This is a genomic window from Streptomyces sp. NPDC048338 (genome assembly GCF_043201055.1).
Taxonomy (GTDB): domain Bacteria; phylum Actinomycetota; class Actinomycetes; order Streptomycetales; family Streptomycetaceae; genus Streptomyces.
This window is the reverse complement of sequence record NZ_JBICYQ010000014.1, coordinates 247522-305192: the sequence shown is the minus strand read 5'-3', so window position 1 is coordinate 305192 and position 57671 is coordinate 247522. Positions and strand designations below refer to the sequence as shown.

Below are 57671 nucleotides of genomic sequence, written 5' to 3'. Positions count from 1 at the left end.
GGCCCTCGGTGGCCTCGGAGGCGCGGACGACGACCGGCAGGGGTTCGGTCACCAGGGGGCCGAGGCGGCGGGCACGCCAGACGGCGGCGAGGACGGCTGCCACGGCCAGTTGGAGGGTCCCCCACAGCCAGCCGGAAGGGACGAGGGAGAGGAAGTCGCCGGTGGGTCCGTCCTCGGACTCGCCGTCGCCTTCGACGGCGGAGGCGTCGGACAGGGACGGGAGGTACCAGACGAGATGGGGCCGGGAGCCGAGGAGTTGCAGGGCGAGCGAGGCGTTCCCCTGCTGGTCCAGACGGTCGTTGAGGAAGAGGTCCGGGGAGCCGACGAGGACCGTTTCCCCCGCGGCGGGGTCCTTCACGGAGACCAGGGTCGGCAGCCCGTCGGCGGGATAGCAGGCGACGGCCTGCGCCCCGGCGGTGAGGTAGCGCTCGCCGCCGAGGTCGACACTGCCTGCGCGGACGGCGGCGGGGAGGGGGCAGCCGGCGGTCCGGTTGCGGACGGGGGCGCTGGTGGCGGAGGAGACACCGGGGGCCAGGATCGGGAGCGAGGCCTCGCCGGCGCCGACGAGGACGGTGCGGCCCGCCGAGGCCCTCACGGCCTCGCGGAGAGCGGACTGCTGAGAGACGGTCAGCAGATCGGGGGAGGTGACCAGGAGAGTGGTGTCCGTGGCGGTCGAGGCGGTGGCCTCGTCGAGGGAGGTGACGACCCGGAGCGTGACCCCCTGGGCCTTGAGGATCTCCGCGACGGCGCGGCTTCCTTCGGGGCCGGCGGACCTGGGGTCGAGCAGGCCGTGGTGGTCGGCGGATCGCACGGTCGCCAGGGTCAGGCCGCCGATCAGGATCAGGGCCAGCACGAGGAGCACACCACGGACGCGCGACCAGATCTGACGAGGGGTGAGGGAAGCCGAGGTGGGGCTGGTGAGCAGTCGGTTCATTCGGCTGCCCCCGCGGATGCGCTGTCGAGGGTGGGCTTCGTCCGCTCCAGGGACTCGTCCAGCTCCTCGATACGTCGGTACGCGGGCTCGTCGGCCGTGCGCCCGCCGTAGGTGATGTCGTCGAAGGCGCGCGCCGCGGAGCGGAGCTCGTCCGCGTGGGCGGGCAGGGTACGGCCGGCCTCGGCGGCCGCCTCGTCGGCCGTGCGGCCGGGGCGCGGGTCGAGCAGCGTCCGCTCCTCCAAGGAGCGGACGATGGCCCGCATCCGCTCCTGGACCGCCTCGTTCCAGCGGCCGGCGGACGCGTGCCGGGAGGCGGCTGCCCGGTGTTCGCCGGCGGTACGGGGGCCGTCGTCGAACAGGGAGTCCGCGGTGGTGACGGCCCGTCGGGGGGTGCCGAGCCGCCACCACAGGGCGCCCGCCACGGCGAGCACGACGAGGACGACGGCGACCAGGCCGAGTGCACCGCCGGGGGAGGCCCCCGACGCCGAGTCGAAGAGGCCGCCGATCCACTCCCAGAGGCGGTCGAGGCCGCGTTCGAGGAGGTTGGGGTCGTTCTCGTGGTAGATCGGCTTGGACAGCTCCCGCTCCGCCGCCTCCCGGGCGGGGTCGCGGGGGATGTCCAGCGGTATGTCGTCGGCGGCCTGCCTGAACCGCGCGACGACCGCGCCCCCCGTGGCCGTCACCCCGTCAGCTCCCGGAGGTGTAGCCGGGAACGCCCGCGGCGCGGGCGAGTTCGAGGTCCAGCGCCTCGCGGCGGATGCGCTGGTCCACGTAGAGGAGGACGGTCACGCCAGCGGAGATCGGGTAGATGATCGCGTTGGCGATCACGCCGCCGATGCCCGTGATCAGAAGGAACGACCAGCTGTTGCCGGCTTCCGGGTTGTCGATGAAGCTGCCGAAGCCGCCGCCGTCGGCGACGATCGCGATGATCGCGAAGGGGATCGCGATGATCATCGCGACGATGAAGAGCAGCAGCTGCGTCAGCAGCGTGATGCCGAAGATGCGCCACCAGGAGCCGTCGACCAGCTTGGCCGAGCGCTTGATCGACCGGATCACGCCCTGGCGTTCCAGCATCAGGGCGGGAGAGGAGAGGCTGAAGCGGACCATCAGCCAGACGACGACGACCAGTCCGGCGGTGCCGCCGAGGCCGGCCAGAGCGTCGCCGCCGGTGCCGCCGAGGAGGAGTCCGGGCAGCAGGCCGACGCCCACGATTGCCGCGCTCATCAGCGGCAGCAGCAGGGTCAGTCCCAGCAGCTGGAGCAGCCGCGGCCGCGCCTCCTGCCAGGCGGCGGCGAGCGTGACCGGGCGGCCGAGGATCGCCCGGCTGATCACGACGGTGAGCAGGGCGGCGCACACCAGGCTCGTCATCACCATGATGAGGAGCGCCGGGGCCAGGCCGATCATGCTGACCCGGAGGGACTCCAGGGACTGGTCGAGCGCCTCGGCCGGGGTCGCGTCCGGGTTGATCTTCGGCGGGGTCGGCATGAGGTAGCGCTGGGCCAGGATGTCGGCCGCCTGGGAGATCACCGCGACCGTGACGGACACGGCCAGGACGGTGCGCCAGTACGTCCGCAGGGTGGACACCGCGCCGTCGAGGATCTCTCCGAGGCTCAGCGGGCGGAGCGGGATCACGCCGGGCTTGGCGGCCGGCGGCTTGCCCCACTGGCGGTGGGCGGGGCCGCCTCCCCAGCCGGGGCTGGGCGGAGGCGTGTGGGCGCGTCCGGGGGCGGGGGCGCCCGGCGAGGACCACTGGCCGGCGGGCGGCTGGTCCTTGGACCACTGCGGGGCGGAGCCGTTCGCGTCACCGGGCTCGGTGGGCCGGGGCACTCCGGGTCCTTCGTGGCCGTCGGAGGGAGCAGACCCGGGCGAGGTCCAGCCCGGAGTGTCGTTCACGGTCGTCCACCTCGAGTGAATGGTCGCGGGGCCGGATCGGCGAACCGGCTCGGTCTCGGCGGCCGGCCCGCTGTCTGTCGAGGCGGCCGACCGTGAGCCATCGTGCCACGCGGAACCCGCCCGCGGACCGGGGTGAGGGCCTCCGTCTCGCCTTGATCGCCGAGGGCGCCGGGATCGCGCGGGGACCGCGGCGGGGCCGGGGCGGGACGGGGTGCGCGGCGTACGCCGGCACGAGGGGGACGGGCCGCGGCGGCGACGGGCGGCGGAGCGGGGAACCGGTCCGGGTGCGGGACGGGCGTCCCGCGGTGCGGAGCGGGCCGTCCGGGCGGGATTCCCCGGCCGAAGATCCACGGAATCACGAGGTCATTCCGCTATGGGCGCGGAGCGGGGGGCCAGGGTACGGTTCAGGGCGGCTACGGGGGTGACATGCATGCCTGGTATCAGCGACCACAGCGACCAGGGCAGCCACCGGTGGACGATCACAGACGTCGACGCTGGTCAGTGAGCTATCTCACCAGCCGCCTTGAGACTGATACGGAAATGGGATGATGTCGATATGAAGGGACGCGTTCTCGTCGTCGATGACGACACCGCACTGGCCGAGATGCTCGGGATCGTGCTGCGGGGTGAAGGGTTCGAGCCGTCGTTCGTAGCGGACGGTGACAAGGCGCTCGCCGCATTCCGTGAGGCCAAGCCGGACCTGGTGCTGCTGGACCTCATGCTGCCCGGCAGGGACGGCATCGAGGTGTGCCGGCTCATCAGGGCCGAGTCCGGTGTGCCCATCGTCATGCTCACGGCCAAGAGCGACACCGTCGACGTGGTGGTGGGCCTGGAGTCCGGGGCCGACGACTACATCGTCAAGCCGTTCAAGCCGAAGGAGCTCGTCGCCCGCATCCGGGCGCGGCTGCGGCGGTCGGAGGAGCCCGCGCCGGAGCAGCTCGCCATCGGCGACCTGGTCATCGACGTCGCCGGTCACTCGGTGAAGCGGGACGGGCAGTCCATCGCCCTGACCCCGCTCGAGTTCGACCTGCTCGTCGCGCTGGCCCGCAAGCCGTGGCAGGTGTTCACCCGTGAGGTCCTGCTGGAGCAGGTCTGGGGATACCGGCACGCGGCCGACACCCGGCTGGTGAACGTGCACGTCCAGCGGCTGCGCTCCAAGGTCGAGAAGGACCCGGAGCGGCCGGAGATCGTGGTGACCGTCCGGGGCGTCGGTTACAAGGCGGGGCCGAGCTGACATGAGCATAGGCAGTACTGCTCCGAAGCCCGGCGAGCCGGGAGTCCGGACGGGGCGGACTGCCGGACCGAGGCGGGGGGGCTCGCGATTCGGCCGTCCGTTCCATGGAGGACGCCTCCTCCAGGACGGAGCACCGGGTGGCCCGGTGCTCCGGCTGGTGATGCGCTGGTTCCGCCGCCCGCTGCTGCCCGCGGTGCGGCTGTGGCGCCGGAACATCCAGCTCCGCGTCGTCGCGGGCACCCTGCTGATGTCCCTCGGCGTCGTGCTGCTGCTCGGCCTGGTCGTCATCGGCCAGGTCCGCAACGGCCTCCTCGACGCCAAGGAGAAGGCCGCCCAGAGCCAGGCCGCCGGAGGTTTCTCGGCTGCCCAGGACAAGGCGGCGACGACCCCCTCCGTACCCGGTGAGCAGGACGGCGGCCGGGCCGGGGCGTCCGTGAACTGGCGCTCCACCCTGGTCGAGCAGCTCGCCAGTGGTGGTCAGAGCGCGTTCAACGTCGTGGCGCTGTCCCTGGAGCAGTCCGAGGGCACCGCGAGCCGGGGCGCCCGCGCCTCCGGCGAGGTCGACCCCGCCACCAGCATCCCGGTCGGCCTGCGGCATTCCGTCGCCCAGGGGTCGGGCACCTTCCAGACGTACGCCCGGATCCACTACACCGACGGCAAGCACTCCGAGCCGGGCCTGGTGGTCGGCAAGCGCCTCAACGACGCCGAGGGCAACCAGTACGAGCTGTACTACCTCTTCCCGCTGACCCAGGAGGAGGACTCCCTCGCCCTGGTCAAGGGCACGCTGGCGACCGCCGGGCTGTTCGTCGTGGTGCTCCTCGGCGCCATCGCCTGGCTCGTGGTGCGCCAGGTCGTCACCCCCGTCCGGATGGCGGCCGGGATCGCCGAGCGTCTCTCCGCCGGCCGGCTCCAGGAACGCATGAAGGTCACCGGCGAGGACGACATCGCCCGGCTCGGTGAAGCCTTCAACAAGATGGCGCAGAACCTCCAGCTCAAGATCCAGCAGCTGGAGGAGCTCTCGCGGATGCAGCGCCGCTTCGTCTCGGACGTCTCGCACGAGCTGCGCACGCCGCTGACGACCGTGCGGATGGCCGCCGACGTCATCCACGAGGCCCGGGTCGACTTCGACCCGATCACCGCGCGCTCCGCCGAGCTCCTCGGCGACCAGCTGGACCGCTTCGAGTCCCTCCTCGCCGACCTGCTGGAGATCAGCCGCTTCGACGCCGGAGCGGCGGCCCTGGAGGCGGAGCCGATCGACCTGCGCCAGGTCGTCCGGCGCGTCATCGGCGGCGCCGAGCCGCTCGCCGAGCGCAAGGGCGGCCGGATCGTCGTCGTGGGCGACGAGCAGCCGGTCGTGGCGGAGGCGGACGCCCGCCGGGTCGAGCGCGTGCTGCGCAACCTGGTCGTCAACGCCGTCGAGCACGGCGAGGGCCGCGACGTCGTCGTCAAGCTCGCCGCCGCGGGCGGGGCCGTCGCGGTCGCCGTCCGCGACTACGGTGTGGGACTCAAGCCGGGCGAGGCCACCCGCGTCTTCAACCGCTTCTGGCGCGCCGACCCGGCGCGCGCACGCACCACCGGCGGGACGGGCCTCGGCCTGTCGATCGCCGTCGAGGACGCGCGGCTGCACGGCGGCTGGCTCCAGGCCTGGGGCGAGCCCGGCGGAGGCTCCCAGTTCCGGCTGACGCTGCCGCGTACCGCGGACGAGCCGCTGCGCGGCTCCCCGATCCCGCTGGAGCCCGAGGACTCGCGGCGCAACCGCGAGCAGGCGGCGTCCGGCCCGTCGCAGGAGACCGGCACGCGCCTGACGGCGGTGCCCGCGCAGACCGCCGGCGACCGGCCGTCCCTGCCCGTGCCGCCGCGGCTGCCCGGAGCGCCGCGGGCCACGGCGGATCCGACCGCCCTGCCGGGCAGCGGAGCCCGGGTGGTGGCTCGGTCCGTGGGGGACGCCGACGGTGGCGAGGCCATGGCCACCTCGAACACCGAACGGGAAGGCGGAACACGTGGGCGCTGACTCCCGAGGGGAGCGGAAGCAGGCCGACGGGCACCAGGGACAGGGGGCAGGGGTGGAGGCGTACCGGACGGGCGCGGGGGCCGAGGCGAGCGGGGGCGGCACGTCGCGCACCCCCGCGCGGGGCGGCCGGACGGCGCGTACGAGCGTGCTGCTGGCGTGCGGCGGTCTGCTCGTCGCCGGCTGCGCCACCATGCCCGACAGCGGCGACGTGGAGAGCGTGAAGGCGTCCAGCCTGGGCGACTCGCAGGTCCGGGTCTACGCCGTGCAGCCGCGCGAGAACGCCGACCCGGACGAGATCGTCGACGGTTTCCTGGAGGCCATGACCAGCGACGACCTGGGTTTCGCCACGGCCCGCAAGTACCTGACGAAGCAGGCGGCGCGCGACTGGAAGCCGGAGGCGTCCATCACGGTGCTCGCCACGGCCCCGGACCGTGAGCAGGCCGTCGCCGTGGACGACCCCGAGAGCCGCGGCCGGTCCTTCCCCATCAAGGGACGCACGGTGGCGAAGGTGAACGAGTACCACGCCTACGAGCCGGCCCGGGCCGAGTTCCAGGACGAGATCCACGTGGTCCAGCAGCCCTCGGAGGACGGCAAGGGCAAGGAGTGGCGCATCGACCACCTGCCGTCCGGGCTGGTGCTGAGCGAGGCCGACTTCCAGCGCAACTACCGGTCGGTCAACAAGTACTACTTCGCCTCCGGGGAGGACTGGGTCGTCGCCGACCCGGTCTACATCCGGCAGCGCCAGGACCCGATCACCCGGATGGACCCGGTGACGCAGACGGTCAAGGCCCTGCTCGAAGGGCCGACGCTGTGGCTGCAGGAGGCCGCGGTCTCCCGCTTCCCCTCCGGCACGGAACTGAAGAAGGGCGTCACCTCCCTCGCCCCGGACGACCAGTCCACCCTCAAGGTGCCGCTCAACGCCAAGGCCGACCGGGTCGGTCCGGAGGTGTGCCGGCGCATGGCCGCACAGCTGCTCTTCACGCTGGGCGACCTGACGTCCGTCCGGGTCGAGCAGGTCGAGCTGCAGCGGTCCGACGGAACGTCGCTGTGCGTGCTGGGCAAGCGGCAGGCGCGGGACGAGTTCGCGCCCGTGCGCGCCTCCGAGCGGGCCGAGAACCCCTTCTTCGTCGACGAGCACGGCAAGCTCATGACCCTGCTCGTGGGCGGCAGGACGGCCGAGGAGCCGCAGCCCGCGCCCGGACCCTTCGGCAAGGGCCTGCTGCCGCTGCGGTCGGTCGCCGTGGACCGGGACGAGAGTCGCGCCGCGGGCGTCGCCAAGGAGGGCCGCGAGCTGCGGGTGACGTCGATCCTCTCCGACGAGGAGCTGGCCCCCGCGGTCGTCACGAGCACCGCCGCGCGGCCCGAGGACCGGCTCTCGGCGCCCAGCTGGGACGGCCGCGGCGACCTGTGGGTCGCCGACCGCAACCCGGTCCGGCCGCGCCTGTGGATGGTCCCGGACGGCGACGGGCAGCGCGTCGAGGTGTCGACGCCCTGGCTGGCGGACGGCATCCGGGTCGAGTCGCTGAGGGTGTCCGCCGACGGCGTCCGGATCGCCCTGCTGCTCAAGCGCCAGGACGGCCGGACCACGCTGAACATCGGACGGGTGATGCGCGAGGGCAGCGGCGCCCAGCAGACGGTCTCGGTCGAGGACCTCAAGGCCGTGGCGCCGAGCATGGAGACGGTCACGGCGGTCTCCTGGGCCGGTCCGAGCCGGCTGGTCGTGGTCGGCAAGGAGGCCGGCGGCGTGCAGCAGGTCCGGTACATCCAGACGGACGGGGCGACCTCGGCCTCCTCGCTGCTGCCGGGCCTCAACGGCGTCACCGCCGTGGCCGCGCCCGACGACGACCGGTCCCCGCTCGTGGCGGACTCGGGCAACGACGGCATCGTGCGCCTGGTGCCCGGGGCGAACTGGCAGCGTCTGGGCAAGGTCCTCGGGTCCTCCCCCGTCTATCCGGGTTAGGGCGCGTCCGGCGCTCGGCGCCGGACGCCGGCCCCGCCCTCCTCGGTGCCCGCACCGGCACCCTCCGGGCCGTTGTCCACAGGGGTGGCCGGTCCGCTCCGGCAGGAGGACAGTGGAGCCATGCGGGGGTGGTGGCTCGAGATCGCCGGACTGGTGCTGCCGGTCGCCTGCGGAGGCTGCGGCAGGCCGCGTTCCGAGTTGTGCCCTTCGTGCCGGGCGGAGCTGACGGAGTCCGGTCCGCGCCGGATCCTGCCCCGCCCCGTCCCCGCCGGTCTGCCCCGCGTCCACGCGGCCGCGCCCTACGACGGTGCCGTGCGCGCCGCGCTCCTCGCCCACAAGGAGCGCGGTGCCCTGGGACTCGCCAAGCCCCTGGGAGCGGCGCTGGCAGGGGCCGTGGAGGCGGCTGCGGCGTCCTGTGGGGCTCCTGGGGCCGACCCCCTGCTCCTCGTACCGGTGCCCTCGTCGCGGCGCGCGGTGCGGGCACGTGGCCACGATCCCACCCGGCGCATCGCGCTGGCCGCGGCCCGCCGGCTGCGGCAGTCGGGGCGGCCCGCCCGGGTGGCGTCGGTTCTGCGTCAGCGCCGTGCCGTGGCCGACCAGTCCGCCCTCGACGCCCGGGGACGGTTCGCCAACCTGTCCGGGGCGCTGGAGGTGGTGGCGGGCGGTGCGCGGCTGCTGGCGGCCGGACGGGTGGTGCTGGTGGACGACCTCATGACCACCGGTGCGTCGCTGACCGAGGCGGCGCGGGCCGTGGCCGCCGTACGCCCTGTACACCCGCCGTTCACCGCGCACGGCCGTCCGGGCGGCCGGAGGGAACACCGGATCGGCCGAATCACCCGGCCGACTCTGACGGCGACGCCTACGGCACCTCCGGCACCAGCGGCGGTCGTGGCCGGTTCACCCTCGTCGTTCGTAATAAACCGGAACTGACAGGGAAGTTGCATCGTTGCAGGTGGTGAGAGGTGAAAACACCCGAATGGAGGTAAGTGGCTGCACCGGGTGCCGACACCCGTCCGAACGAGCTATGTTCGGTTGTGAGGAATGACGAAAGTCATGGCCTCACCCAATGCATACGGGTGCGCCTACAGGACAGGAGTTCAGGGCGAATTAACCTCAGGTCGGTGGGGTGGGGATCTTGTCGACTGGGGAGGACGAGGTGAAAGTCGCCAAGTCCGAGACTCCGGTAAACATCGGAGTCTGGTGCAAAGGGAGAGGCCCAGCGGCCTAGGAGCCGATCTGGGCGATCCGGGAACGGAGTTCTGCGTGGACATCGTCGTCAAGGGCCGCAAGACCGAGGTGCCCGAGCGGTTCCGCAAGCACGTGGCCGAGAAGCTGAAGCTGGAGAAGATCCAGAAGCTCGACGGCAAGGTGATCAGCCTCGACGTCGAGGTGTCCAAGGAGCACAACCCGCGGCAGGCCGACCGGTCCGACCGCGTGGAGATCACCCTCCACTCCCGAGGCCCGGTGATCCGGGCGGAGGCGGCGGCAGGCGACCCGTACGCAGCTCTCGACCTCGCCAGCGACAAGCTGGAGGCACGGCTGCGCAAGCAGCACGACAAGAGGTACACCCGCCGTGGCAACGGCAGGCTTTCGGCGGCCGAGGTCGGCGACGTGGTGCCGGGTGTCGCCCAGCTCAACGGCAGTGGCGAGCTCGTGGCCGAGGAGCCCGGCAAGGTACCCACCACGATGATGGGTTCGATCGAGGTTCAGGGCGAAGGCCCGCTGGTCGTCCGCGAGAAGACGCACAGGGCCGCCCCGATGACCCTCGACCAGGCTCTCTACGAGATGGAGCTGGTCGGGCACGACTTCTACCTGTTCGTCGACTCCGACAACAAGCAGCCGAGCGTCGTCTACCGGCGACACGCGTACGACTACGGCGTCATCCACCTGGAGAGCGACCCCCTGGCCGAGGGTGGCGGCGCCGGTGGTGCACTGGGCGGCTGACCCGCAGCCGCACCAGACTCAGCAGTCCCTCAAGGTGCCCCTGGAGCGCTCCGTGCGCCCCCAGGGGCACCCCCGTGCGACCACGGGATCACCACACCGGGGTCCGGGCATGAAATCATGTCGTGCACGCCAACCGCTGCTTCGTGAGCAGCGGTTGGAGGACCGAACACGACTTCAGGCCACGGCCTCAGGGGGAGGAACGATGGCGGACAGCTTCGGGCCGGTGCACGGAGGGCGGGAGCCCGATTGCGCGGCCACCCCCGAGGGATCGGATTCGGACAGCGGCGACTCGCGGAAGGAGCCGATCCGGGTCCTCGTGGTGGACGACCACGCCCTGTTCCGGCGCGGACTCGAGATCGTCCTCGCGCAGGAGGAGGACATCCTGGTCGTCGGCGAGGCGGGTGACGGGGCCGAGGCGGTCGACAAGGCCGCCGACCTGCTGCCCGACATCGTGCTGATGGACGTCCGGATGCCCAAGCGCGGGGGCATCGAGGCGTGCACCTCCATCAAGGAGGTGGCACCCAGCGCGAAGATCATCATGCTGACGATCAGCGACGAGGAGGCCGACCTCTACGACGCGATCAAGGCGGGCGCGACCGGCTATCTCCTGAAGGAGATCTCCACCGACGAGGTCGCGACCGCGATTCGCGCGGTCGCCGACGGCCAGTCGCAGATCAGCCCCTCCATGGCGTCGAAACTCCTCACCGAGTTCAAATCCATGATCCAGCGCACCGACGAACGCCGTCTCGTGCCCGCTCCCCGGCTCACCGACCGGGAGCTGGAAGTCCTGAAGCTGGTCGCGACCGGAATGAACAACCGGGACATCGCCAAGGAATTGTTCATCTCCGAGAACACCGTGAAGAACCACGTCCGCAACATCCTGGAGAAGCTCCAGCTGCACTCCCGGATGGAAGCGGTCGTCTACGCGATGCGGGAGAAGATCCTCGAGATCAGGTGACGCCGGCGGGCCCCTTCCCGGGGGCCTGTACGCCTCTCCCGAGGGCGACCGCGGGGGAGGCGTACAGATTCTGGGGAGGACCCGTCAGCCGAGCTCGGCGGTCAGCGCCGCCGCCAGGGAGCGGTCGTCCGCCCGCTCGATCCGCACGGAGTCGCACCCCACCCATTCGGCCGCCTCCCGCAGTGCCACGGCCATCGGGGCGATCGCCTTCGGGGAGGCCACGGACACCTGGCGGGCCACGAGCGTCCGGCCGTCACGGGCCGGGTCCACCCGGCCGACCAGCTTCCCGCCCGCCAGCAACGGCATCGCGAAGTAGCCGTGCACCCGCTTCTGCTTCGGCACGTACGCCTCCAGCCGGTGCGTGAAGCCGAAGATCCGCTCCGTGCGCGCCCGCTCCCAGATCAGCGAGTCGAACGGCGACAGCAGCGTCGTCCGGTGCCGGCCGCGCGGCTCGGCGGCCAGCGCCGCCGGATCGGCCCAGGCGGGCTTGGCCCAGCCCGCCACCGTGACCGGCACCAGGCCGGCGGCCTCGACCGCCGCGTCGAACTGCTCGCCCTTGAGCCGGTGGTAGTCGGCGATGTCCGCGCGCGTGCCCACGCCCAGCGCCTCGCCCGCCTGCCGGACCAGCCGGCGGACGCACTCGGCGTCGTCCAGGTCGTCGTGGAGCAGGTGGTCCGGGACGGCCCGCTCGGCCAGGTCGTACACCCGCTTCCAGCCCCGCCGCTCGGTGCAGACCACCTCGCCGTACATCAGCGCGCGCTCCACGGCGATCTTCGACTCGGACCAGTCCCACCACTCGCCCTTGTTCTTCGCGCCGCCGAGCTGGGTGGCGGTCTGCGGGCCCTCGGCCCGCAGCTGCCCGATGACCGCGTCGTACGCGCCGTCCGGCAGCTGGTGGCCCCAGTGCGGCCGGTCGCGGTAGCCGCGGCGGCGGAAGGCGAAGTGCGGCCACTCCTCGACGGGCAGGATGCAGGCCGCGTGCGACCAGTACTCGAAGGCGTGCGCCTCGGTCCAGTACGCGTCCTCCACCGTCCGACGGCCCACCGCGCCCAGCCGCGCGTACGGGATCAGTTCGTGGGAGCGGGCCAGTACGGAGATCGTGTCGAGCTGGACCTGCCCCAGATGGCGCAGCACGCCCCGGACCCCGGCCTTCCGGTCAGGTGCGCCCAGGAAGCCCTGTGCGCGCAGCGCGATCCGGCGGGCGTCGTCGGCGGAGAGTTCGGCGGCGGGCGGCGGCACAGTCGTCATGATCCGCACCCTAGAGGGCGGCACCGACAGTCATCCGGCGTTCCGCGGAGCCGGAAGCCGGGAAGGGCGAGCCGGCGGCCGGGTGCCGCGCCCCGGGACCCGGCGTCAGCGGGTCCGCGGCGCGGGGAGGTAGGGCAGCGCGCCCGGCAGGCCGAGGTCCGCGGGGAGCAGCGAGCCGACCCAGGTGTCCCGGAGGGTGCCGTTGTTCGGCAGGGCCGCGCGCAGGACGCCCTCGACGGTGAAGCCGGCCTTCTCGGCGGTGGCCCGGGAGCCCGCGTTGCCGACCTCGGCACGCCACTCCAGGCGGGTGCAGCCCAGGTCCGTGAAGGCCCAGCGGGCCATCGCGAGCACCGCCTCGGTCATGTAGCCGCGGCCGCGGTGCTCCTTCGCCGTCCAGAAGCCGACCTCCCAGCTGCCCGAGCGCGGGTGGTGCAGGGCCGCCGCGGCCAGGAGGGGGCCGCCGTCCCGGGTCCGCACCGCGAAGGAGTACTCGGTGTCGTCGCGCCAGCCGGCCGGGACCACGTGGTTCAGGAAGTCGTGGGCGTCCTGGCGCGCGTACGGGGAGGGCACCGTGGTCCAGCGCTGGATCTCGGGGTCCTGGCAGATGTCGTGGACCTCGTCGGCGTCCTGCGGGACGAACGTGCTCAGCGTCAGACGCTCCGTGGTCAGGGTGATGGGCTCCATGACGGAATTGTGGTGAGCGGGCGGCGCCGACGCGAGCACTTTTCGCGCCCGGCGGCACCTTCCGCCCGCCTCGTGCGTTCTCTTTTCCGGGCGGCAGTGGCCCCACGGCACTGCGGGCCTCCCGGCGCGGCGGCGGTCTCGCTTACGATGGCCGTTGCGGTGGGGACCACCTGCCGTGCCCGCGCCCGAGTCCATCACACGACCCAGTGCCAGGCCCGACCGGCAAGGAGACCAGCCTCAGTGTCCGTCTTCAACAAGCTCATGCGTGCAGGCGAAGGCAAGATCCTGCGCAAACTGCACCGCATCGCGGACCAGGTCAACTCCATCGAAGAGGACTTCGTCAACCTCTCCGACGCCGAGTTGCGGGCGCTCACCGAGGAGTACAAGCAGCGGTACGCCGACGGTGAGAGCCTCGACGACCTGCTGCCCGAGGCCTTCGCGACCGTCCGCGAGGCCGCCAAGCGCGTCCTCGGCCAGCGCCACTACGACGTCCAGCTCATGGGCGGTGCGGCGCTCCACCTCGGCTACGTGGCCGAGATGAAGACCGGCGAGGGCAAGACCCTCGTCGGCACGCTCCCGGCGTACCTGAACGCGCTCTCCGGCAAGGGCGTGCACCTGATCACGGTCAACGACTACCTGGCCGAGCGCGACTCCGAGCTGATGGGCCGCGTTCACAAGTTCCTGGGTCTGACCGTCGGCTGCATCCTCGCCAACATGACCCCCGCGCAGCGCCGCGAGCAGTACGGCTGCGACATCACGTACGGCACGAACAACGAGTTCGGCTTCGACTACCTGCGCGACAACATGGCGTGGTCCCAGGAGGAGCTCGTCCAGCGCGGCCACAACTTCGCCTGCGTCGACGAGGTCGACTCGATCCTGGTCGACGAGGCCCGTACGCCGCTGATCATCTCCGGCCCGGCCGACCAGGCCACCAAGTGGTACGGCGACTTCGCCAAGCTGGTCACCCGTCTGACCAGGGGCGAGGCCGGCAACCCGCTCAAGGGCATCGAGGAGACCGGCGACTACGAGGTCGACGAGAAGAAGCGCACCGTCGGCATCCACGAGTCCGGCGTCGCCAAGGTCGAGGACTGGCTGGGCATCGACAACCTCTACGAGTCGGTGAACACCCCGCTCGTCGGGTACCTGAACAACGCCATCAAGGCCAAGGAACTGTTCAAGAAGGACAAGGACTACGTCGTCATCGACGGCGAAGTCATGATCGTCGACGAGCACACCGGCCGTATCCTCGCCGGCCGCCGCTACAACGAGGGCATGCACCAGGCGATCGAGGCGAAGGAAGGGGTGGACATCAAGGACGAGAACCAGACGCTCGCCACGATCACCCTGCAGAACTTCTTCCGCCTCTACGACAAGCTGTCCGGCATGACCGGTACGGCCATGACCGAGGCCGCCGAGTTCCACCAGATCTACAAGCTCGGCGTCGTCCCGATCCCGACGAACAAGCCCATGGTCCGCAAGGACCAGTCGGACCTGATCTACCGGACCGAGGTCGCGAAGTTCAACGCGGTCGTCGACGACATCGCGGAGAAGCACGAGAAGGGCCAGCCGATCCTCGTCGGTACGACGTCGGTCGAGAAGTCCGAGTACCTCTCCCAGCAGCTCTCCAAGCGCGGCATCCAGCACGAGGTGCTGAACGCCAAGCAGCACGACCGTGAAGCGACGATCGTCGCCCAGGCCGGCCGCAAGGGCGCCGTCACCGTCGCCACGAACATGGCCGGCCGAGGCACCGACATCAAGCTCGGCGGCAACCCGGACGACCTGGCCGAGGCCGAGCTGCGCCAGGCCGGCCTGGACCCGGTCGAGCACGTCGAGGAGTGGGCCGCGGCCCTGCCGGCCGCCCTGGAGCGCGCCGAGCTGGCCGTGAAGGCGGAGTTCGAGGAGGTCAAGGAGCTCGGCGGGCTCTACGTCCTCGGCACCGAGCGCCACGAGTCGCGCCGTATCGACAACCAGCTGCGCGGCCGTTCCGGCCGTCAGGGCGACCCGGGCGAGTCCCGCTTCTACCTCTCCCTCGGCGACGACCTGATGCGCCTGTTCAAGGCCCAGATGGTCGAGCGCGTCATGGCCATGGCCAACGTGCCGGACGACGTGCCGATCGAGAACAAGATGGTGACCCGCGCCATCGCCTCGGCGCAGTCCCAGGTCGAGACCCAGAACTTCGAGACCCGCAAGAACGTCCTGAAGTACGACGAGGTCCTCAACCGCCAGCGCGAGGTCATCTACGGCGAGCGTCGCCGCGTCCTGGAGGGCGAGGACCTGCACGAGCAGATCCAGCACTTCATGGACGACACGATCGACGACTACATCCGCCAGGAGACCGCCGACGGCTTCGCGGAGGAGTGGGACCTCGACCGCCTGTGGAACGCGTTCAAGCAGCTCTACCCGGTGAAGGTCACGGTGGACGAGCTCGAGGACGCGGCCGGTGACCGCGCCGGCATCACGGCGGAGTTCATCGGCGAGTCCGTGAAGGACGACATCCACGAGCAGTACGACGCCCGTGAGAAGTCGCTCGGCTCGGACATCATGCGGGAGCTGGAGCGCCGCGTGGTGCTCTCCGTGCTCGACCGCAAGTGGCGCGAGCACCTCTACGAGATGGACTACCTCCAGGAGGGCATCGGCCTGCGCGCGATGGCCCAGAAGGACCCGCTGGTCGAGTACCAGCGCGAGGGCTTCGACATGTTCACCGCGATGATGGAGGGCATCAAGGAGGAGTCCGTCGGCTACCTGTTCAACCTGGAGGTCCAGGTCGAGCAGCAGGTCGAGGAGGTCCCGGTGCAGGACGCGGCCCCGTCGCTCGACAAGCAGGCCGCCGTGCCGGCCGGCGCCGGCCGTCCGGAGATCCGTGCCAAGGGCCTCGACGCCCCGCAGCGCCCGGACCGCCTGCACTTCTCGGCGCCGAAGGTCGACGGCGACGGCTCCGTGGTCGAGGGCGACTTCGTCAGCGACGACGCGGCCGGTGACGGGCTGACCCGAGCGGAGCGCCGCAAGGCGCAGAAGAGCAGCGGCGGCCGCCGCCGCAAGAAGTAGCGGCCGGACGGTGAAGGGGCCGGACACCACGAGGTGTCCGGCCCCTTCGTCATGCCCGGCCGGCCCGTGACTGGGCCGGTACCCGCGCGTGCAGGCCGTCCAGCTCGACGGCGGCGCAGCGCCAGCGGCCGTCGGCGCCCCGCTCCAGGCGGAACGCCATGGCCCTGACCCGCTCCCCGACGGCGATGCTCGCGAAGGCCTCGACGACCCCGGTCCGGGGCGGCTGGGCCGCACAGCGGCGCAGGACGGGCCGCGCCCCGCCGGAGCGCAGTGGTGTCTCCGGGGCCAGCCGGACGAGCTGCTCGTACGCCTCGCCGACGGTCTGGCCGAGCATCCAGTGGACGGGCCGGTCGCCGCTCAGGACGGCGAGCAGCCGCTCGGCGAAGACGGCGTGGGGAGGCAGGGCGCGGGGCGCCGTACGGGACGGTGAGGGGGCTCCGGGGCGGGTCCCGGCACGGCCGCGGGGGCCGGTGCCGGCGCGGCCGCGGGGCGCGGTGCGGGGAGCGCGGAGGCGGCCGTCGGCCTCCGGTGCGAGGGCCGGCGCGGCGGCGGTGGTCGTCGTCGTGACGGAGGTCTGCATGGGCCATCCCGTTCCCTCGCACCCGGCTGACTACCGGGCGGTAACTTCTGTTGGGGATCTTGTACGGGGCGGCCCGGAGCCGTCGCAAGGCGCCGGGGACCGTCGGGTGGCCCTCCGGCGGCTTCACCTATCAGGGTGAGCGTGGTGGCCGGGCGGCCATGCGCGCACGGGTCCGGGGCATGCGTGCGGTGGGCCGGCGGGGGCGGCCCGGAGGCCCCGAAAGGGGACTCCGCACGTATCCTGAGGGCGTTTCCGACTACGAAAGCGGCCAGCCATGCGCGTGTACGTCCCCCTGACCCTCCCCGGTCTCGCACAGGCGCACAAGGCGGGCGAGCTGGGCCCCGGCCCGCTGACCGCCTTCGCCGTCACACCGGCCCTGCGCGAGTGGTACGTCTCCGACGACATCGAGGAGCTGGAGTACGCGGCGCTCAGCCGCGCCGCCGCCGCCTCCCTGCGCCTGCTCGCCGGCGACCCCTCGGCCGCGCGGCGCCGGATCGTCGTCGCCGTCGACGTGCCGGACAAGGACGCGGCCGTCGATCCCGACCGGGGCCTGGACGCGAGCTCGCTCGGCGAGGTCCGGATCGCCGGTGCGGTCGCGCTGGCCAAGGCCGCGGCCGTGCACGCCGACGCGGACGACGCGGAGGCCGACGTCTCGGCGGCGGCGGACGCGCTGGGCGCGGCGGACCAGGGCGACGACGACGCCCGGTTCACGGTGGACGGGGCCGAGGACCACGAGCTGCTCTGGTTCGGGATCCAGGAGATCCCCGGCCTGCTGGGCTGACGCCCGCCCCGGCCCCGGGGAGCGGTCGGGCCCGCCCGGCTGGGCACCCCTGCCGGAGGCTGCCGGTACCGTCGTGCCATGGGGAAGCACGGAACGAGGCACGGCAAGCATCTGGTCTGGGACTGGAACGGGACCCTGCTCGACGACATCCACGCGGTCATCGGCGCGACGAACGCCGCCTTCGCCGAGCTGGGCCTGGAGCCGATCACGCTCGCGCGCTACCGCGACCTGTACACGGTGCCGGTGCCGCTGTTCTACGAGCGCCTGATGGGGCGGCTGCCGACGGACATCGAGTGGGAGCTGATGGACGGCATCTTCCACCGGCACTACTGGGCGCGGGCCGAGGGCTGCGGTCTGACGGCCGGCGCGGCGGAGCTGCTGGCCGCCCGGCAGGAGTCCGGGCTCACGCAGTCGCTGCTCTCGCTCGCCCCGCACGTGGAGCTGGTCCCGCTGGTGCGCCGGCACGGAATCGAGGCGCGGTTCGTCCGGGTGGACGGGCGCGTCGGTTCCTCGACCGAGGGCAAGGCGGCGCACATGGTGCGGCACCTGGCGGCGCTGGGCGGTGTGCCCGCGGAGCGGGTCGTCGTCATCGGCGACGCGGCGGACGACGCCCGGGCGGCGGCGCACGTCGGCGCGAAGGCGGTCCTGTACACCGGGGGGTCGCACAGCCGCGCCAGCCTGGAGGCGGTGGGGGTGCCGGTGGTCGACTCGCTGGCGGAGGCCGTCGCCGTCGCCGAGGAGCTGGCCTGAGGGCCGTCCCGGACGGGGCCCGCGGCCCTGCCGGGTCGGCGAGGCCCCGCCGACCCGGCGAGCCGCCGGCGCTCAGCCCCGGGCGCGCAGGACCTTGAGGAACTCGCGCATCCAGGTGGGGTGATCCGGCCATGCGCGGGAGGAGACCAGCTGGCCGTCGACGACCGCGTCGGTGTCCTGGAAGGTGGCTCCGGCGGCCTGCATGTCGAGCTCCAGGGCCGGGTACGCCGTCACGCGGCGGCCCTCCAGACCGCCGATCGCCGCCGTCAGGAGCGGACCGTGGCAGATCTGGGCCACCGGCTTGTCCGCGTCGAAGAAGGACTTGAGGATCTTGCGGAGCTCCGGGTCGTTGCGCAGGTACTCCGGGGCCCGGCCGCCGGGGATCACCACGGCCACGTAGTCGCCCGGATCCACCTCGTCGAACGCCAGATCGGCGGGCCAGGTGTATCCCGGCTTCTCGGTGTAGGTGTCGAAGCCCGGCTCGAAGTCGTGCACCACGAACCGCAGCTGCTTGCGCGCGGGGGCGGCGATGTCGACCTCGTACCCCTCCTCCAGAAGCCGCTGGTAGGGGTACATGACCTCCAGCGATTCGGCCGCGTCCCCGGTCACGATCAAGATCTTCGCCATCACGACTCCCAGATCCCAGATGTCGGTGCTGCCCCGCGGTACACACTCCCCGCGCCGCCCTGCTTTGCCAAGAGGACATGTGTCGCTGTCCATAACGTCAAACTTCCACCCCCTCTTTTGTACACATACGGACCATGACGGCCCGGGGGTGGCAGGCGATAGGCTTTTCCCGTGATCAGCGCGATACGCCCTGGGGGCAGCGAAGCCCCCGGCCTGCGCCCGACCCGCTCCGGCGGCCGGGCCGACAAGGCGTTCGCTGTTCTTCGCCGTCCGGGCGCCTCGCCGAGATTGGCCGATATCGGCTCGGACATCTCTCATCGCGGCATAACGTCGTCTCCGACCGGTAGCACCGCGTCGTGGCGTTGTGTCCTTTCTTCCACCGACGTCACGCAACGGCGCGCGACAGGAGCCAGAGGACATGCAGACCAAGCTGGACGAAGCCAAGGCCGAGCTGCTCGCGAGGGCCGCCCGGGTAGCTGAGAACAGCCCGGCCGGGGGGCGACTTCCGACGGGGCCCGAGAACGGGAAGCGGCCCGACCGCGACACCCTGCTCGACTACCTCCAGCGCTACTACCTGCACACCGCGCCCGAGGACCTCGCCGACCGTGACCCGGTGGACGTCTTCGGTGCCGCGCTCTCCCACTACCGGCTCGCGGAGAACCGCCCCCAGGGCACCGCGAACGTCCGCGTGCACACCCCGACGGTCGAGGAGAACGGCTGGACCTCCAGCCACTCCGTCGTCGAGGTCGTCACCGACGACATGCCGTTCCTCGTGGACTCCGTCACCAACGAGCTCTCCCGTCACGGTCGCGGCATCCACGTCGTGATCCACCCGCAGGTCCTCGTCCGCCGCGACCTCACCGGCAAGCTCATCGAGGTGCTGTCCGCCGGTACCGCCGCCGAGCTGCCGCACGACGCGCTGAACGAGTCCTGGATCCACGTCGAGATCGACCGCGAGACCGACCGCGCCGACCTCAAGCAGATCACCGCCGACCTGCTGCGCGTCCTCTCGGACGTCCGCGAGACGGTCGAGGACTGGGACAAGATGCGCGAGGCCGCGCTCCGCATCGCCGACGGCCTGCCCGACGAGCCCGTCGCCTCCGACCTGCGCCCGACCGAGGTCGAGGAGGCCCGCGAGCTGCTGCGCTGGCTCGCCGCCGACCACTTCACCTTCCTCGGCTACCGCGAGTACGAGCTCGTCAACGGCGACGCCCTGGCGGCCGTCCCCGGCACCGGCCTCGGCATCCTGCGCTCCGACCCGCAGCACGGCGGCGAGCACGACGGCCACCACGCGCCCGTCTCCTCGTCCTTCAGCCGGCTGCCCGACGACGCCCGCGCCAAGGCCCGCGAGCACAAGCTGCTGATCCTCACCAAGGCCAACAGCCGCGCCACCGTGCACCGCCCCTCGTACCTCGACTACGTCGGCGTGAAGAAGTTCGACGCCGAGGGCAACGTCATCGGCGAGCGCCGCTTCCTCGGCCTGTTCTCGTCCGCCGCGTACACCGAGTCCGTCCGCCGCGTGCCCGTCGTCAGCCGCAAGGTCCAGGAGGTCCTGGAGGGCGCCGGCTTCTCGCCGAACAGCCACGACGGCCGCGACCTGCTCCAGATCCTGGAGACCTACCCGCGCGACGAGCTCTTCCAGACCCCCGTCGACGAGCTCCGCTCGATCGTCACCTCGGTCCTCTACCTGCAGGAACGCCGTCGGCTGCGGCTCTACCTGCGCCAGGACGAGTACGGCCGCTACTACTCCGCCCTCGTCTACCTGCCGCGCGACCGCTACACCACCGGCGTCCGGCTGAGGATCATCGACATCCTCAAGGAGGAGCTGAGCGGCACCAGCGTCGACTTCACGGCCTGGAACACCGAGTCGATCCTGTCCCGGCTCCACTTCGTCGTCCGCGTCGAGCCCGGCACCGAGCTGCCGCAGCTCTCCGACGCCGACAAGGACCGCATCGAGGCCCGGCTCGTCGAGGCCGCCCGCTCCTGGGCCGACGGCTTCGGCGAGGCCCTCACCGCCGAGTGCGGCGAGGAGCGCGCCGCCGAGCTGCTGCGCCGCTACGGCAACGCCTTCCCCGAGGGCTACAAGGCCGACCACTCGCCGCGTGCCGCGGTCGCCGACCTGGTCCACCTGGAGCAGCTGACCCGCACCGGCGACGAGTTCGCGCTCTCGCTGTACGAGCCGGTCGCCACCGGCCCCGGCGAGCGCCGCTTCAAGATCTACAAGACCGGCGACCAGGTCTCCCTGTCCGCCGTCCTGCCGGTCCTCAGCCGGCTCGGCGTCGAGGTCGTCGACGAGCGCCCGTACGAGCTGCGCTGCGCCGACCGCACGCACGCGTGGATCTACGACTTCGGCCTGCGGATGCCCGCCTCGACGGCCAACGGCGGCGACTACCTCGCCGACGACGCCCGCGAGCGCTTCCAGGAGGCCTTCTCCGCCACCTGGACCGGCGAGGCGGAGAACGACGGCTTCAACTCGCTGGTGCTCTCCGCCGGACTCGACTGGCGCGAGGCGATGGTGCTGCGCGCCTACGCCAAGTACCTGCGCCAGGCCGGCTCGACGTTCAGCCAGGACTACATGGAGGACACCCTCCGCAACAACGTCCACACCACCCGGCTGCTCGTCTCCCTCTTCGAGGCCCGGATGTCCCCGGAGCGCCAGCGCGCCGGCACCGAGCTGATCGACGGACTGCTGGAGGAGCTGGACGGCGCCCTCGACCAGGTCGCGAGCCTGGACGAGGACCGCATCCTGCGGTCCTTCCTCACCGTCATCAAGGCCACGCTGCGGACGAACTTCTTCCAGCGCACGGCGGACGGCACCCCGCACTCCTACGTGTCGATGAAGTTCGACCCGCAGGCCATCCCGGACCTCCCCGCGCCGCGGCCGGCCTTCGAGATCTGGGTCTACTCGCCGCGCGTCGAGGGCGTCCACCTGCGCTTCGGCAAGGTCGCGCGAGGCGGTCTGCGCTGGTCCGACCGGCGTGAGGACTTCCGCACCGAGATCCTCGGCCTGGTCAAGGCCCAGATGGTGAAGAACACCGTCATCGTGCCCGTCGGCGCCAAGGGCGGCTTCGTCGCCAAGCAGCTCCCGGACCCGGCCGTGGACCGCGACGCCTGGCTGGCCGAGGGCATCGCCTCCTACAAGACCTTCATCTCGGCGCTGCTCGACATCACCGACAACCTGGTCGCCGGCGAGGTCGTTCCCCCGGTCGACGTCGTGCGCCACGACGAGGACGACACCTACCTCGTCGTCGCCGCCGACAAGGGCACCGCGACCTTCTCCGACATCGCCAACGCCGTCGCCGTCGACTACGGCTTCTGGCTCGGCGACGCCTTCGCCTCCGGCGGCTCGGCCGGCTACGACCACAAGGGCATGGGCATCACCGCCCGCGGCGCGTGGGAGTCCGTCAAGCGCCACTTCCGCGAGCTGGGCCACGACACCCAGACCGAGGACTTCACGGTCGTCGGCGTCGGCGACATGTCCGGCGACGTCTTCGGCAACGGCATGCTGCTCTCCGAGCACATCCGCCTGGTCGCGGCCTTCGACCACCGCCACATCTTCATCGACCCGACCCCGGACGCGGCCGTCTCCTACGCCGAGCGCCGCCGCCTCTTCGAGCTGCCCCGCAGCTCCTGGGCCGACTACGACACCCAGCTGCTCTCCGCGGGCGGCGGCATCCACCCGCGCAGCGCCAAGTCGATCCCGGTCAACGCGCAGATGCGCGCGGCCCTCGGCATCGAGCCGGGCGTCGTCAAGATGACCCCGGCCGAGCTGATGCAGGCGATCCTCCACGCACCGGTCGACCTGCTGTGGAACGGCGGCATCGGCACCTACGTCAAGGCGTCCACCGAGTCGCAGACGGACGTCGGCGACAAGGCCAACGACGCCATCCGCGTCAACGGCGAGAACCTGCGCGTCAAGGTCGTCGGCGAGGGCGGCAACCTCGGTCTGACCCAGCTCGGCCGCATCGAGTTCGCCCGCAAGGGCGGCCCCGACGGCGAGGGCGGCAGGGTCAACACCGACGCCATCGACAACAGCGCCGGTGTGGACACCTCCGACCACGAGGTGAACATCAAGATCCTGCTCAACGGGCTCGTCACCGAAGGCGACATGACCGTCAAGCAGCGCAACCGGATCCTCGCCGAGATGACCGACGAGGTCGGCGGGCTCGTCCTGCGCAACAACTACGCGCAGAACGTGGCCCTGGCCAACGCGTTCGCCCAGTCGCCGTCCCTGCTCCACGCCCACCAGCGCTTCATGCGCCGGCTCGGCCGCGACGGCGCCCTGGACCGCTCGCTCGAGTTCCTGCCCAACGACCGGCAGATCCGCGAGCTGCTCAACAACGGCAAGGGCCTGAGCCAGCCGGAGATCGCGGTCCTGCTCGCGTACACCAAGATCACGGTGGCCGACGAGCTGATCGGCACCGACCTGCCGGACGACCCGTACCTGCTGGGCCTGCTGCACGCGTACTTCCCGGCGCAGCTGCGCGAGAAGTTCACCGAGGCGGTCGACAACCACCCGCTGCGCCGCGAGATCGTCACGACCGTCCTGGTCAACGACACCGTCAACTCCGGTGGCTCGACCTTCCTGCACCGTCTCCGCGAGGAGACGGGCGCGTCGATCGAGGAGATCGTGCGCGCGCAGACCGCCGCCCGTGCCGTCTTCCGGCTCGGCGAGGTCTGGGACGCGGTCGAGGCGCTCGACAACCAGGTCCCGGCCGAGCTGCAGACCCGGATGCGGCTGCACTCCCGCCGCCTGGTCGAGCGCGGTACGCGCTGGCTGCTCGGCAACCGGCCGCAGCCGCTCCAGCTCCAGGAGACGATCGACTTCTTCGGCGAGCGCGTGGAGCAGGTCTGGACCGAGCTGCCGCAGCTGCTGCGCGGCGCGGACCTGGAGTGGTACCAGGGGATCCTGGAGGAGCTGACCGAGCTGGGCGTGCCGGAGATGCTCGCCCTGCGGGTCGCCGGATTCTCCTCGGCCTTCCCGATCCTCGACGTCGTCGCGATCGCCGACCGTACGGACAAGGACCCGCTGGCGGTCGCCGAGGTCTACTTCGACCTGGCCGACCGGCTGCGGATCACCCAGCTGATGGACCGGATCATCGAGCTGCCGCGCACCGACCGGTGGCAGTCGATGGCCCGTGCCTCCATCCGCGAGGACCTCTTCGCCGCGCACGCCGCCCTGACGGCCGACGTGCTGGCGGCGGGCGACGGGTCCTCGACGCCGGAGGAGCGCTTCAAGGGCTGGGAGGAGACGAACGCGGCGCTCCTGGGCCGGGCGCGCACGACGCTGGAGGAGATCCAGGGTTCGGAGACCTTCGACCTGGCGAACCTCTCGGTGGCCATGCGCACGATGCGTCAGCTCCTGCGGGCGCGCAGCTGACCTGATGACGAAGGGCCCCGCCGGGTGACCGGCGGGGCCCTTTCGCGTCGTACGGGACCCGGGCACGCGAGCCCGGCAGGATCCGGCGAGGCCCTACGACGGGTCGGCCACCGTCGCGGTCCACAGGCGCCGGGCGGCGAGGAGCGCCGCCGCGAGCAGCGTCGCGTTGCGGACGGCGACCACCGCCACGCCCGGCCAGGACCCGGTCAGCAGGTCCTGGTAGAGGATCGGGTACGCGAGCGAGCTGAGTGCCGCGGCCGGCAGCAGGAGCAGGGCCACCGGCCGCATCACGGTCGCCCGCGAGGTCAGGCAGACGGCCGCCAGGCCCAGCAGCCAGATCATGTACTGGGGGCTGATCACCCGGCTGGTGACGGTGAACAGCAGGACGGCGGCGAGGGCCGCGTCGAGCGGTGTGGCGGCCGTCCACCGCACGGCCCGGAGCCGCCAGATCAGCAGCCAGCCGAAGGCCAGGACGGTCAGCAGCAGCGCGATCCGCCCCACGCTGGAGACGTACGGGCCGACGTACTCGAAGGCGCCGTAGCGGTACTGCACCTGGCCCGGCCACAGCCCGGTCGCCTGGGACAGGGCCAGCGCCGTGCCGCCCAGGGACTCGATCTGGACGCCCCTGCTGCCCTGCTGTCGCAGGAAGTCGAAGGAGTTCGAGAAGCAGAGGGCGAGGGTCGCCAGCAGGGTGGCCGCGGTGACGCCTGCGGCGACCCAGGCGTCCCGGGTGGTGCGGCCCCGGGGCGTGCCGATCAGGGCGAGGGCGGGCCACACCTTCACCAGGGCGCCGATCCCGGCCATGACCCCGCCGAAGCGGTGCGCGGTGGCCGAGCGGGCGGTGAGGGCGAGCAGGGCGAGCACGGCGAGGGCGGTGACCTGGACGTCGTACCGGGCGAGCGGAAGGTGCAGGAGCAGCGGCAGCCCGCAGACCCAGATCCAGGCGCCGTGCGTGACGCGGCGGCTGTCGGCGCGCGCGAGGGCGGCGGTCACGACCGCGTCGGCGAGCAGGGTGAGGGCGACGAACGCCTGGAAGTAGCTGAGCCAGGGCAGTACGGCCGGGGAGACGATGACCAGGCCGGCGCCGGGCGGGTACTGCCAGGTCACGTCGTTCACGGGGAAGGTGCCGTGGGCGAACTGGCCGTACCAGTACTGGTAGAGGACGGAGACCTCCCGGCCCACGCCCCCGATGCCCAGGCTGTCGCGCAGCAGGAGCAGCAGCATGCCGGCCCGGGTCAGGAGCCAGACGGCGCCGAGCGCGAGGAGCGGGCCGCGGCCGACGGTGACGAAGGTGGCCGAGGTGAAGGTGTCCGACTCGAACGGCGAGGCGGTGAGAGCCGGCGCCGCGGGCGGGCGGGCGGGCGACGGCGTGCCGCCCGCCGACGGCGGCGAGGGCGCGGTGCCGTCGGCGGGTCCCGCGCCGGGTTCCGGGGCGGGACCGTGGCCCTGGCCGGCATCGGGCGAGGGGGGCGGAGTGCGGTGTCCATGCGTCGTCATCGACCCGCACTCTATTCCGTATTGGGCTATTTCCCTCTCTTTTGTCCGGCCTTCCTGGTGAACTCCTCGTACTCCGCGACGACCTCCGCGGCCGGTCCGTCCCGCCGCAGCGTGCCCGCCTCCAGCCACAGCGCCCGGTCGCAGGTCTCGGTGATGGTGGAATGCGAGTGGCTGACGAGGAAGACGGTTCCCGCCTCGGCGCGCAGCTCGTCGATCCGCTCCCGGCTGCGACGGCGGAAGGCGGCGTCTCCGGTCGACAGCGCCTCGTCGATCAGGAGCACGTCGTGGCTCTTCGCCGCCGCGATGGAGAACCGCAGCCGGGCGCCCATGCCCGAGGAGTACGTCCGCATGGGCCGGGAGACGGCGTCGTCCTTCTCGTTGATCCCGGAGAACTCCACGATGTCGTCGTAGCGGGCGTCGATCTCCGCCCGGGTCATGCCCATCGCGAGGCCGCCGAGGATCACGTTCCGCTCGCCCGTCAGGTCGGCCATCAGGGCCGCGTTGACGCCGAGGAGGGCCGGCCGGCCCTGGGTGTAGATCCGCCCCCGGTCGACGGGGAGCAGGCCGGCCACGGCCTTGAGCAGGGTGGACTTGCCGGAGCCGTTGGAGCCGATCAGGCCGATCGCCTCGCCCCGGTACGCGGCGAAGCCGACCCCCCTGACCGCGTGCACGGTGCGCCCGCCGGGCCGGGGGCCGCGCGAGAGCAGCCGGCCGAGGGCGGCGGTGGCGCCGCCCCTCGCGGGCCGGCCGCCCTGGACGGTGTACGAGATGTGGACCCCGTCGACGACGACCGTCGGGGTGCGTTCCCCGTCCGGCGCGGATGCCCCGGCGGGACGGAGGCGGGGGCGCAGTCCGGTGTGTTCAGCCACGGCCGTAGGTCTCCTCTGCCTTCCAGAAGTACACGAAGCCGCCGGCGAAGGCCGCCACGGCCCAGGCGGCGGCCGTCGCCCAGGCGCACGGGGGGAGCCGGTCGGCCGTGAAGCCGCCGACCAGGGCGCAGCGCATCAGGTCGATGTAGAGCGCCGCAGGGTTGGCCTCCAGGGCCGTGATCAGGCCCTGGGGGAGCCGGCCGCTCGCCGCCAGGTGCGGGAGGGACCACATGACCCCGGAGACGTACATCCAGGTCCGCAGCAGGAAGGGCATCAGCTGTGCGATGTCCGGGGTGCGGGCCGCCAGTCGGGCCAGCGCGAGGGCCAGGCCGGTGTTGAACAGTGACTGGAGGAGGAGGGCGGGGATCGCGAGCAGCCAGCTCCAGGCCGGGAACTCGCCGAAGCAGCACAGGATGACGGCCAGCGCGGACAGCGAGAAGGCCAGCTGCTGCAGCTGCTGGAGCGCGAGTGCCACGGGGAGGCTCGCCCGGGGGAAGTGCAGGGCCCTGACCAGTTCGAGGTTCCCGCTGATGGCGCGGGTGCCGGCGAGCACCGACTGGGAGGTGAAGGTCCAGACGAAGACGCCCGTGATCAGGAAGGGGACGTAGTCGGGGATGTCCCGGCGGACGTCCATGAGGACGCCGAAGACGAGGTAGTAGACGGCCGCGTTGAGGAGCGGGGTGATCAGCTGCCAGACCTGGCCGAGGCGGGCCTGGCTGTACTGGGCCGTCAGGCGGGCTGTCGCGAAGGCGGCGATGAAGGCGCGCCGCGACCAGAGCTCCCGGACGTACACGGGGAGGGACGGACGGGCGCCGCTGACGGACAGGCCGTGCCGCAGGGCGAGCGCCCGCAGGTCCTCCGGTGCGGGGGAGGAGGCGGCGGCCGCGGCGGTGGCGGGTGGGGTGAGCGTCTCGGTGGTCACGGGGTCGCTTTCACGGTGACGACAGGAGCGACGGGACGGGACCGTATCGTCGCTACGGGGGAGACTAGGGCGGTCGAGCGTCGGAACGCAACCGTATCGTCGTGACGTGGATGCCGGTCGGTGGATAGAATCCCGTCCATGACGACAGCCCCCGGAACCCCCCGCCGCGCCCCCGCGGGAGCCGCCGTGCTCCGGGAGGACGTCACCGAGGCCATCCGCGCCGCCGTCTTCGAGGAACTGGCCGCGGTCGGCTTCGCCCGGATGTCCATCGAAGGCATCGCGCGCCGCGCGGGAGTCGGCAAGACCGCCGTCTACCGGCGCTGGAAGTCCAAACTCTCGCTCGTCCTCGACCTCGTCGGCGCCCTCGCCGCCGAGGGGCTGCCGGCACCGTCGACCGGTTCCCTGTACGGGGACGTCCGCGCCCTGCTCGAAGTCGCGGCGCATGCCCTGCGCCACCCCGTCGCCTCGCAGGTCATCCCGGACCTGCTGGTCGAGGCGGCCCGGCAGCCGGAGATCGCCGGGGCGATCAGGGCGGCCCTGCTCGACGGCCGGCAGGGCGTGGTCGCCCAGGTGGTGAGGGAGGCCGTCGACCGGGGCGAACTGCCCGCGGGCGCCGATTCCGACCGCGCGCTCGACCTGGTCGTCGGCCCGCTCTACTGGCGGCTCGTGGTGGTGCGCGGCGAGCTCCCGCAGGGGTACCTCGACGACCTGGCGCGCTCCGCGGTCGCGGCGCTCACGGTCCGCCCCTGAGCGACCGGGCGGGTACGGGCCGGGCGGGACGGCGTACGGGCGGGACGGCCTATCGGCGGGGCCGGGCGGCGGGGTACGGCGCACCGGGCCGCTCCGGTCCGCACCCGCCCCCGGCCGCTCGGACACCGGCGGTCACTTCACCGCGCCGGCCATCACCCCCGACACGAACTGCCGCTGGAAGGCGAAGAAGACCGCCAGCGGGATCACCATCGAGACGAACGCGCCCGGCGCCAGCACGTCGATGTTGTTGCCGAACTGCCGGACCTGCTGCTGCAGCGCCACCGTGATCGGCGGCGACTCGGAGTCCGCGAAGATCAGCGCGACCAGCATGTCGTTCCAGACCCAGAGGAACTGGAAGATGCCGAGCGAGGCGATCGCCGGCCCGCCCAGCGGCATCACCACCCGGGTGAACAGCCGGATCTCACCCGCCCCGTCGAGCCGTGCCGCCTCCAGCAGCTCGCGCGGGATCTCCGCGAAGAAGTTCCGCAGCAGGAAGATCGCGAACGGCAGGCCGAACGCGGTGTGGAACAGCACCACGCCCAGCGTCGTCTCGAAGAGGCCGACCGCCCCGAACAGCTTCGAGACAGGGATCAGCGCGACCTGGACCGGGACCACGAGCAGCCCCACCACGATCATGAAGCACCAGTCCCGGCCCGGGAACTCCAGCCAGGCGAAGGCGTATCCGGCCAGCGAGCCGATGACCACGACGAGAACCGTGGCCGGCACGGTGATCAGGACCGTGGAGAGCAGCGAGCGCGTGATGGTGTCGTCGGCGAGCAGGTGGGAGTAGTTCTCCGTCGTGAGCTGGGCGGGTGCGGTGAACACCCGCCACCAGCCGCTCTCGCTGATGTCCGACGGCCCGCGGAGCGAGGACAGCAGCAGGCCGACGGTCGGCATCAGCCAGAACAGGCCGACCAGGACCAGGAAGACCCGCATCGCGCCGCCGGCCGCGCGGGCGGCGAGCCGGCCACCGACGCCACCGGCCTCCGACGCGCCTTTCCCGGGCGTGCCGTGCGTGGACGTGCCGTGCGTGGACGTGCCGTGCGTGGACCCCGTCACCGGCGGGCCTCCCTTCGCATCCGGCGGATGTTGAAGGCCATCACCGGGATGACCAGCAGCAGGAGCAGTACGGCGATGGCGGAGCCGATCCCGAGGTCCGCGTCCGTGCCGAAGGACGAGCGGTACAGCTGGAGTGCCAGGACGTTCGCGTCGTCCTGCGCCGAGCCCGGCGCGATGATGAAGACGAGGTCGAAGACCTTGAGCACGTTGATCATCAGGGTGACCAGGACGACGGCGAGGACGGGCGCGAGCAGCGGGACCGTGATGCGGCGGAAGACCTGCCACTCGTTCGCCCCGTCGACCCGGGCGGCCTCCAGCAGTTCGCGCGGCACGCTCGCCAGGCCCGCGGCGATCAGCACCATCGCGAACCCGGCCCACATCCAGACGTAGCTGCCGATCACGGCCGGGGTGACGAGCGAGGGGCCGAGCCACTCCACCCCGCCGTACTGCTCCCTGAAGTTGCTCGCGGGCAGCCGGAGCACGGCACCGTCCGCGGCGGCCGGCAGGGCGAACGTGCCGTCGGCCGCCGCCGTGGTGCTCGCCACGACCCGGCCGTCCTTCACGGCCTCGATGCGCAGCCCCTTGAGGCCGAGCTCCCGCGCGTCGACGGCGTTCGGCCGCCCGCCACCGCCCTTGGTGAAGTCCAGCCAGGCGGTGCCGGCGATCCCGTCCGGTCGCGCGGCCGGATCACGGGCCGGCCGGGCGTCCTTCGGCATCTGCGCGGGGGCGACGCCGATCAGCGGCAGCCTCGCCGTCTCCCCGCTGCGGACGGGGACCTTGGTGACGTACGCCCCGCCGCCCGCGGCCTTCAGCGGGTGTACCGGCAGGGGGCGGGCGCGCGGGAAGCCGGAGGACTCCGCGAAGGTGTCGTGGACCCCGACCCAGACGGCGTTGGCGACCCCGCGGTCCGGATCCTGCTCGTAGACCAGCCGGAAGATGATCCCCGCGGCCAGCATCGAGATCGCCATCGGCATGAAGACGACCAGCTTGAACGCCGTTCCCCAGCGCACGCGTTCGGTGAGCACCGCGAACACCAGGCCGAGCGCCGTCGCGACGGTGGGCGCGAGGACCACCCAGATCGCGTTGTTCTTCACCGCGGTCAGCAGTGTGTCGTCGGTGAACAGTTCGACGTAGTTGTCCAGTCCGGCGAAGGAGTCCCCTGACGTGTCGAAGAACGAACGCTGGACGGAGTACCCGATCGGGTAGACGACGAGCGCACCGAGCAGCAGCAGGGCGGGGAGGAGGAACCCCGCCGCCACCGCCCTGCGGGTGCCGGTGACGCTCTTGTACGCGGCCGGCTTCGCCGGCCGGCCTGCGGGCGCCGAGGTCACGGCGTCAGCTCTGGTACGCCTTGGCCGCGTCGGCCTCCAGCCGTGCCTGGGTCCCCGCGACGTCCTTCGGGTTCTTCAGGAAGTCCTGGAGCGCCTTCCACTCGCCCTTGCCGGGCGTCCCGCCGAACGACTGCGGCATCTGGTCCGACATGTCGAAGCGGAAGTCGTCGCCGGCTCCGATCAGCGCCTTGGCGATCTCCCGCTGCACGTCGTTCGGGTACGCCGCCGGGTCCAGGCTCTTGTTGGGGGACAGGAAGCCGCCCGCACCCGCCCAGATCGCCGCCGCGTCGGGGGAGGCGAGGAAGGTCAGCAGCGCCTGGGCGCCCTTGGTGTCCTTCAGCGCCACCGCCGCGTCGCCCGCCGTCACGACCGGAGCCTGACCGTTCGCGCCCACCGCCGGGAAGGGGAACACCTTCGCGTCCGTACCGATCTTGGCATCGGTCTCCGCGATGTTGACGGCGGCGAAGTCGCCCTCGAAGACCATCGCGGCCTTGGGCTGGTCGCCGCCGGTGAAGGTCTGGGTGACCGAGACCGGGAACTCCGTCTGGAGCGCGCCGTTCGCGCCGCCCGCGATCAGCGCCGGCTTGCCGAACAGCTCGCCGAGCGTGGTCAGGGCCTGGGTGACGGAGGCGTCCGTCCACTTGATCTCGTGCTTGGCCAGCTGGTCGTACTTGGCCGGGCCCGCCTGGGAGAGGTAGATGTTCTCGAACCAGTCGGTGAGGGTCCAGCCGTCCGCGCCGCCCACGGAGACCGGGGTGACGCCGGAGGCCGAGATCGTCTCGGCGGTGGCGAGGAAGTCCTTCCAGGTCTTCGGCTCGGAGGCGCCCGCGTTCTCGAAGGCGGCGGTGTTGTACCAGATCAGCGACTTGTTGGCGGCCTTGAAATACACGCCGTACTGCGTGCCGTCCACCGCGCCGAGGTCCTGCCAGCCCTTCGCGTAGTGGGCGGCGAGCTGCGCCTTTGCCTCGGGGCCGGCCGGCTTCAGCCACTTCTGGGCGACGGCCTGCTTGATCGCTCCGACCTGCGGGAGCATCGCCACGTCGGGCGGGGAGCCGCCCGCGATCTTCGTGCCCAGGAAGTTCACGATCGGGTCCTGCGCCGGCACGAAGGTGACGGTGGCCCCGGTGCGCTTCTCGAACTCGTCGAGGACCTTCGTGAAGTTCTCCTGCTCGGGTCCCGTCCAGACGGCGGCGACCTCGATCTTCTCGCCCTTGAGGGACGGTAAGGAGACGGTCTTCCCGCTGCCGCTCGGTCCGTTCGTCCCCGACGGACCGGGGTCGTCGGCTGCGTCGGAGCCGCAGCCGGAGAGGGTGAGTGCGGTGACCGCGGTGAAGGCGGCGATCGTCGTCGCCGCCCTGCGTGTACGAAGAGTTGTACGCATTTCTGCCCCGTCTCTGTCGTGCGCGTGCTCGTCCCGGTCCGACAGGTCTACGCCGGGCGTTCGGGGCCCGCAATACCGCCTTCGGTGTCGACTCGGAGATCGTGACCCGCTCGTGACGTGATGTCAGGGGTGGTCGGGACCCGTCCCCGGGCGGTACGGCGACGGTGCCGGGGAAGGCGCGGCGGGGCGTCCCGGCACGCGGCCGGACGCCGCCCGGTGCCCGGCCGGCCAGGGTGGCCGGAGTGTCCCGGGCGGGGTTCCGGTCGAGGTCAGGGGTGGGCGGCCGGGGTCAGCGGCGCCACCGGCGCCGCCTCGACGGAACGGGCCGCCCGGTCCAGGGCCGAGGCGAGCAGCGCCAGGTCGGTCGGGCCGTTGCCCAGCTCGCGGACGGGTCTGCGGGTGGGCGGGTCGCCCATCCGCTCCCACTCCAGCGGGACGACCGTCGGACGCAGGGTCGCCGTGCGGGGGATGCGGCCGGTGACCCGCCCCGCCTGGAAGGGGGTCACTCGGCCGTCCGGGTGGCCGAGGCGCCCCCGGCCCGGGACCGGGTCGTCGGGACCGGCCGCCACGGGCGGCGCGTCGAGCACGATCCGCAGCCGGGCGCCGTGGGCGAGCTCCGTGTCCGCCGTCCGGTCCGGCCGCGCGGAGGTCGCGACCAGGTGCACCCCCAGCCGCGCGCCGCCGCGGGCGACGGCTTCGAGGGCGCGTACGACGGAACCGGCGGCGGGCCTGCCGGGCGAGCCGAGCGCGGGTGCCACGAGGGCGTCGTAGTCGTCGACCAGTACGACGAGCCGCGGCAGCCGGGCGTGGCCGTCCGCCTCGCCGCCGCCCGCCGGCTCGGCTGACCCGGTGACCCGGCCGGAGGACCGGTCACCCGGCTCCACCTCGTCCGTCCGCATCACGCGGCCGCTCGGGCGGTCACCGAGACCGGAGTCGCCGCGCAGCGGCAGCCGGCCGCTCGGCCGGTCGCCGAGGTCCCCGTCCGTCGCGCGTGCGACGCGCCCGCTCGACCGGTCGGCCAGGTCCGCGGCCCCGGAGCGAGAGCCCGTGCCGGGGCGTTCGCCGATCGCTCCCTCGCCCGTGCGCAGGGTCCTGCCGCTGGGCAGGTACGTCAGCTCGTCGGCGCCGGTCCGCCCGGTCCGGGTGCTCGGGCGGTCGTCGAGGCCGCCGTCGCCGGTCCGGCCGCCGGCCGAGCGCGCCTCGGGGACGCGGACGCTCGCCCGGGCGCCCGGAGGCAGTGTCTCCGCTGCGCTCGGCGGGCGCTGCGCGATCAGCCGGCCGGTGGCCCGCCGGTCGGCGAAGTGCCCGTCGCCCAGGATCTCCGCCCGGCGCTTCAGTTCGGCGCCCAGCGCCTGGGCGAACGCGCGCATCCGGACCGGATCGGAGGCCACCAGGTGCTCGGTCACGTGCGGCAGTTCCGTACAGACGCCCAGGCCCTCGCCGCGCTCGCCGCCCGCGCCGTCGACCAGCAGCAGACCGAGGCGGTCGGGGCGGCCGCCCGCGGCCAGGGAGGCGGCGATCGAGCGCAGCAGCTCCGTGCGTCCGCTGCCCGCCGGGCCCTCGATCAGCAGGTGCGGGCCCTCCTCGGTCAGGTCGACCGACACCGGCCCGCGCGGGCCGGCGCCCAGCACCGCCGTCCCGTCGCCGGCGGAGGCCCAGCGAGCCATGAGGGAGGCCGGGGTGGCCCGGGCGAGCCCGAGCTCGTCGAGCAGCCGAGCGGACGGCGGCAGCGCCGCCGCCGCGGCCCTGCCCCGCGGCGCCGCGGACTCCGTGCGCAGGGGCGCCAGGGCCCGTCCGAAACGCTCGGCCCAGGCGACCGAGACCGCGTCCACGACGCCGACGGTGCCGTGACCGGCGGCCCGGCCTCCCACGGTGCGCAGCAGCCGCAGCGCCGTCGCCACGTCACCGCTCAGCAGGGCGACCGCACCGCACTCGCGGAAGGCGAGCGAGGCCGCGCAGGCGCTCTCGTACGTCGCGGCGACGGGGGAGACGGGGGAGGCGGACGGAGCCTCGGCGAGGCAGATCAGATGGATGCCGGCGGCGGCGCCCGCCCCGGCGAGCCGCGCGGTCGCCTCCCGCAGCGCCGCCGTGCCGGGGTCGCCGTCCACGATCACGACCGTGACCGGTCCGTCGTGGTGGGCCGCCGCCTCGGCCACGGCCATGCGGTCGGCGCTCGGCCAGCCCGGCCCGAGCGGTCCGTCGTCCAGCCGGCGGGTGAGCTCGGCCGTGCGGGCCTGGGCCTGGTCGCGGTCGTAGGCGAGGAGGAGCCTGCAGTCCTGGCCGTGCGCCGGGCGCAGGTGCGGCAGCCAGCCGAGCCAGGACCAGGCGCGGCGCCGCTCCTCCAGGGGCCGGTTGCGGTCCGCGCTGATGAGCACGATCTCCAGCTCGGCCGGGGAGTGCAGGGCGGCGAGCTGGGCCACGACGGAGCGGGCGAGCCCGGCCAGCCGGTTGCCCGGGCCGGCGAGTCCGAGGGAGCCCGCCTCGCGCAGTCCGACGGTGACGGGGACGCCGGAGAGCTCGGCCCGGTCGGCCGTCCCGAGCCGGACCACGAGGGACTCGGGATGGTCCGGGCCGCGCTCCCAGAGCCGGGGGCCCGGGCCGAGCGCCGTCAGCAGCACGGCGGCGGGGTCGGGCCAGGTGTCGGCGGCGGTCGCCGGGCCGGCGACCGCCCCGGCCGTGGCCGGCGGGAAACCGGTCTCGGCCGTCGGCAGCGGCAGCTCCTCGCGACCGCCGGCGAAGCGGCGGGCCCAGGCTCCTATCCCGCGCCGGCCGCGGGCCGGCGGGGCCTGGCGGCGGGTCTGCCGGGTCCTGCTGTGGGCCTCGCCCTCGTCGTCCGGGAAGTCCTCGGCGCGCGCGTGGCCCAGGGAGCCGCCGTGGGTGGCGTCGGCGTACGGGTCGCGGGCGCCGTGCTCACCGGAGGGTCCGCCGGGCCGGGCGGAGGGGTGGGGACGGCCGCCGGGCGGGGCGTCGTGGCCGTGCCGCTCCGGCTCGTACGGTCCGCGGCTCCCGTACGCGAGGTCCGCGGCCGTACCCCCGCCGGGGCCGTCGGATCCGGGACCCGGGTCCGCCGCGCCGCCCAGGGCGTCCGCGTCGGGCACGGGGCCCACCCGGAGGTGGCCTTCGCCGTCCGGCGCCGTCGGCACCGCCTCCGTACCGCCGTCCCCCGGTCCGGTCAGGCGCAGCGCGGACTCGCCGAGCCGCAGGAGGGAGCCGGGGCGCAGCCGGACGGGCCGGTCGCCGACCTGCACGCCGTCCAGGGTCGTGCCGTTCGTGGAGCCCGGGTCCGCGACCGTGATCCGGCCGTCCTCGCCGACCGTCACCGTGCAGTGCGCCCGGGAGACGTCCGGGTCGTCGAGCGGGACGTCCGCGTCCATGGAGCGGCCGATCCGGATCGGCCCGCCGTGCAGCAGGTGGACCCCGCCCGCGTCGGGTCCCGCGACCACGTGGAGCCGGGCCGAGGCGCCCTCGCCGATCCGGTCGTCCTCGCCGGGGACCTGGAGCGTGAGCACGGCTCCGTCCACCAGCGGGGGCTCGCCGAGCGCGCAGCGCTGCCCGTCGAGCCGCTCCCGGCCCGCGTAGAGGACGGTCGTGCCGGAGGTCGAGGTGTCGGGGCCGGAGACGGCCGCGGCCAGGGCGGAGGCCACGGCGGACAGCGCCGTCCCCGCCGGGGCGGTGACGAGCACGTCGCAGGAGCGCCCCGCGCCGTGGCCGGCGTGCGGTGCGAGGACGGTCAGCCGGATCTGCATCGCCGTCAGCGGTCCCTTCTGCGCGTGGTGCTCGGCAGGGGAACCGCCGTGTCTCTCCCCCGCCCGGCACGGACACGTCGTCCGGTTCAGGTCGGCACGGCGCGGGGCTCCCGACCCCGATGCGACGTGCTGTAGGCATCCTCGCACCTGCCACTGACGACACGCCCGCGGGTCGGTCACAAGTGATCTTGAATGGTCGGCTGTGCACGCAAAAATGCCTGGTTGAGCACACCCTGCGTCGAGCACGGCAACCACGGGTACAGCTGACGCGTCTTGTTTTCGGACAAGTCCGGCGCCTCGGGGCGCGAGAATCGGCCACAAGGTGATCGGCAGTGTGATCGACCGGTGACCCGTTCGGCGGCACTAAAGTGGGTCGGACACCCGGACGGGTCACAACAGACGACAGGACCCCGGGAACCCCCCAGGACCACGATCAGCAGGGAGCGCGTGACGTGCGGCCTATCGGCAGCAAGTACCTGCTCGAGGAGCCGCTCGGCCGCGGCGCCACGGGCACCGTCTGGCGAGCCCGCCAGCGGGAGACGGCGGGGGCCGAGGCAGCGGTGCCGGGCCAGCCCGGCGAGACCGTCGCGATCAAGGTCCTCAAGGAGGAGCTGGCCAACGACGCGGACATCGTGATGCGCTTCCTGCGCGAGCGTTCCGTGCTGCTCCGGCTCACCCATCCCAACATCGTGCGCACCCGCGACCTGGTCGTGGAGGGTGACGTCCTCGCCCTGGTCATGGACCTCGTCGAGGGCCCGGACCTGCACCGCTACATCCGGGAGAACGGCCCGCTCACCCCGGTCGCCGCGAGCCTGCTCACCGCGCAGATCGCCGACGCGCTCGCCGCCAGCCACGCGGACGGCGTCGTCCACCGCGACCTGAAGCCGGCCAACGTGCTGCTCGCCGAGCAGGGCGGTCAGATGCACCCGATGCTGACCGACTTCGGCATCGCGCGCCTCGCCGACTCCCCGGGGCTGACCCGCACGCACGAGTTCGTCGGGACACCGGCGTACGTCGCCCCGGAGTCCGCCGAGGGGCGTCCGCAGACCTCCGCCGTCGACATCTACGGCGCGGGCATCCTGCTGTACGAGCTCGTCACCGGCCGGCCCCCCTTCGCGGGCGGCACCGCCCTGGAGGTCCTGCACCGCCACCTCAGCGAGGAGCCGCGCCGCCCCTCGACCGTTCCCGGCCCGCTGTGGACGGTCATCGAGCGCTGCCTGAGCAAGGACCCCGCGCGCCGGCCCAGTGCCGAGAACCTGGCCCGGGGACTGCGCGCGGTCGCCGCCGGCATCGGCGTGCACTCCACCCCCGCCCAGATCGAGGCCGCCGACGGCGTCGGTGCCCTGCTCGCCCCCGACCCGGCGCCCGCGCCGGTCCCGCAGGCTCCGGGCGTGGACCCGGCCGGCGCGACGCAGGTGCTGCCCACAGGCGGGTCCTCGTACGACCCCGCCGCCGCGACCAGCGTCATGCCGACCAGCGGCCCCGGCGGAGGCCCGGGAGCCGCCGACCCGACCGCCGTCATGCCCCCGGTCCCCTCGCAGTCCCCGCAGAACGAGGAGCCGCACCCCTGGCAGAGCCAGCTGCGCGCCGCCCGTGACCGCAACGAGCAGACGCAGGTCCAGTACCTGGATCCGAGCCAGGACCCGCTGCGCCGGCGCCCCCAGCGCCAGCCGCAGCCCCCGCAGCACCAGCCCCAGCAGTACGGCGGCCGGCCGCAGCAGCCGTACCAGCAGCCCCAGCAGGCGCCCCAGCCGTATCAGCAGCAGCGCCCGCCGCAGCGGCAGCAGTACGCGCCCCAGCAGCCCCAGCAGTACGGGGGCCGGCCGCAGCAGCAGCCGTACACGCCTCCGCAGCCGCCGCCCCAGGCACCGGCCCCGCGCGAGCCGCGCCCGCCGCGTCAGCGCAGCGCCAACCCGATGCGGATCCCCGGCCTCGGCTGCCTCAAGGGGTGCCTGTTCACGATCGTGCTGTTCGTGGTCGCGGGCTGGCTCATCTGGGAGCTCACCCCGCTCCAGGACTGGGTCGCCCAGGGCAAGGGCTACTGGGAGGCCATCGGCGACGCGATCACGTCCGTCAGCGACTGGGTCTCCGGCCTCGGCGGCACGGACAGCGGGGGTGCTACCGGCGGTACGGGGCAGTAACGCTGCCGATTTATCGACTTCCGAGGGGTGATTTCCCCTCGGAGGTGACGACCGGCGCCCGGGGACGCGTAACTTTGTCGCGACCGCCAGCCGCTGAGGGAGCAGTCTTGGCACGGAATATCGGCAGCCGCTACAAGGCCCACCAGATCCTCGGGCGGGGCAGCGCCGGCACGGTGTGGCTCGGCGAGGGTCCCGAGGGCCCCGTCGCCATCAAGCTGCTCCGCGAGGACCTGGCCTCGGACCAGGAACTCGTCGGCCGCTTCGTCCGCGAGCGCACCGCCCTGCTCGGGCTCGACCACCCCCGCGTGGTCTCCGTCCGCGACCTCGTCGTCGACGGCAACGACCTCGCGCTCGTCATGGACCTCGTCCGCGGCACCGACCTGCGCACCCGCCTCGACCGCGAACGCCGCCTCGCCCCCGAGGCGGCCGTCGCGATCATCGCCGACGTCGCGGACGGCCTCGCCGCCGCGCACGCCGCCGGCGTGGTCCACCGCGACGTCAAGCCGGAGAACATCCTGCTCGACATGGAGGGACCGCTCGGGCCCGGCGGCGCCCACCCGGCCCTCCTCACCGACTTCGGCGTCGCCAAGCTGATCGACACCCCCGGCCGCACCAAGGCGACCCGGATCATCGGCACCCCCGACTACCTCGCCCCCGAGATCGTCGAGGGCCTGCCCCCGCGCGCGGCCGTCGACATCTACGCCCTCGCCACCGTCCTGTACGAGCTCCTGGCCGGCTTCACCCCCTTCGGCGGCGGTCACCCCGGCGCGGTCCTGCGCCGCCACGTCACCGAGACGGTCGTCCCGCTCCCCGGCATCCCCGAGGAGCTGTGGCAGCTGATCGTCCAGTGCCTGGCGAAGGCCCCGGCCTCCCGGCTGCGCGCCTCGGAGCTCGGCGCCCGGCTGCGCGACGTGCTCCCGCTGCTCGCCGGCATCCCGCCGCTGGACGTGGACGAGCCGGACGCCGAACCGGCGTCGGACGCGTCCGACGAGGACCTGTACCCGACCGGGGCGGGCGCGGCCGAGGGCTCGCCGCGCCGGGCCGCCGTGCCGCTGGTGCCCGGCGCCTCGCCGGACTCCAACCGCGACACCCACACCTCCATGCGCGTCCCCGCCCCCGACGAGCTCTCCGGCGGCCCGCTGGGCACCGCCCGGGCTCCCCGGGCGGCGGGCGCCCGCCGCCCCGGCTCGGCCCGCCACAAGGCGGAGACGGTCCGCAAGCGGCGCATCACCCTGTCCGTCGCGGCGGTCGTGGTGGCCGGCGCGCTCGCGGCGGGCGGCTATCTGGCGAGCGCCGACGACGCCGAGGCGCCGCCGCAGGACTCCAAGACGTCCTCGCAGCCGTAGCCGGGGGGACCGGGGATCTGCGGCGAGCCGTTACGCTGGACGCGTGGCAGTCGTCGATGTATCCGAAGAGCTGAAGTCCCTCTCCTCGACCATGGGGTCGATCGAGGCCGTCCTGGACCTCGAAAAGCTGAGGGCCGACATCGCCGTGCTCGAAGAGCAGGCCGCGGCCCCGTCCCTCTGGGACGACCCGGAGGCGGCGCAGAAGATCACCAGCAAGCTTTCGCACCTCCAGGCCGAGGTGCGCAAGGCGGAGGCCCTGCGGAGCCGGATCGACGACCTCGGGGTGCTCTTCGAGCTCGCCGAGGAGATGGACGACCCGGACACCCGCGCCGAGGCGGAGACGGAGCTCGGCTCCGTCCGCAAGGCGCTGGACGAGATGGAGGTCCGCACGCTCCTCTCCGGCGAGTACGACGAGCGCGAGGCGCTGGTCAACATCCGCGCCGAGGCGGGTGGCGTGGACGCCGCCGACTTCGCCGAGCAGCTCCAGCGCATGTACCTGCGCTGGGCCGAGCGGCACGGCTACGGCACCGAGATCTACGAGACCTCCTACGCCGAGGAGGCCGGCATCAAGTCGACCACCTTCGTCGTGAAGGCCCCGTACGCGTACGGCACGCTCTCCGTCGAGCAGGGCACGCACCGCCTGGTGCGCATCTCCCCCTTCGACAACCAGGGCCGCCGCCAGACGTCCTTCGCCGGTGTCGAGATCCTGCCGGTCGTCGAGTCGTCCGACCACGTCGAGATCGACGAGTCCGAGCTGCGCGTCGACGTGTACCGCGCCTCGGGCCCCGGTGGCCAGGGCGTCAACACGACCGACTCGGCGGTGCGCATCACGCACATCCCGACCGGCATCGTGGTCTCCTGCCAGAACGAGCGCTCCCAGATCCAGAACAAGGCGAGCGCCATGAACGTCCTCCAGGCCAAGCTGCTGGAGCGTCAGCGTCAGGAGGAGCGCGCCAAGATGGACGCCCTCAAGGGCGACGGCGGCAGCTCCTGGGGCAACCAGATGCGTTCGTACGTCCTGCACCCGTACCAGATGGTCAAGGACCTGCGGACGGACCACGAGGTCGGCAACCCGCAGTCCGTCCTGGACGGCGAGATCGACGGCTTCCTTGAGGCCGGCATCCGCTGGCGCAAGCAGCAGGAGAAGTAACCGCACGCGAAACGGTCGCACGCCGGGCCCGTCACACCGAGAGTGTGACGGGCCCGGCGTCTTTCGTCGTCCCCGGTGATTCGCGGGCGCAAGCGGAACAGCGTCGATCCTGACGCTTTGTCGACAAGGGAACTGCCGCCGGGGAGGCGGGAGTTCCAGGTTTACGTCACAGTTGCATCCCCGCATGCCAGGCAATTGACGATCTTTCGGGCATCGCACGCGCAACGACCTTGACGCGTATGCGGAAAGTCGGAAGGGTGGCATGCGGCATGCGTATCTCTGGGGCGCGTGTGAATGGGGGCCGGTCCGGTGACGTGACCGCTCCTGGTGTCCGAGGCCCCCGAGCGCGGCTCCATGACGAATGAGCTACTGGGGGTAGCAAACAGATGACGAAGAAGACGCGTGTCCGCGTTGCGCGTATAGCCGCCGGCGCCGTGATCGCCGCCGGTGCGTCGCTCACCGCGGCGGGTGCCGCGAGCGCCGTCGGTGTGTCCTTCGGTGCCGAGGTCAACGACGGCACTGTCGCGGTCCAGGCCGGCCTCGGTGACACCGAGGGTGGCGGGAACGGCGGCAACACCTCCCTCGGCTCGACCGAGGGCTCCACGGAAGGCTCGACCGAGGGCTCGACCGAGGGCTCGACCGAGGGCTCGACCGAGGGTTCCACGGAGGGTTCCACCGAGGGCTCGACCGAGGGCTCGACCGAGGGCTCGACCGAGGGTTCCACGGAAGGCTCGACCGAGGGTTCCACGGAAGGCTCGACCGAGGGCTCCACCGAGGGCACGTCGACCGGTACGTCCACGGGTACCTCGACCGGCACCTCCACGGGTACGTCCACGGGCACGTCGACCGGCACCTCGACGGGTACGTCCACGGGTACCTCGACCGGCACGACCAGCGGCACCGGTAACAACGGTGGCAACGGCAACAACGGCGGTCAGGGCAACAACGGTGGCACCGGTAACAACGGTGGCAACGGCAACAACGGCGGTCAGGGCGACAACGGTGGCACCGGCACCGACGGCGGCTCCTCGACCGACGGTGGCTCCTCCACCGACGGCGGCGCCGGCACCTGCACCGTCGACCTCGACGGCGCCGAGTGCGTCGACAACAACCCCGGCACCAACAACGCCGGCTCGCAGCCCGTCGAGCAGGGCAAGGCCAAGGAGGAGCTGGCCGAGACCGGCGCCGCCGAGACCTCGTTCCTGCTCATCGGTGCCGCGACGATGATCGCCGGCGGCATCGGCTTCCGGATGCTGCCGCGTCTCGTCGGCGGCGGGCGCGCCGCCGTCTGAGCGACTCGCTGAGGCATGAGGAAGGGCCGGGGGGTGACCCCCGGCCCTTTTCGTCTCTCCGGCTCGTGTGCGGCCCGTCAGGCCCTGTCGGGCCTACGCGGTCTGCAGCGCCGCGAGCAGCGCCACCGCCGCCACCAGGGCGATCACGAGTGTCAGCAGCATCGCCGGGGTCAGGCCCGCGAGCGGACCCTCCTCCTTCAGCCGTTCGCGGTTCGCGCGGCAGACGGGGCAGCGGCCCTCCGCGACAGGGGCCGCGCAGTTGGCGCACACCAGACGGTCGTAGGTCATGCGCTCTCCTCCTCCCGCACAGGGATCCACACCGGGAACAACGCTCGGCGGCACCCGGGCGTTCCCCCTACCACTCTGCCAGCTCCGGAGCGTTTCGGCGCGCCCCGCCGGATTCCGCACATTCCTCCGCGAAGGACGAAAAGGATAAAGCACACAAGCACGGACCGCGACTGCGCAGGCCATCCCCGGTCGCGTAAGGTCGCGCACACCTACTCCCGGCCGACCGTGGTGCATCCGTGATCCGATTCGACAATGTCTCCAAGTCCTATCCGAAGCAGAACCGCCCCGCGCTCCGGGAAGTCTCCCTGGAGATCGAGAAGGGGGAGTTCGTCTTCCTCGTCGGTTCGTCCGGCTCCGGAAAGTCGACTTTTCTCCGCCTGATCCTGCGGGAGGAGCGCGCCAGCCACGGCCAGGTGCACGTCCTCGGCAAGGACCTCGCCCGGCTGTCCAACTGGAAGGTGCCGCACATGCGCCGCCAGCTCGGGACCGTGTTCCAGGACTTCCGCCTCCTGCCCAACAAGACCGTCGCCGAGAACGTGGCCTTCGCCCAGGAGGTCATCGGCAAGCCGCGCGGCGAGATCCGCAAGGCCGTGCCGCAGGTCCTCGACCTCGTCGGTCTCGGCGGCAAGGAGGACCGCATGCCCGGCGAGCTCTCCGGCGGTGAGCAGCAGCGTGTGGCCATCGCCCGCGCCTTCGTCAACCGGCCCATGCTGCTGATCGCCGACGAGCCCACCGGCAACCTCGACCCGCAGACCTCCGTCGGCATCATGAAGCTGCTCGACCGGATCAACAGGACAGGGACCACCGTCGTCATGGCGACCCACGACCAGAACATCGTCGACCAGATGCGCAAGCGCGTCATCGAGCTCGAAAAGGGCCGTCTCGTCCGAGACCAGGCGCGCGGCGTCTACGGCTACCAGCACTGAGCGGGCGGGAGTAGAACACCATGCGCGCTCAGTTCGTGCTCTCCGAGATCGGTGTCGGTCTCCGGCGCAACCTCACGATGACCTTCGCCGTCATCGTCTCCGTGGCCCTCTCGCTCGCCCTCTTCGGCGGTGCGCTGCTCATGCGCGAGCAGGTCAGCACGATGAAGGACTACTGGTACGACAAGGTCAACGTCTCCATCTTCCTCTGCAACAAGAACGACGCGGCCTCCTCGCCCAAGTGCGCCAAGGGTGCGGTGACCGGGCAGCAGAAGGAGCAGATCCAGGCCGATCTGAGGAAGATGGACATCGTCGAGAACGTCCAGCACGAGACGACCGACGAGGCGTACAAGCACTACAAGGAGCAGTACGGCGACACCGCGATCGCCACGGTCATCACGCCCGACCAGATGCAGGAGTCGTTCCGCGTCAAGCTGCACGATCCGGAGAAGTACAAGGTCGTGGCCACCGCCTTCGCCGGGCGGGACGGGGTGGAGTCCGTGCAGGACCAGCGGAACATCCTCCAGAACCTGTTCGACCTGATGAACGGCATGAACATCGCGGCGCTCGGCATCATGGCGCTGATGCTGGTCATCGCGCTGATGCTGATCGTCAACACGGTGCGCGTCTCCGCCTTCAGCCGGCGACGGGAGACCGGCATCATGCGGCTGGTCGGCGCCTCCAGCTTCTACATCCAGATGCCGTTCATCATGGAGGCCGCGTTCGCCGGACTCCTGGGGGGCGCGGTCGCCTGCATCATGCTGCTGGTCGGCAGATACTTCCTGATCGACCACGGCATCGCACTCGCCGACAAGATGCAGCTCGTCAACTTCATCGGCTGGGACGCCGTCCTCGCCAAGCTGCCGCTCGTCATCGCGATCGGGCTGCTCATGCCGGCCGTCGCCGCCTTCATCGCCCTGCGCAAGTACCTCAAGGTGTGAGAAGCGCCGCTTGAGTCCCCCGGGCGCCGTACGGTCAACCACCGTACGGCGCCTTTCGCTTGTCCTAGAGTGGGCCCCATGCCGGCCGGCCCGGGGCATCGCCCCGACCTCTGTCTCAGGCCCCGCGGAGTCCTCCGTGGGGCCGTTCTCACGTTGGTCTTCACCGGCGTCCTCGCGACCGCCGCGGCCACCGGCTCACTGCCACGGCAGGAGGGCACCGCCGCGAAGGCCACGCTGCCCACCCCGACGGGCAGCACCGTCGACCGGGCCGCCCTCGCCCGTGCCGCGTCCGACGCGATGGCCGACGGCAAGTCCGGCAAGAAGGCCGCCGAGGAGTTCGTCAGCCGCAGCGGCGACCGCTGGGGCGCGGTGTACGGCGCGGCCGAGTACGAGGAGTTCGAGCAGGCCCTCGACGGCAGCTACACCGGGGTCGGCCTGTCCGCCCGCCGGGTGGAGCGGGCCGGGAAGAGCCGGATCGAGATCACCCGCCTGCGGCCCGGCGGCCCCGCCGCCCGGGCCGGGCTGCGCACCGGCGACCAGCTCGTCTCCGTCGACGGCCGCCCCGTCGCCGCACGGTCCGCCTCCGAGGTCGTCGCCCTGCTCCGCGGCGACGGGGTCCCCGGCAGCACCGTCTCGCTCGGCGTCCGCCGCGGCGCCGCGGCCTGGAACCAGAACCTGCGCCGGGCCCGCCTCGCCATCGAGACCGTCACCGTGCGCCGCCTCGACGACGGAGCGGTCCTGATCAAGGTCTCCGCCTTCACCAAGGGCGCCGGCGAGCGGGTACGGCACGCGGTGCGGAACGCCCCGGCAGGCGCCGGGGTCCTGCTGGACCTGCGGGGCAACTCCGGCGGACTGGTCGCCGAGGCCGCCGTCGCCGCCTCCGCCTTCCTCGACGGCGGGCTTGTCGCCACCTACGACGTCGACGGCGAGCAGCGCGCCCTGTACGCCCAGGGCGGCGGCGACACCGACCGGCCCGTCGTCGCGCTGGTCGACGGCGGCACCATGAGCGCCGCCGAGCTGCTCACCGGGGCCCTGCAGGACCGCGGCCGGGCGGTCACCGTCGGCTCGCGGACCTTCGGCAAGGGCTCGGTGCAGATGCCCAGCACCCTGCCCGACGGCTCGGTCGCCGAGCTGACCGTCGGCCACTACCGCACCCCCGCGGGTCACGGAGTGGACGGCCGGGGCATCACCCCGGACCTGGACGTGGGCGGCGCGACCGAGGCACGGGCCGAGGCACGGGCGAGAACGGTATTGAGTGGCCTCGGAGGGGGCTCGTAGTGCGAAAATGGCCGCACTATGGCAAAGGGACTCGTGAACGTGCAGGGCAAGCCTGCGAAGAAGAAGGACCCGGACAAGGGTCCTGAGCGCAAGATGATCGCGCAGAACAAGAAGGCGCGACACGACTACCACATCATCGACACCTACGAGTGTGGCCTGGTGCTCATGGGCACCGAGGTGAAGTCGCTCCGGATGGGCCGGGCGTCGCTCGTCGACGGCTTCGTCCAGATCGACCGGCACGAGGCGTGGCTGCACAACATCCATGTCCCGGAGTACTTCCAGGGCAGCTGGACCAACCACTCGGCCAAGCGGAAGCGCAAGCTGCTCCTGCACCGGGCCGAGATCGACAAGCTGGAGTCGAAGGCGCAGGAGACCGGTCACACGATCGTGCCCCTCGCGCTGTACTTCCTGAACGGCCGGGTCAAGGTCGAGATCGCGCTCGCCAGGGGCAAGAAGGAGTACGACAAGCGCCAGACGCTCCGCGAGAAGCAGGACACGCGCGAGACGAGCCGTGCGATCGCGGCGGCGAAGCGGCGCCAGCGGGCGGCCCAGGCCGTCTGAGCCGGCAGGGGCCGCCGCGGCGGCTCGACCCCCCGATCCGGCCGGGCTCGCGGAGGGTCCGCGCCGCCTCGCCGGAATACGCTGGCAACGCCGCCCGTCGGTCACGTACGATGGGCCCTGCACCTCACAGCGGGTGCGCGCATTGAAAAATCAACATGGGGATGATCGGTTTCGACAGCGGATGTCGAAGCAGGGGAAGCGTGTCGAGGAAGCGGCAATGATCTCGTAAACCATATGTCGCAACCAATAATCGCCAACTCCAAGAGCGATAACTCCCGCTTCGCCCTCGCTGCCTAATTTAGGTATCGAGTAGAAGCCTCTGTGAGGAGCGTCAGCCCGGGGATGGTCCCGACCCGGATCCTGGCGTCATCAAGGGATCTAAACCTCTAGCCCCGGTCACGGGGGCCTGAGGGAAATCAAACAGTGACTGAGCCCGTCGGAGACTTGTCCGCGTGATCTCCGGGGCTGAGAAACTCCTAGCGGACTGCACACGGAGAAGCCCTGATTCTGCACCGTTGGACGCGGGTTCGATTCCCGCCATCTCCACCGAGCGCCCGAGGGGCCCCAGGCCCGCTCGGACACCTCATCCCATGTGGGCACAGGCCCGGCAGTCGTCACGACGACCGCCGGGCCTGTGTCATGCCGGCGCTCCGTACCACCGCCAGCACCAGGGCCAGGGCCGCCGCGGCGGCGGGCACCAGGAAGGCGTACGTCGTCGTCGGGGCGTGCTCGGCGGTCCAGCCGCCGGTGGCCGAGCCGGCCGCGACGCCCGCGAGCAGGGCGGTCACGGCCAGCGTCATCCCCTCGTTGAGCCGCGCGGGCGGGGTGAGCCGCTGGACGAGGGTCATGCCCGTGACCATCGTCGGGGCGGTCGCCATGCCCGCCACGAGCAGCCCACCCGCCAGGGCGAGCAGCGAGCCGGCCCAGGCGCCCAGCAGCGGCAGCGTCATCAGGACCGTCATCGCCGCCAGGCAGGCCGTCAGGCCGGCACGGCGGCGTGCCCGCCCGTAGAGCAGGCCGGCCGCGCAGGAGCCCGCCGCCTGCAGGGCGAGGACGGGGCCGGCCGCCGGGCCGTCCACGTACGCCAGCGTCACCACCTCCATCGCGCCGAAGACCGCGCCGGTGGCCAGGAAGACCACGAGCAGCGGCGCCAGGCCGGGCGTCCGCAGCAGCGAGCCGGCGGCGGAGGTGCGGGGCGCCACCGGGGGTTCGGTGGCGCGCTGCGCCGCGAAGACGAGGACGCCGGTGAGCAGCAGGACCGCCCCGGTCAGGGTGCCCGCCTCCGGGAAGAGCGCGGAGCACAGGAGGGCGGCGAGGACCGGGCCGAGCATGAAGCACAGCTCGTCGACGGCCTGCTCGAAGGCGTTGGCGGTGTGCAGGGCCGCCGGGTCGCCCCGGTGCAGATGGGCCCAGCGGGCTCGGGACATGCCTCCGGTGTTGGGGGTGGTCGCGGTCGCGGCGTACGCGGCGAACAGCGTCCAGGCGGGCGCCTCGAAGCGCACGCAGAGCAGCAGCGCGAGCCAGCCGAGCACGGCCAGGGCGGTCGCGGGGACCGCGACCCGGGCCTGCCCGTACCGGTCGACGAGGCGCGCCGTCCAGGGCGCGACGACGGCCGTGGCGGCCAGGCCGGTCCCGGTGACGGCGCCGGCGAGCGCGTAGGAGCCGTACGCGCCGGCGATCATCATCACCGCGCTGACGCCGAACATCCCCATGGGCAGGCGGGCGACGAGGTTCCCGAGGGTGAAGGCGCGGGCGCCGGGGGTGGCGAAGAGCCGCGCGTACGGATCGGCGGGGCGGGCCGGCCGCGGCGGGTGCGGCGGGCGGGGCGGACCGGCCGGCGCGTCGAAGCGCGGGGCGAGCGCCGGGCCCGCGGGGGTCAGGACGAGATCGTGAGGCGGCATGGGAGAAGCCTCACGGGCCGCACGGCGGGCGGTCCAACACCTGATCGGCACCCATTGACGCACCCCTGTTGTTAAATATCGCGTGGCCCTTTCCCCGCATCCGCACGACGTCGAACCGCGGCTCCTGCGCGCCTTCACCGCCGTCGCCGACGAGCTCCACTTCACTCGCGCCGCCGCCCGGCTCTACGTCGCCCAGCAGGCACTCAGCCGGGACATCCGGCGCCTGGAGCGGGAACTGGGCGCGGATCTCTTCGTACGGACCACACGCCAGGTCGCGCTCACCCCGGAGGGCGAACGCCTCCTCCCGTACGCGCGGGCGGTGCTGGCCGCCTGCGACGCGCTGACCGACGCCTTCCGCGCCGAGGCCCGCCCGCTGCTCGTCGACCTCAACAGCGCGGGCCTGGCCCACTGCCGCGTCCTGGAGCGGGCCCGCGAACTCGCGCCGGAGCACGACCTGATGGCCCGTTTCGAGAGCGGTCTGACCGGGGCCGCCCGGCAGATCCTGGCGGGCGGCCTCGACGCGTCCTTCGGGCGCTACGGCGGCCTCGACCCGCGGCTGCGGACCGGGCTGGCCGCTCAGTTCGTGCGCTACGAGCCGATGGCGATCGTGCTGCCGCAGGACCACGCGCTGGCGGAGCTCGACGCCGTCCCGCTCGCGGCGCTCGCCGGCGAGCAGGTCTACGCGGGCGCCGGCAACGACCGGACCCCGGAGTGGACCGATCTCGCCGCCCGGCTCTTCGCCGGCCGTGGGATCACGGTCGCCCCGCCCGCGCCGATGGCCGTGGGCAAGGAGGAGTTCCGCCGGCTCATGGAGCGCCGCCGCACGCCCGTCCTCGCCGTCGTCGACTTCCCGCCCATGCCGGGGAGCGTCCTGCGGCCGCTCGTCGACCCCGTGCCCCTCTCCCCGGTCAGCCTGGTCTGGCGCCGGGGGCTGCGCCATCCCGCCCTGGACGCCCTGCGGGCCGCCGCGGCCGAGATCGGCGCCCGGGAGGGCTGGCTGCGGCGCCCGGCCGGCTCCTGGCTCCCGGAGGACGAGGCGGGCCTTCCGCAGGGCGGTCCCGGCTGACGGCCCGGTCCGGCGGAACCCGCGGCGTACTCACATCCCGCGGCCGCCCCGGGTGAGAGCAAGGTTCCGTACCCGTCACTTCCTGCCACCGGTCTGAAACGCGGCCTCCCTAGCGTCGGCTGCACGAGGTCCGGAGCATCCGGATGCTCGGACCCGACACCGTGGAGGTACGTGATGGGCGGCCGGTGGATCGAACGGTGGGAGCCGGAGGACGAGACCTTCTGGCGTGAACGAGGAGAGCGGATCGCCCGGCGCAATCTGATCTTCTCCGTCTTCTCCGAGCACATCGGCTTCTCCATCTGGAGCCTGTGGTCGGTCATGGTCCTCTTCATGGGGCCGCAGTACGGCGTCGACCCGGCCGGGAAGTTCTTCCTGATCGCGACCGCCACCTTCGTCGGGGCGCTCATCCGGGTCCCGTACACCTTCGCCGTGGCCCGGTTCGGCGGCCGGAACTGGACCGTCTTCAGCGCCCTGATGCTCCTCCTGCCGACCGGCTTCGCCTACACGGTGATGGAGCCCGGCACCTCGTACGGCACCCTGCTGCTGGTGGCCGCGCTCACCGGTGTCGGCGGCGGCAACTTCGCCTCCTCGATGACCAACATCAACGCCTTCTTCCCGCTGCGGAAGAAGGGCTGGGCGCTCGGCCTCAACGCGGGCGGCGGCAACATCGGCGTCCCCGTCGTGCAGCTCGTCGGCCTGCTCGTGATCGGCGTCGCGGGGGCGGCCCACCCGCGGATCGTCCTCGGCGTCTACATCCCGCTGATCGTCGTGGCGGCCGTCTGCGCCGCGTTGTTCATGGACAACCTCGCGCCCGTCAAGAACGACACGGGCGCCGCCAAGGAGGCCGTGAAGGCAGGTCACACCTGGATCATGGCCTTCCTCTACATCGGCACCTTCGGGTCCTTCATCGGCTACAGCTTCGCCTTCGGGCTCGTGCTCCAGACCCAGTTCGGGCGCACCCCGCTGCAGGCGGCCTCGCTCACCTTCATCGGCCCGCTGCTCGGCTCCCTCATCCGGCCGATCGGCGGCTCGCTCGCCGACCGCCACGGCGGCGCCCGCATCACCCTGTGGACCTTCGCCGCGATGGCCGTGTCGACCGGTGTCGTGGTCTACGCCTCGGCCGTCGAGTCCCTGACGGTGTTCCTCGTGGGCTTCATCGGCCTCTTCGTCCTCAGCGGCCTCGGCAACGGCTCCACGTACAAGATGATCCCCGCGATCTTCCTCTCCCAGGGGCACCGCAGGGGTCTGACCGGCGAGGCCGCGGAGGCGTACGGCCGACGGCTCTCCGGGGCCGCCATGGGCCTGATCGGCGCGGTGGGCGCGCTCGGCGGGCTCGGCATCAACCTCGCCTTCCGCCAGTCCTTCCAGACCGCCGGAACGGGCACCGCGGCCTTCGTCGCCTTCCTGGTCTTCTACGCGGCGTGCATGGTCGTGACCTGGGCGGTATACCTTCGGCGGCCCGCCGCCGTACCGGACACGGCGGAGACCGCGGCAGCGGCCTCGGACGCGGCCGAGCCGCAGCCCGGCTACGCCGAGGTGTGAACCGGAGTGGTCCGTAACGGGCAGGAAATACAAGCGAACCGAGTCTGTCACGCGACACCGTCAGGCTCGGTCGTCATGTACGAGCAAGAGCAGGGCCCCCTCGCCGGCTTCACGGTCGGCGTCACGGCGGCGCGGCGGGCGGACGAGCTGGGCGCACTCCTGCGGCGCCGGGGTGCGGCCGTCGTCCACGGTCCCGCGCTGCGGATCGTGCCCCTGGCGGACGACACCGAACTGCTCTCCGCCACCAAGGAGCTCATCGAGCACGCCCCGGACGTCGTCGTGGCCACCACGGCCATCGGCTTCCGGGGCTGGGTCGAGGCGGCCGACGGCTGGGGGTACGGCGAGGAACTCCTCGCCTGCCTGCGGGGCGTGGAGCTCCTCGCCCGAGGCCCCAAGGTCAAGGGCGCGGTGCGGGCGGCGGGACTGACCGAGACGTGGTCGCCGTCCTCGGAGTCCATGGCCGAGGTCCTCGACCGGCTGCTGGGCGAGGGCGTCGCCGGGCGGCGGATCGCGCTCCAGCTGCACGGGGAGCCGCTGCCGGGCTTCGTGGAGGCACTCACGGAGGGCGGCGCGGAGGTCGTCGGCGTCCCCGTCTACCGGTGGATGCCACCGGAGGACATCAACCCGCTGGACCGGCTGCTCGACGGCGTGCTGAACGGCACCCTGGACGCGGTCACCTTCACCAGCGCGCCCGCCGCCGCCTCGCTCCTGACCCGGGCCGAGGACCGGGGGCTGGCGGCCGAACTGCTGGCGGCGCTGCGGCACGACGTGCTCGCGGTCTGCGTGGGACCGGTCACGGCGCTGCCGCTCCAGGCGCACGGCATCGGCACCCTCCAGCCCGAGCGCTTCCGCCTCGGGCCACTGGTGCAGCTGCTCTGCCAGGAACTGCCCGCCCGGGCGCGCACGCTGCCGCTGGCCGGGCACCGGGTCGAGATCCGCGGTCACGCCGTCCTCGTGGACGGCCGCCTGCACCCGGTCCCGCCCGCCGGGATGGCCCTGCTCCACACGCTGGCCCGGCGCCCCGGCTGGGTCGTCTCGCGCGCCGACCTGCTCCGCGTCCTGCCGGGCGCGGGCCGTGACGAGCACGCGGTGGAGACGGCGATGGCCCGGCTCCGCACGGCCCTGGGCACGCCGAAGCTGATCCAGACGGTGGTCAAGCGGGGCTACCGGCTGGCCCTGGACCCGGCGGCGGACGCGAAGTACGCGGACGCCTGAGGGCTGTCCCGGAAAGGGCCTGAGGGGCATGGGGAGGGGAGCGGTCCGCACACGCGGCCGCCCTCCGGCCGCCCCCCAGTACGCGGCCGCCCTCCGGCCGCCCCACCGTCCTCCCGGGCCCTTCAGCGCCGGCGCATCGCGCCGAGCAGGCAGCCGAGACCGGCCACCGTCAGGACCGCGCGGACGAGGTTCCAGGCGACCCAGGGAGCCTCGAAGTCCGCGCGTGCCTTCGTCGGGTCACCGGCGGCGGCGAGCGCGTCGTTCAGGGGGACGCTGGCGGCCGAGGTGACCACGAACACCGCCAGGCAGAGGACCAGCGCCGCGAGCAGGGGGCCCCGCGCCCGCGTCCGCCGCAGCTGCCAGGCCGAGACCGCCGTCAGGATCAGCGCCCCGAAGAAGGCCGTGAAGAAGACCGGGTTCTGGATCACGTCGTTGATGTTCCGCATCACCTCGACGAAGACCAGGTCGTCGCTGCGCGCCAGGGCCGGCATCACCGAGCAGGCGTATGCGAACCACACCCCCGCGACCAGTCCCGTGGCCCCCGTCGCCGCGGCCAGTACCGTGCCGGCCGCCGTCCCGGCCTTGCCGTGCGTCTCGTTCGTCGTCATGCCCCCAGTCAAGCGACGGCCCGCCGCACTGGACATGGGTCAGCGTCCCGGCCCCATACGCCGGCGTCTACGGTGGCCCCCGTGACCACCGACGCCGTACGCATCCGGCCCGCCGAGCCCTCCGACGCCGCGGCACTCGCCACCGCCCTGCTGCGCAACCGCGCGCACATGCGCCCCCGGGAGCCGTACCGGACCGAGGCGTACTACACGGCCGAGGGCCAGGCGGAGCGGCTCGCCGACGGCGGCCGACGGTGGTTCGCCGTGTCCACGGAGGCGGGGGAGGCGGGGGAGGAGACCGAGGTGATCGTCGGGTCCGCCATCCTCTCCGGCATCGTCCTCGGGCCCTTCCGCAGCGCCTCCCTCGGTTACTGGGTCGACGGGCGCCACACCGGCCGCGGTCTGGCGAGCGCGCTGGTCGAGGAGGTCTGCCGCGCCTCCCGCGAGGAACTCGGCCTGCACCGGATCGAGGCCTGCACCATGTTCGACAACCTCGCCTCCCAACGCGTCCTCGCCAAGAGCGGGTTCGAGCAGATCGGAACCGCGCCCCGCTACCTCCACATCGACGGGGAGTGGCGCGACCACCACATCTTCCAGCGCATCCTCCACGACGACCCTCCGCCGCGGGGCTGAGGGCCGTCCCGTCCGTCCCGGCGTGCGCGCGACGCCTGACAGACGCCCCCCAGGGGGTGTCTTGCCGGTCTTGCCGGCCTGATCGACAAGACGCCCCCTAGCCGGACCCGTCCCGCGCGGGCACTCTGGTCGGGAGCCCGACGCGGGCCCCGCCGGGCTCCCGACCGCGAGGTGGTGACAGGGGCATGACCGTACGGTTCGACTCCGGGCGGATCTGCCTGGACCTGGCCGCCCTGCCGCTCGACCGCGGGGACCATCTCGACCGCTTCCTCCACACCGCCGGACTCGTCCCGGCCGCCACCCCGTTGCGCTCCCTCGACGCCCTCTGGGTCGTCCACTTCCGCGAACTGCGCGACTGCGTCGCCGATGTCGTCCGCGCCCAGCTCGAAGGGCGGCGCGCCGACCCCGCCCTGGAGCGGCTCAACACCCTCGCCGCCGCCTCCGCGCCACCCGCCCCGCGCGCCGTGCGCGCCGAGACGGGTCTGCTCGTCCGGGTGCTGAGCGCCGAGCCGGACTGCCGCTCCCTGCTCGCCGCCGTCGCCCGCGACGCCGTCGACCTGCTGACCGACCCGGACGCCCGCGCGCTGCTCAGGCAGTGCGAGGGCGACAACTGCCGCCGATTTTTTCTCGACACCTCGCGCGGACGCCGGCGCCGCTGGTGTTCCAGTGAACTGTGCGGCAACCGCGAGCGTGTTGCCCGCCATCGGGCAGCGCGACGTGGAAAGAGGGCCGCCTGAGACCCTCCCGGACCCCGCGCCGGAATCCGCTCGAAAAAGTTCGCGCGCCATTGAGAAGAACCCGCGCCCGGTGCGTACCTCTGCACGACAAACAGGGTCTCGACCGGGAGGTTCAGGTGCGCAAGGATGCGGCCGTGGCCGATGACCGTCCGCATCGGGCCCGGCATCGCAACGAGGTGACCCGCATTCGACCCGCCGTCCCAGACGAAGAGTTGATGCGGGCCCTCTACCGCGAACATGCCGGACCGCTGCTCGCCTACGTACTCCGCCTCGTCGCCGGTGACCGCCAGCGCGCCGAGGACGTCGTACAGGAGACGCTCATCCGTGCCTGGAAGAACGCCGGCCAGCTCAACCGGGCTACCGGCTCTGTCAGACCCTGGCTGGTGACGGTCGCCCGGCGCATCGTCATCGACGGCCACCGAAGCCGGCAGGCCCGGCCTCAGGAGGTCGATCCGTCACCGCTCGAGGTCCTGCCCGCGGAGGACGAGATCGACAAGGCGCTGTGGCTGATGACGCTCTCTGACGCACTCGAAGATTTGACGCCCGCTCACCGGGAAGTGTTGGTCGAGACCTACTTCAAGGGACGTACGGTCAACGAGGCGGCCGAGAGTCTTGGTATACCCGCCGGGACCGTGCGGTCCCGGGTGTTCTACGCACTGCGGTCCATGAAGCTCGCGTTGGAGGAGAGGGGGGTAACGGTATGACGTCGCCACATGATGCGGCGGGCGCGTATGTGCTCGGCATCTTGGACACCGACGATGCCGCCGCGTTCGAAGCTCATCTTGGGGGCTGTGAGGTGTGTGCCGCGCATCTCGAGGAGTTCGCCGGGATGGAGCCGATGCTGGCCATGCTCGCGGACACCCCGTCCCCGTCCTCCGGGGCCCGGCTCCGGGACGCCGGCCTCTCCGGCATCGACCCCTACGCGGACGGCGCCTTCGACGCCTTCGCCCCCCGCCCGCCCGTGCCCCTGGCCGCCCGCAGGAAGGGCGAGCCGCCGGTCAGCGCGCTTCCCGACCCGAAGCTCCTCGACCGTCTCGTCGACGAGGTCGGCGCCCACCGGGCCCGCACCCGCCGCCGCACCTTCTTCCTCGTCGCCGCCGCGGCCGTCCTCGTCGTCGGCGGACCCGCCGTCGCCGTGGTCGCCACGTCCGGCGGGGGGACGAACAACGTCGCCGCCGACCCGCACCCCACCAGCCCCGCCGAGGACGCCTTCTTCCACCACATGGAGGAGAAGTTCCAGGCCACCGACCCGACCACCCTGGTCAGCGCCACCGTCGGGGTGGAGAAGAAGGGCTGGGGCACCCACGCCGTCCTCGAACTCAAGAACGTCAAGGGCCCGCTGAAGTGCCGGCTGGTCGCCGTGTCCAAGAGCGGGGACGAGGAGGTCGTCACCTCCTGGGCCGTCCCGAAGTGGGGCTACGGCATCCCCGGCGCCGCCACCGAGGCGGCGAAGAACCCGCTCTACGTCCACGGCGGAGCGGCCATGGACCGCAACGACATCGACCATTTCGAGGTCCGCACCTTCGACGGCGAGCGCCTCGTGGAGGTCGACGCCTGACATAGGCCCCTTCTGTGGCATAAGCTCGACGGCTGCCCAGTGCACGTCAGAAGGGGGCCTCGGTGGCCGCGCAGGAAGCCGTCGGTGTGGTCGACACGGTCCGTGACCGCGAGATCAGCATCGAACAGGAACATCTGGATCAGGTCTATCGCCGCCTCGAGGAGAAGATCCACGAGGCGGAGTTCCTGATGAACGACGCGGCGAAACGAGGCCAGGTCGGCACGCCCGGCGCCCTCGCCGAGCGCGACGCCCAGGTGTTCCGGGCCGGTGTCCACCTGAACCGGCTCAACAACGAGTTCGAGGACTTCCTGTTCGGCCGGATCGACCTGCTGAACGGCAAGGACGGCAAGAAGGGACCCGACGGCGCCTACACGTCCGTCGAGCCCGCCGAGGACGCGGTGCGGTCCGACGGGTCCCACCAGTACGCGGAGATCGGCGAGACCCTCCACATCGGCCGGATCGGCGTCCTCGACTCCGACTACGCGCCGCTCGTGATCGACTGGCGCGCGCCCGCCGCCGCGCCGTTCTACCGCTCCACCCCGGTCGACCCCGGCCGCGTGGTGCGCCGCCGCGTCATCCGCTCCAAGGGCCGCAAGGTCCTCGGCGTCGAGGACGACCTGATGCGCCCCGAGCTGCGGGCGACCCTCGACGGGCGCGAGCTCCCGGTGATCGGCGACGGCGCCCTGATGGCCGCGCTGGGCCAGGCCCGCAGCCACACCATGCGCGACATCGTCTCCAGCATCCAGGCCGAGCAGGACCTGGTCATCCGCGCGCCCGCCGCCTCCGTGACGTACGTCGAGGGCGGCCCGGGCACCGGCAAGACGGCGGTCGCCCTGCACCGGGCGGCCTACCTGCTCTACCAGGACCGGCGGCGCTACGCGGGCGGCATCCTGATCGTCTCCCCGACCCCGCTGCTCGTCTCGTACACCGAGGGGGTCCTGCCCTCCCTCGGCGAGGAGGGCCAGGTCGCGATCCGCGCGGTCGGCAGCCTCGTCGACGGCGCCGAGGCCACCGCCTACGACGAGCCGGCCGTGGCCCGCGTCAAGGGCTCCTCCCGCATGGTCGCGGTGCTGCGCAAGGCGGCCCGCGGCGCCCTGGAGACCCCCGCGCCCCCCGGCGGCGCGACCGGCCGGGGAAGGGACAGCGACCAGCTCTCCTTCGACGAGGACGACACCCCCGCCGCCCCCGCCGGCACCCCCGCCCTCCTGCGCGTGGTCGCCTTCGGGCGCCGCATCGAGCTGGAGGCCGACGAGCTCCGGCGGATCCGGCACAACGTCCTCGGCGGCTCCGCCCCCGTCAACCTGCTGCGCCCCCGGGCCCGCCGGCTGCTGCTCGACGCGCTGTACTCCAAGTCCGGCTCGGCCGGCCGGCACAGCGACCCCGAGCTCGCCGCCGAACTGCGCTCCTCCTTCGACGAGGACGTCTCCACCGAGGACTCCTTCCTCGCCTTCCTCGACGCCTGGTGGCCCGAGCTCACGCCCCGCCAGGTCCTCGACGCGATGGCCGACGAGAAGCGCCTCGGCCGCTGGGCCCGGCGCGTCCTGAACCCGGGCGAGGTCCGGCGCCTGGCCCGCTCCCTGCGCCGCGAGGCCCTGTCCGTGCACGACGTGGCGCTGCTCGACGAGCTGCACACCCTGCTCGGCGCACCCGCGCGGCCGCGCAGGAAGCGGGAGTACGACCCGCTGGACCAGCTGACGGGCCTGGAGGAGCTGATGCCCGTCCGCGAGGAGACGCAGCGCGAGCGGGCCGAGCGGCTCGCGGCGGAGCGCACCGAGTACGCGCACGTCATCGTCGACGAGGCCCAGGACCTCACGCCGATGCAGTGGCGGATGGTCGGCCGGCGCGGGCGCCACGCGACCTGGACGGTCGTCGGCGACCCGGCGCAGTCCTCCTGGTCCACCCCGGACGAGGCGGCCGAGGCGCGCGACGAGGCCCTGGGCAGCCGCCCGCGCCGCCGGTTCGAGCTGACCGTGAACTACCGCAACCCGGCGGAGATCGCCGAACTGGCCGCCAAGGTGCTCGCGCTGGCGATGCCCGGCAAGGAGTCGCCGCGCGCGGTCCGCTCCACGGGCGTCGAGCCGCGCTTCGTGGCGGTCCCGGACAAGGCCGACCTGGCCGGAATCGTCCGCTCCGAGGCGCACCGGCTGCTCGAACAGGTGGACGGCACGGTCGGTGTCGTCGTCGCCATGAACCGGCGTGAGCAGGCCGCCCGCTGGCTGGCCGACCTCGGCGACCGCGTGGTGGCGCTCGGCTCGCTGGAGGCCAAGGGCCTGGAGTACGACGCCACGGTGGTCGTCTCGCCCGCGGAGATCGCGGACGAGTCGCCGGCCGGCCTGCGGGTGCTGTACGTGGCCCTGACGCGGGCCACCCAGCAGCTGACGGTGGTGTCCGGGGCCCGGGACGTGCCGGACGCGGACGGTGTCCCGGACCTGCTCAGGGACTGAGCTCACGGCCCGCCCTGGGGCCGTGAGGGGCTGATTTCAAGTCAACCTGCGCCGTAGTAATCACTTGCCAGGGTGGTTTGTTAGCCTTGTCGTGGCACCGGCTCGATCCAAGCCCCCGGGCCCAACCTTCGTCCCTCAGAGGGACCACTTGCCGCGAGGCGAGCATGGCGGGTCGGTGCCACTCAGGACACTCTTCGTGCGTATGTACGAAGTCGAGGCCCCTGTCACCACTGGTGACAGGGGCCTCTTCTGTTTCCCGTCGGCTTCTCGTATGGTGGAAACTACTTTCCGAAAACAAAATGACCGCATTACCTGCTACCGGCAGGTAGGTGCGACCATCGGAGGGCGCCGCCGGGCAACCAGCCGAGGCGGCGTAGCAATGAAGCTAGGGAAAGCGAAGGAACTCGGCCATGGCAACGGCGCCCAGCGTCTCGTACTCGATGACGGTCCGGCTGGAGGTTCCCGC

At 72.6% G+C, this 57671-nt stretch carries 45 protein-coding genes and 1 other RNA gene (2 of these 46 only partly in view); 29 read left to right on the top strand and 17 right to left on the bottom strand.

Going from position 1 to position 57671, the window contains the following annotated elements:
* The 3 genes in view from ACGFZF_RS30360 to ACGFZF_RS30350 are tightly spaced (at most 4 nt apart) and all read right to left on the bottom strand, a layout consistent with a single transcriptional unit that may run on beyond the window.
* A protein-coding gene (locus tag ACGFZF_RS30360; protein ID WP_393559316.1) for a DUF4350 domain-containing protein crosses the window boundary here: on the bottom strand, positions 1 to 934 show its 5' portion. It extends 281 nt beyond the left edge of the window; 934 of the gene's 1215 nt are visible here — the first part of the coding sequence; it begins with the start codon at positions 932 to 934; its stop codon lies off the left edge, out of view.
* The gene (locus ACGFZF_RS30355) at positions 931 to 1617 is read right to left on the bottom strand and encodes a DUF4129 domain-containing protein (RefSeq protein ID WP_393559314.1); all 687 of its coding nucleotides are present in this window, start codon (positions 1615 to 1617) and stop codon (positions 931 to 933) included. The genes ACGFZF_RS30360 and ACGFZF_RS30355 overlap by 4 nt, the downstream gene beginning before the upstream one ends.
* 4 nt (positions 1618 to 1621) lie before the next feature.
* Entirely contained in the window at positions 1622 to 2827 is a 1206-nt protein-coding gene (locus tag ACGFZF_RS30350) for a hypothetical protein (RefSeq protein ID WP_393559312.1), read from the bottom strand.
* Between the two features lie 556 nt (positions 2828 to 3383).
* Between ACGFZF_RS30350 and mtrA the strand changes: the two genes are divergently transcribed.
* From mtrA to ACGFZF_RS30320, 6 genes are all read left to right on the top strand, one after another.
* A complete protein-coding gene (gene mtrA / locus ACGFZF_RS30345) occupies positions 3384 to 4061 on the top strand; it encodes a two-component system response regulator MtrA (protein WP_009333493.1) in 678 nt (225 codons plus the stop codon).
* 1 nt (position 4062) lies between these two features.
* Positions 4063 to 6072 (top strand): MtrAB system histidine kinase MtrB, encoded by a 2010-nt coding sequence (gene mtrB, locus ACGFZF_RS30340; protein WP_393559309.1) that lies wholly within the window; start codon positions 4063 to 4065, stop codon positions 6070 to 6072.
* A gap of 190 nt (positions 6073 to 6262) precedes the next feature.
* Positions 6263 to 8032, top strand: coding sequence for an LpqB family beta-propeller domain-containing protein (locus tag ACGFZF_RS30335; RefSeq protein ID WP_393559348.1), 1770 nt, complete (start codon positions 6263 to 6265; stop codon positions 8030 to 8032).
* 120 nt (positions 8033 to 8152) lie between these two features.
* Positions 8153 to 8962 carry a ComF family protein gene (locus ACGFZF_RS30330; protein ID WP_393559307.1) on the top strand — a complete coding sequence of 270 codons (810 nt, stop codon included), beginning with the start codon at positions 8153 to 8155 and terminating at the stop codon, positions 8960 to 8962.
* A gap of 333 nt (positions 8963 to 9295) precedes the next feature.
* Positions 9296 to 9976 carry a ribosome hibernation-promoting factor, HPF/YfiA family gene (gene hpf / locus ACGFZF_RS30325; RefSeq protein WP_393559306.1) on the top strand — a complete coding sequence of 227 codons (681 nt, stop codon included), beginning with the start codon at positions 9296 to 9298 and terminating at the stop codon, positions 9974 to 9976.
* Between the two features lie 202 nt (positions 9977 to 10178).
* A complete protein-coding gene (locus ACGFZF_RS30320) occupies positions 10179 to 10934 on the top strand; it encodes a response regulator transcription factor (protein ID WP_147978226.1) in 756 nt (251 codons plus the stop codon).
* 84 nt (positions 10935 to 11018) lie between these two features.
* Here the strand turns inward: ACGFZF_RS30320 and ACGFZF_RS30315 are convergent, their stop codons facing one another.
* Together ACGFZF_RS30315 and ACGFZF_RS30310 are read right to left on the bottom strand one after the other, a co-directional pair.
* Positions 11019 to 12182: a winged helix-turn-helix domain-containing protein gene (locus tag ACGFZF_RS30315; protein WP_393559304.1), complete on the bottom strand. Its 1164-nt coding sequence runs from the start codon at positions 12180 to 12182 to the stop codon at positions 11019 to 11021.
* Positions 12183 to 12287: 105 nt separating this feature from the next.
* A complete protein-coding gene (locus tag ACGFZF_RS30310; RefSeq protein WP_393559302.1) occupies positions 12288 to 12866 on the bottom strand; it encodes a GNAT family N-acetyltransferase in 579 nt (192 codons plus the stop codon).
* Positions 12867 to 13106: 240 nt separating this feature from the next.
* On the opposite strand from ACGFZF_RS30310, the gene secA reads away from it, so the two are divergent.
* Entirely contained in the window at positions 13107 to 15911 is a 2805-nt protein-coding gene (gene secA / locus ACGFZF_RS30305) for a preprotein translocase subunit SecA (protein ID WP_393559300.1), read from the top strand.
* A gap of 49 nt (positions 15912 to 15960) precedes the next feature.
* On the opposite strand, the gene ACGFZF_RS30300 is transcribed toward secA, so the two are convergent.
* On the bottom strand, positions 15961 to 16491 hold the full coding sequence (locus tag ACGFZF_RS30300; protein ID WP_393559298.1) for an Rv3235 family protein: 531 nt from the start codon (positions 16489 to 16491) through the stop codon (positions 15961 to 15963).
* Between the two features lie 274 nt (positions 16492 to 16765).
* Between ACGFZF_RS30300 and ACGFZF_RS30295 the strand changes: the two genes are divergently transcribed.
* Entirely contained in the window at positions 16766 to 17272 is a 507-nt protein-coding gene (locus tag ACGFZF_RS30295; RefSeq protein WP_393559296.1) for a DUF6912 family protein, read from the top strand.
* A gap of 78 nt (positions 17273 to 17350) precedes the next feature.
* Positions 17351 to 18022 carry an HAD family hydrolase gene (locus ACGFZF_RS30290; protein ID WP_393559294.1) on the top strand — a complete coding sequence of 224 codons (672 nt, stop codon included), beginning with the start codon at positions 17351 to 17353 and terminating at the stop codon, positions 18020 to 18022.
* Between the two features lie 72 nt (positions 18023 to 18094).
* Here the strand turns inward: ACGFZF_RS30290 and ACGFZF_RS30285 are convergent, their stop codons facing one another.
* On the bottom strand, positions 18095 to 18652 hold the full coding sequence (locus ACGFZF_RS30285; protein ID WP_393559292.1) for a DJ-1/PfpI family protein: 558 nt from the start codon (positions 18650 to 18652) through the stop codon (positions 18095 to 18097).
* A gap of 415 nt (positions 18653 to 19067) precedes the next feature.
* On the opposite strand from ACGFZF_RS30285, the gene ACGFZF_RS30280 reads away from it, so the two are divergent.
* Positions 19068 to 24029 (top strand): NAD-glutamate dehydrogenase, encoded by a 4962-nt coding sequence (locus ACGFZF_RS30280; protein ID WP_393559290.1) that lies wholly within the window; start codon positions 19068 to 19070, stop codon positions 24027 to 24029.
* Positions 24030 to 24122: 93 nt separating this feature from the next.
* Here the strand turns inward: ACGFZF_RS30280 and ACGFZF_RS30275 are convergent, their stop codons facing one another.
* The 3 genes from ACGFZF_RS30275 to ACGFZF_RS30265 are packed head-to-tail and all read right to left on the bottom strand — an operon-like array spanning position 24123 to position 27317.
* Positions 24123 to 25526 (bottom strand): glycosyltransferase 87 family protein, encoded by a 1404-nt coding sequence (locus ACGFZF_RS30275; protein WP_393559288.1) that lies wholly within the window; start codon positions 25524 to 25526, stop codon positions 24123 to 24125.
* A gap of 26 nt (positions 25527 to 25552) precedes the next feature.
* Positions 25553 to 26377, bottom strand: a complete 825-nt coding sequence (locus ACGFZF_RS30270) for an ABC transporter ATP-binding protein (protein ID WP_393559346.1) — start codon at positions 26375 to 26377, stop codon at positions 25553 to 25555.
* 10 nt (positions 26378 to 26387) lie between these two features.
* Entirely contained in the window at positions 26388 to 27317 is a 930-nt protein-coding gene (locus tag ACGFZF_RS30265; RefSeq protein ID WP_393559286.1) for an ABC transporter permease, read from the bottom strand.
* Positions 27318 to 27455: 138 nt separating this feature from the next.
* Here ACGFZF_RS30265 and ACGFZF_RS30260 point away from each other — a divergent pair, with 138 nt between their 5' ends.
* On the top strand, positions 27456 to 28067 hold the full coding sequence (locus tag ACGFZF_RS30260; RefSeq protein ID WP_393559284.1) for a TetR/AcrR family transcriptional regulator: 612 nt from the start codon (positions 27456 to 27458) through the stop codon (positions 28065 to 28067).
* Positions 28068 to 28199: 132 nt separating this feature from the next.
* On the opposite strand, the gene ACGFZF_RS30255 is transcribed toward ACGFZF_RS30260, so the two are convergent.
* From ACGFZF_RS30255 to ACGFZF_RS30240, 4 genes are all read right to left on the bottom strand, one after another.
* A complete protein-coding gene (locus ACGFZF_RS30255) occupies positions 28200 to 29003 on the bottom strand; it encodes a carbohydrate ABC transporter permease (RefSeq protein ID WP_356775950.1) in 804 nt (267 codons plus the stop codon).
* A 119-nt stretch (positions 29004 to 29122) separates the two neighbouring features.
* A complete protein-coding gene (locus ACGFZF_RS30250; protein WP_393559282.1) occupies positions 29123 to 30457 on the bottom strand; it encodes a carbohydrate ABC transporter permease in 1335 nt (444 codons plus the stop codon).
* A 4-nt stretch (positions 30458 to 30461) separates the two neighbouring features.
* A complete protein-coding gene (locus tag ACGFZF_RS30245) occupies positions 30462 to 31838 on the bottom strand; it encodes an ABC transporter substrate-binding protein (RefSeq protein ID WP_393559280.1) in 1377 nt (458 codons plus the stop codon).
* 269 nt (positions 31839 to 32107) lie between these two features.
* Positions 32108 to 35584, bottom strand: a complete 3477-nt coding sequence (locus ACGFZF_RS30240) for an FHA domain-containing protein (RefSeq protein WP_393559278.1) — start codon at positions 35582 to 35584, stop codon at positions 32108 to 32110.
* Positions 35585 to 36036: 452 nt separating this feature from the next.
* Here ACGFZF_RS30240 and ACGFZF_RS30235 point away from each other — a divergent pair, with 452 nt between their 5' ends.
* The 4 genes from ACGFZF_RS30235 (at position 36037) to ACGFZF_RS30220 (ending at position 41513) form a co-directional block, all read left to right on the top strand.
* Positions 36037 to 37725: a serine/threonine-protein kinase gene (locus ACGFZF_RS30235; RefSeq protein ID WP_393559276.1), complete on the top strand. Its 1689-nt coding sequence runs from the start codon at positions 36037 to 36039 to the stop codon at positions 37723 to 37725.
* A gap of 107 nt (positions 37726 to 37832) precedes the next feature.
* On the top strand, positions 37833 to 39071 hold the full coding sequence (locus tag ACGFZF_RS30230) for a serine/threonine-protein kinase (RefSeq protein ID WP_393559274.1): 1239 nt from the start codon (positions 37833 to 37835) through the stop codon (positions 39069 to 39071).
* A gap of 43 nt (positions 39072 to 39114) precedes the next feature.
* Positions 39115 to 40221 carry a peptide chain release factor 2 gene (gene prfB / locus ACGFZF_RS30225; RefSeq protein ID WP_356605015.1) on the top strand — a complete coding sequence of 369 codons (1107 nt, stop codon included), beginning with the start codon at positions 39115 to 39117 and terminating at the stop codon, positions 40219 to 40221.
* Positions 40222 to 40607: 386 nt separating this feature from the next.
* On the top strand, positions 40608 to 41513 hold the full coding sequence (locus ACGFZF_RS30220) for a hypothetical protein (RefSeq protein WP_393559272.1): 906 nt from the start codon (positions 40608 to 40610) through the stop codon (positions 41511 to 41513).
* A 93-nt stretch (positions 41514 to 41606) separates the two neighbouring features.
* Here the strand turns inward: ACGFZF_RS30220 and ACGFZF_RS30215 are convergent, their stop codons facing one another.
* The gene (locus ACGFZF_RS30215; RefSeq protein WP_393559270.1) at positions 41607 to 41801 is read right to left on the bottom strand and encodes a hypothetical protein; all 195 of its coding nucleotides are present in this window, start codon (positions 41799 to 41801) and stop codon (positions 41607 to 41609) included.
* 236 nt (positions 41802 to 42037) lie between these two features.
* Here ACGFZF_RS30215 and ftsE point away from each other — a divergent pair, with 236 nt between their 5' ends.
* The 5 genes from ftsE (at position 42038) to ssrA (ending at position 46053) form a co-directional block, all read left to right on the top strand.
* Positions 42038 to 42727, top strand: a complete 690-nt coding sequence (ftsE, locus tag ACGFZF_RS30210; protein ID WP_147978208.1) for a cell division ATP-binding protein FtsE — start codon at positions 42038 to 42040, stop codon at positions 42725 to 42727.
* Positions 42728 to 42747: 20 nt separating this feature from the next.
* Positions 42748 to 43665: a permease-like cell division protein FtsX gene (gene ftsX, locus ACGFZF_RS30205; RefSeq protein WP_356605012.1), complete on the top strand. Its 918-nt coding sequence runs from the start codon at positions 42748 to 42750 to the stop codon at positions 43663 to 43665.
* A gap of 78 nt (positions 43666 to 43743) precedes the next feature.
* The gene (locus tag ACGFZF_RS30200) at positions 43744 to 44943 is read left to right on the top strand and encodes a S41 family peptidase (RefSeq protein WP_393559267.1); all 1200 of its coding nucleotides are present in this window, start codon (positions 43744 to 43746) and stop codon (positions 44941 to 44943) included.
* Between the two features lie 18 nt (positions 44944 to 44961).
* On the top strand, positions 44962 to 45504 hold the full coding sequence (gene smpB, locus ACGFZF_RS30195; RefSeq protein ID WP_393559265.1) for an SsrA-binding protein SmpB: 543 nt from the start codon (positions 44962 to 44964) through the stop codon (positions 45502 to 45504).
* Between the two features lie 157 nt (positions 45505 to 45661).
* Positions 45662 to 46053, top strand: a transfer-messenger RNA (tmRNA) gene (gene ssrA, locus ACGFZF_RS30190).
* A 65-nt stretch (positions 46054 to 46118) separates the two neighbouring features.
* Here ssrA and ACGFZF_RS30185 read toward each other — a convergent pair.
* Positions 46119 to 47405 carry an MFS transporter gene (locus ACGFZF_RS30185; protein WP_393559263.1) on the bottom strand — a complete coding sequence of 429 codons (1287 nt, stop codon included), beginning with the start codon at positions 47403 to 47405 and terminating at the stop codon, positions 46119 to 46121.
* A gap of 82 nt (positions 47406 to 47487) precedes the next feature.
* On the opposite strand from ACGFZF_RS30185, the gene ACGFZF_RS30180 reads away from it, so the two are divergent.
* The 3 genes from ACGFZF_RS30180 (at position 47488) to ACGFZF_RS30170 (ending at position 51228) form a co-directional block, all read left to right on the top strand.
* Positions 47488 to 48471 (top strand): LysR family transcriptional regulator, encoded by a 984-nt coding sequence (locus ACGFZF_RS30180; RefSeq protein WP_393559261.1) that lies wholly within the window; start codon positions 47488 to 47490, stop codon positions 48469 to 48471.
* A gap of 174 nt (positions 48472 to 48645) precedes the next feature.
* Positions 48646 to 50013 carry a nitrate/nitrite transporter gene (locus ACGFZF_RS30175; RefSeq protein WP_393559258.1) on the top strand — a complete coding sequence of 456 codons (1368 nt, stop codon included), beginning with the start codon at positions 48646 to 48648 and terminating at the stop codon, positions 50011 to 50013.
* A 75-nt stretch (positions 50014 to 50088) separates the two neighbouring features.
* A complete protein-coding gene (locus ACGFZF_RS30170; RefSeq protein WP_393559256.1) occupies positions 50089 to 51228 on the top strand; it encodes a uroporphyrinogen-III synthase in 1140 nt (379 codons plus the stop codon).
* A 122-nt stretch (positions 51229 to 51350) separates the two neighbouring features.
* On the opposite strand, the gene ACGFZF_RS30165 is transcribed toward ACGFZF_RS30170, so the two are convergent.
* Positions 51351 to 51836, bottom strand: a complete 486-nt coding sequence (locus tag ACGFZF_RS30165; protein ID WP_393559254.1) for a DUF1772 domain-containing protein — start codon at positions 51834 to 51836, stop codon at positions 51351 to 51353.
* 81 nt (positions 51837 to 51917) lie between these two features.
* Here ACGFZF_RS30165 and ACGFZF_RS30160 point away from each other — a divergent pair, with 81 nt between their 5' ends.
* From ACGFZF_RS30160 to ACGFZF_RS30135, 6 genes are all read left to right on the top strand, one after another.
* Positions 51918 to 52466, top strand: a complete 549-nt coding sequence (locus ACGFZF_RS30160) for a GNAT family N-acetyltransferase (RefSeq protein ID WP_393559252.1) — start codon at positions 51918 to 51920, stop codon at positions 52464 to 52466.
* Between the two features lie 185 nt (positions 52467 to 52651).
* Positions 52652 to 53203, top strand: coding sequence for a CGNR zinc finger domain-containing protein (locus tag ACGFZF_RS30155; protein ID WP_393559250.1), 552 nt, complete (start codon positions 52652 to 52654; stop codon positions 53201 to 53203).
* Between the two features lie 116 nt (positions 53204 to 53319).
* Complete coding sequence (locus ACGFZF_RS30150; protein WP_147978199.1) at positions 53320 to 53907, top strand: sigma-70 family RNA polymerase sigma factor; 588 nt, start codon at positions 53320 to 53322, stop codon at positions 53905 to 53907.
* Positions 53904 to 54761 carry an anti-sigma factor family protein gene (locus ACGFZF_RS30145; RefSeq protein ID WP_393559247.1) on the top strand — a complete coding sequence of 286 codons (858 nt, stop codon included), beginning with the start codon at positions 53904 to 53906 and terminating at the stop codon, positions 54759 to 54761. The genes ACGFZF_RS30150 and ACGFZF_RS30145 overlap by 4 nt, the downstream gene beginning before the upstream one ends.
* A 62-nt stretch (positions 54762 to 54823) precedes the next feature.
* On the top strand, positions 54824 to 57205 hold the full coding sequence (locus ACGFZF_RS30140; protein WP_393559245.1) for a HelD family protein: 2382 nt from the start codon (positions 54824 to 54826) through the stop codon (positions 57203 to 57205).
* A 410-nt stretch (positions 57206 to 57615) separates the two neighbouring features.
* Positions 57616 to 57671 carry the 5' portion of an NAD-dependent malic enzyme gene (locus tag ACGFZF_RS30135; protein WP_356604988.1) on the top strand. Its footprint extends 1381 nt past the window's final position, so the window shows 56 of its 1437 coding nt (coding positions 1-56); it begins with the start codon at positions 57616 to 57618; its stop codon lies off the right edge, out of view.

What these genes read in the sequence shown, in the direction of transcription:
- ACGFZF_RS30165 (WP_393559254.1), bottom strand. Translation starts at nt 51,836, where the DNA reads ATGACGACGAACGAGACGCACGGCAAGGCCGGGACGGCGGCCGGCACG.
- mtrB (WP_393559309.1), top strand. Translation starts at nt 4,063, where the DNA reads ATGAGCATAGGCAGTACTGCTCCGAAGCCCGGCGAGCCGGGAGTCCGG.
- ACGFZF_RS30335 (WP_393559348.1), top strand. Translation starts at nt 6,263, where the DNA reads ATGCCCGACAGCGGCGACGTGGAGAGCGTGAAGGCGTCCAGCCTGGGC.
- ACGFZF_RS30300 (WP_393559298.1), bottom strand. Translation starts at nt 16,491, where the DNA reads ATGCAGACCTCCGTCACGACGACGACCACCGCCGCCGCGCCGGCCCTC.
- ACGFZF_RS30240 (WP_393559278.1), bottom strand. Translation starts at nt 35,584, where the DNA reads ATGCAGATCCGGCTGACCGTCCTCGCACCGCACGCCGGCCACGGCGCG.
- ACGFZF_RS30220 (WP_393559272.1), top strand. Translation starts at nt 40,608, where the DNA reads ATGACGAAGAAGACGCGTGTCCGCGTTGCGCGTATAGCCGCCGGCGCC.
- ACGFZF_RS30315 (WP_393559304.1), bottom strand. Translation starts at nt 12,182, where the DNA reads ATGACGACTGTGCCGCCGCCCGCCGCCGAACTCTCCGCCGACGACGCC.
- ACGFZF_RS30260 (WP_393559284.1), top strand. Translation starts at nt 27,456, where the DNA reads ATGACGACAGCCCCCGGAACCCCCCGCCGCGCCCCCGCGGGAGCCGCC.
- mtrA (WP_009333493.1), top strand. Translation starts at nt 3,384, where the DNA reads ATGAAGGGACGCGTTCTCGTCGTCGATGACGACACCGCACTGGCCGAG.
- ACGFZF_RS30155 (WP_393559250.1), top strand. Translation starts at nt 52,652, where the DNA reads ATGACCGTACGGTTCGACTCCGGGCGGATCTGCCTGGACCTGGCCGCC.
- ACGFZF_RS30280 (WP_393559290.1), top strand. Translation starts at nt 19,068, where the DNA reads ATGCAGACCAAGCTGGACGAAGCCAAGGCCGAGCTGCTCGCGAGGGCC.
- ACGFZF_RS30185 (WP_393559263.1), bottom strand. Translation starts at nt 47,405, where the DNA reads ATGCCGCCTCACGATCTCGTCCTGACCCCCGCGGGCCCGGCGCTCGCC.
- ACGFZF_RS30245 (WP_393559280.1), bottom strand. Translation starts at nt 31,838, where the DNA reads ATGCGTACAACTCTTCGTACACGCAGGGCGGCGACGACGATCGCCGCC.
- ACGFZF_RS30290 (WP_393559294.1), top strand. Translation starts at nt 17,351, where the DNA reads ATGGGGAAGCACGGAACGAGGCACGGCAAGCATCTGGTCTGGGACTGG.
- ACGFZF_RS30145 (WP_393559247.1), top strand. Translation starts at nt 53,904, where the DNA reads ATGACGTCGCCACATGATGCGGCGGGCGCGTATGTGCTCGGCATCTTG.
- ACGFZF_RS30275 (WP_393559288.1), bottom strand. Translation starts at nt 25,526, where the DNA reads ATGACGACGCATGGACACCGCACTCCGCCCCCCTCGCCCGATGCCGGC.
- ACGFZF_RS30175 (WP_393559258.1), top strand. Translation starts at nt 48,646, where the DNA reads ATGGGCGGCCGGTGGATCGAACGGTGGGAGCCGGAGGACGAGACCTTC.
- ACGFZF_RS30310 (WP_393559302.1), bottom strand. Translation starts at nt 12,866, where the DNA reads ATGGAGCCCATCACCCTGACCACGGAGCGTCTGACGCTGAGCACGTTC.
- smpB (WP_393559265.1), top strand. Translation starts at nt 44,962, where the DNA reads ATGGCAAAGGGACTCGTGAACGTGCAGGGCAAGCCTGCGAAGAAGAAG.
- ACGFZF_RS30215 (WP_393559270.1), bottom strand. Translation starts at nt 41,801, where the DNA reads ATGACCTACGACCGTCTGGTGTGCGCCAACTGCGCGGCCCCTGTCGCG.
- ACGFZF_RS30255 (WP_356775950.1), bottom strand. Translation starts at nt 29,003, where the DNA reads ATGCGGGTCTTCCTGGTCCTGGTCGGCCTGTTCTGGCTGATGCCGACC.
- ACGFZF_RS30320 (WP_147978226.1), top strand. Translation starts at nt 10,179, where the DNA reads ATGGCGGACAGCTTCGGGCCGGTGCACGGAGGGCGGGAGCCCGATTGC.
- ACGFZF_RS30200 (WP_393559267.1), top strand. Translation starts at nt 43,744, where the DNA reads ATGCCGGCCGGCCCGGGGCATCGCCCCGACCTCTGTCTCAGGCCCCGC.
- ACGFZF_RS30170 (WP_393559256.1), top strand. Translation starts at nt 50,089, where the DNA reads ATGTACGAGCAAGAGCAGGGCCCCCTCGCCGGCTTCACGGTCGGCGTC.
- ftsX (WP_356605012.1), top strand. Translation starts at nt 42,748, where the DNA reads ATGCGCGCTCAGTTCGTGCTCTCCGAGATCGGTGTCGGTCTCCGGCGC.
- ACGFZF_RS30330 (WP_393559307.1), top strand. Translation starts at nt 8,153, where the DNA reads ATGCGGGGGTGGTGGCTCGAGATCGCCGGACTGGTGCTGCCGGTCGCC.
- ACGFZF_RS30295 (WP_393559296.1), top strand. Translation starts at nt 16,766, where the DNA reads ATGCGCGTGTACGTCCCCCTGACCCTCCCCGGTCTCGCACAGGCGCAC.